Source organism: Periweissella fabaria (assembly GCF_918814575.1).
Taxonomy (GTDB): Bacteria; Bacillota; Bacilli; order Lactobacillales; family Lactobacillaceae; genus Periweissella; species Periweissella fabaria.
Genome location: NZ_CAKKNS010000004.1, coordinates 57,672 through 115,342 on the forward strand (window position 1 = coordinate 57,672; position 57,671 = coordinate 115,342).

At 37.6% G+C, this 57,671-nt stretch carries 55 protein-coding genes, 1 pseudogene and 1 riboswitch (2 of these 57 cut by a window edge); of the genes and pseudogenes, 17 read left to right on the forward strand and 39 right to left on the reverse strand.

The window, feature by feature from the left end; all coding sequences use genetic code 11:
• Positions 1-936, reverse strand: partial view of an LTA synthase family protein gene (locus LQZ75_RS05280; RefSeq protein WP_230096790.1) — the start only. The gene continues 1,269 nt to the left of window position 1, outside the view; 936 of the gene's 2,205 nt are visible here — the first part of the coding sequence; its start codon is at positions 934-936; its stop codon lies off the left edge, out of view.
• A gap of 97 nt (positions 937-1,033) precedes the next feature.
• Between LQZ75_RS05280 and LQZ75_RS05285 the strand changes: the two genes are divergently transcribed.
• The 3 genes from LQZ75_RS05285 to LQZ75_RS05295 all read left to right on the forward strand — a co-directional run bounded on the left by LQZ75_RS05285 (position 1,034) and on the right by LQZ75_RS05295 (position 4,181).
• A complete protein-coding gene (locus LQZ75_RS05285) occupies positions 1,034-1,465 on the forward strand; it encodes a GNAT family N-acetyltransferase (protein WP_230096791.1) in 432 nt (143 codons plus the stop codon).
• A 59-nt stretch (positions 1,466-1,524) separates the two neighbouring features.
• Positions 1,525-3,201, forward strand: a complete 1,677-nt coding sequence (gene ade, locus LQZ75_RS05290; protein ID WP_230096792.1) for an adenine deaminase — start codon at positions 1,525-1,527, stop codon at positions 3,199-3,201.
• A 107-nt stretch (positions 3,202-3,308) separates the two neighbouring features.
• Positions 3,309-4,181, forward strand: a complete 873-nt coding sequence (locus tag LQZ75_RS05295; protein WP_230096793.1) for an NAD(P)-dependent oxidoreductase — start codon at positions 3,309-3,311, stop codon at positions 4,179-4,181.
• A 224-nt stretch (positions 4,182-4,405) separates the two neighbouring features.
• Here the strand turns inward: LQZ75_RS05295 and LQZ75_RS05300 are convergent, their stop codons facing one another.
• Complete coding sequence (locus LQZ75_RS05300; protein WP_230096794.1) at positions 4,406-5,251, reverse strand: undecaprenyl-diphosphate phosphatase; 846 nt, start codon at positions 5,249-5,251, stop codon at positions 4,406-4,408.
• Between the two features lie 214 nt (positions 5,252-5,465).
• On the opposite strand from LQZ75_RS05300, the gene LQZ75_RS05305 reads away from it, so the two are divergent.
• Entirely contained in the window at positions 5,466-6,821 is a 1,356-nt protein-coding gene (locus tag LQZ75_RS05305; RefSeq protein ID WP_230096795.1) for a hemolysin family protein, read from the forward strand.
• Between the two features lie 149 nt (positions 6,822-6,970).
• Here LQZ75_RS05305 and gnd read toward each other — a convergent pair whose 3' ends face one another.
• Positions 6,971-7,876, reverse strand: a complete 906-nt coding sequence (gene gnd, locus LQZ75_RS05310; protein ID WP_230096796.1) for a phosphogluconate dehydrogenase (NAD(+)-dependent, decarboxylating) — start codon at positions 7,874-7,876, stop codon at positions 6,971-6,973.
• A gap of 169 nt (positions 7,877-8,045) precedes the next feature.
• Here gnd and LQZ75_RS05315 point away from each other — a divergent pair, with 169 nt between their 5' ends.
• Entirely contained in the window at positions 8,046-8,894 is an 849-nt protein-coding gene (locus LQZ75_RS05315) for a MurR/RpiR family transcriptional regulator (RefSeq protein WP_230096797.1), read from the forward strand.
• Positions 8,895-9,172: 278 nt separating this feature from the next.
• On the opposite strand, the gene LQZ75_RS05320 is transcribed toward LQZ75_RS05315, so the two are convergent.
• The 5 genes from LQZ75_RS05320 to LQZ75_RS05340 all read right to left on the reverse strand — a co-directional run bounded on the left by LQZ75_RS05320 (position 9,173) and on the right by LQZ75_RS05340 (position 14,046).
• Positions 9,173-9,415, reverse strand: a complete 243-nt coding sequence (locus LQZ75_RS05320) for a type B 50S ribosomal protein L31 (RefSeq protein WP_230096798.1) — start codon at positions 9,413-9,415, stop codon at positions 9,173-9,175.
• 126 nt (positions 9,416-9,541) lie between these two features.
• Entirely contained in the window at positions 9,542-10,816 is a 1,275-nt protein-coding gene (gene murA, locus LQZ75_RS05325; protein ID WP_230096799.1) for a UDP-N-acetylglucosamine 1-carboxyvinyltransferase, read from the reverse strand.
• 345 nt (positions 10,817-11,161) lie between these two features.
• A complete protein-coding gene (pyrG, locus tag LQZ75_RS05330) occupies positions 11,162-12,775 on the reverse strand; it encodes a CTP synthase (RefSeq protein ID WP_230096800.1) in 1,614 nt (537 codons plus the stop codon).
• Between the two features lie 185 nt (positions 12,776-12,960).
• A complete protein-coding gene (gene rpoE / locus LQZ75_RS05335) occupies positions 12,961-13,563 on the reverse strand; it encodes a DNA-directed RNA polymerase subunit delta (RefSeq protein ID WP_230096801.1) in 603 nt (200 codons plus the stop codon).
• Between the two features lie 48 nt (positions 13,564-13,611).
• Positions 13,612-14,046, reverse strand: a complete 435-nt coding sequence (locus LQZ75_RS05340; RefSeq protein ID WP_230096802.1) for a YwiB family protein — start codon at positions 14,044-14,046, stop codon at positions 13,612-13,614.
• A 112-nt stretch (positions 14,047-14,158) separates the two neighbouring features.
• Here LQZ75_RS05340 and LQZ75_RS05345 point away from each other — a divergent pair, with 112 nt between their 5' ends.
• Genes LQZ75_RS05345 through yidA form a run of 3 tightly spaced genes read left to right on the forward strand, consistent with a single transcriptional unit; the run spans position 14,159 to position 17,159 of the window.
• Positions 14,159-14,959 (forward strand): lipoate--protein ligase family protein, encoded by an 801-nt coding sequence (locus LQZ75_RS05345; protein ID WP_230096803.1) that lies wholly within the window; start codon positions 14,159-14,161, stop codon positions 14,957-14,959.
• A gap of 12 nt (positions 14,960-14,971) precedes the next feature.
• The gene (locus LQZ75_RS05350) at positions 14,972-16,345 is read left to right on the forward strand and encodes an HD domain-containing protein (RefSeq protein WP_230096804.1); all 1,374 of its coding nucleotides are present in this window, start codon (positions 14,972-14,974) and stop codon (positions 16,343-16,345) included.
• A gap of 10 nt (positions 16,346-16,355) precedes the next feature.
• Positions 16,356-17,159, forward strand: coding sequence for a sugar-phosphatase (gene yidA / locus LQZ75_RS05355; RefSeq protein ID WP_230096805.1), 804 nt, complete (start codon positions 16,356-16,358; stop codon positions 17,157-17,159).
• A gap of 187 nt (positions 17,160-17,346) precedes the next feature.
• Here yidA and LQZ75_RS05360 read toward each other — a convergent pair whose 3' ends face one another.
• Both LQZ75_RS05360 and LQZ75_RS05365 read right to left on the reverse strand, forming a co-directional pair.
• Entirely contained in the window at positions 17,347-18,507 is a 1,161-nt protein-coding gene (locus tag LQZ75_RS05360; protein WP_230096806.1) for an AI-2E family transporter, read from the reverse strand.
• A gap of 107 nt (positions 18,508-18,614) precedes the next feature.
• Positions 18,615-21,356, reverse strand: a complete 2,742-nt coding sequence (locus LQZ75_RS05365) for a YhgE/Pip domain-containing protein (protein WP_230096807.1) — start codon at positions 21,354-21,356, stop codon at positions 18,615-18,617.
• A gap of 140 nt (positions 21,357-21,496) precedes the next feature.
• Between LQZ75_RS05365 and LQZ75_RS05370 the strand changes: the two genes are divergently transcribed.
• Complete coding sequence (locus tag LQZ75_RS05370) at positions 21,497-22,114, forward strand: TetR/AcrR family transcriptional regulator (RefSeq protein ID WP_230096808.1); 618 nt, start codon at positions 21,497-21,499, stop codon at positions 22,112-22,114.
• Positions 22,115-22,223: 109 nt separating this feature from the next.
• On the opposite strand, the gene LQZ75_RS05375 is transcribed toward LQZ75_RS05370, so the two are convergent.
• The 9 genes from LQZ75_RS05375 to LQZ75_RS05415 all read right to left on the reverse strand — a co-directional run bounded on the left by LQZ75_RS05375 (position 22,224) and on the right by LQZ75_RS05415 (position 31,012).
• Positions 22,224-23,075: a metallophosphoesterase gene (locus tag LQZ75_RS05375; RefSeq protein WP_230096809.1), complete on the reverse strand. Its 852-nt coding sequence runs from the start codon at positions 23,073-23,075 to the stop codon at positions 22,224-22,226.
• 17 nt (positions 23,076-23,092) lie between these two features.
• Positions 23,093-23,962, reverse strand: a complete 870-nt coding sequence (hisJ, locus tag LQZ75_RS05380; RefSeq protein ID WP_230096810.1) for a histidinol-phosphatase HisJ — start codon at positions 23,960-23,962, stop codon at positions 23,093-23,095.
• A gap of 3 nt (positions 23,963-23,965) precedes the next feature.
• Positions 23,966-24,988 (reverse strand): ABC transporter ATP-binding protein, encoded by a 1,023-nt coding sequence (locus LQZ75_RS05385; RefSeq protein WP_230096811.1) that lies wholly within the window; start codon positions 24,986-24,988, stop codon positions 23,966-23,968.
• Between the two features lie 7 nt (positions 24,989-24,995).
• On the reverse strand, positions 24,996-25,793 hold the full coding sequence (locus tag LQZ75_RS05390) for an ABC transporter permease (RefSeq protein WP_230096812.1): 798 nt from the start codon (positions 25,791-25,793) through the stop codon (positions 24,996-24,998).
• A gap of 1 nt (position 25,794) precedes the next feature.
• A complete protein-coding gene (locus LQZ75_RS05395; RefSeq protein ID WP_230096813.1) occupies positions 25,795-26,616 on the reverse strand; it encodes an ABC transporter permease in 822 nt (273 codons plus the stop codon).
• A gap of 17 nt (positions 26,617-26,633) precedes the next feature.
• Positions 26,634-27,725 carry an ABC transporter substrate-binding protein gene (locus tag LQZ75_RS05400; protein ID WP_230096814.1) on the reverse strand — a complete coding sequence of 364 codons (1,092 nt, stop codon included), beginning with the start codon at positions 27,723-27,725 and terminating at the stop codon, positions 26,634-26,636.
• 336 nt (positions 27,726-28,061) lie between these two features.
• A complete protein-coding gene (locus tag LQZ75_RS05405; protein WP_230096815.1) occupies positions 28,062-28,763 on the reverse strand; it encodes an NAD-dependent protein deacylase in 702 nt (233 codons plus the stop codon).
• 15 nt (positions 28,764-28,778) lie between these two features.
• Positions 28,779-29,774, reverse strand: coding sequence for an IpaB/EvcA family protein (locus LQZ75_RS05410; protein ID WP_230096816.1), 996 nt, complete (start codon positions 29,772-29,774; stop codon positions 28,779-28,781).
• On the reverse strand, positions 29,774-31,012 hold the full coding sequence (locus tag LQZ75_RS05415; protein ID WP_230096817.1) for a hydroxymethylglutaryl-CoA reductase, degradative: 1,239 nt from the start codon (positions 31,010-31,012) through the stop codon (positions 29,774-29,776). Before LQZ75_RS05415 ends, LQZ75_RS05410 begins: the two co-directional genes overlap by 1 nt.
• A gap of 145 nt (positions 31,013-31,157) precedes the next feature.
• On the opposite strand from LQZ75_RS05415, the gene LQZ75_RS05420 reads away from it, so the two are divergent.
• Complete coding sequence (locus LQZ75_RS05420) at positions 31,158-33,089, forward strand: GTP-binding protein (protein WP_230096818.1); 1,932 nt, start codon at positions 31,158-31,160, stop codon at positions 33,087-33,089.
• An 89-nt stretch (positions 33,090-33,178) separates the two neighbouring features.
• Here LQZ75_RS05420 and LQZ75_RS09815 read toward each other — a convergent pair whose 3' ends face one another.
• Together LQZ75_RS09815 and LQZ75_RS05425 are read right to left on the reverse strand one after the other, a co-directional pair.
• Positions 33,179-33,385: an IS3 family transposase gene (locus LQZ75_RS09815; protein ID WP_354002018.1), complete on the reverse strand. Its 207-nt coding sequence runs from the start codon at positions 33,383-33,385 to the stop codon at positions 33,179-33,181.
• A gap of 24 nt (positions 33,386-33,409) precedes the next feature.
• Positions 33,410-33,550, reverse strand: coding sequence for a hypothetical protein (locus LQZ75_RS05425; RefSeq protein WP_230096819.1), 141 nt, complete (start codon positions 33,548-33,550; stop codon positions 33,410-33,412).
• Between the two features lie 831 nt (positions 33,551-34,381).
• Between LQZ75_RS05425 and LQZ75_RS05430 the strand changes: the two are divergent.
• Both LQZ75_RS05430 and LQZ75_RS09835 read left to right on the forward strand, forming a co-directional pair.
• Positions 34,382-39,385 (forward strand): annotated as a pseudogene (locus tag LQZ75_RS05430) (SpaA isopeptide-forming pilin-related protein); the annotation flags it as partial.
• A gap of 54 nt (positions 39,386-39,439) precedes the next feature.
• Positions 39,440-39,661, forward strand: coding sequence for an LPXTG cell wall anchor domain-containing protein (locus tag LQZ75_RS09835; protein ID WP_432443446.1), 222 nt, complete (start codon positions 39,440-39,442; stop codon positions 39,659-39,661).
• A gap of 328 nt (positions 39,662-39,989) precedes the next feature.
• Here the strand turns inward: LQZ75_RS09835 and LQZ75_RS09820 are convergent, their stop codons facing one another.
• The 11 genes from LQZ75_RS09820 to LQZ75_RS05485 form a co-directional block, all read right to left on the reverse strand.
• Entirely contained in the window at positions 39,990-40,244 is a 255-nt protein-coding gene (locus LQZ75_RS09820) for an IS3 family transposase (protein WP_354002017.1), read from the reverse strand.
• Positions 40,245-40,778: 534 nt separating this feature from the next.
• Complete coding sequence (locus LQZ75_RS05440) at positions 40,779-40,946, reverse strand: hypothetical protein (protein ID WP_230096822.1); 168 nt, start codon at positions 40,944-40,946, stop codon at positions 40,779-40,781.
• Positions 40,947-40,961: 15 nt separating this feature from the next.
• Positions 40,962-42,158: a hypothetical protein gene (locus LQZ75_RS05445; protein WP_230096823.1), complete on the reverse strand. Its 1,197-nt coding sequence runs from the start codon at positions 42,156-42,158 to the stop codon at positions 40,962-40,964.
• 300 nt (positions 42,159-42,458) lie between these two features.
• Positions 42,459-43,514 (reverse strand): alcohol dehydrogenase AdhP, encoded by a 1,056-nt coding sequence (adhP, locus tag LQZ75_RS05450; protein WP_230096824.1) that lies wholly within the window; start codon positions 43,512-43,514, stop codon positions 42,459-42,461.
• A gap of 150 nt (positions 43,515-43,664) precedes the next feature.
• Positions 43,665-44,423: a tyrosine-protein phosphatase gene (locus LQZ75_RS05455; protein WP_230096825.1), complete on the reverse strand. Its 759-nt coding sequence runs from the start codon at positions 44,421-44,423 to the stop codon at positions 43,665-43,667.
• A gap of 18 nt (positions 44,424-44,441) precedes the next feature.
• Positions 44,442-44,816, reverse strand: a complete 375-nt coding sequence (locus LQZ75_RS05460; RefSeq protein ID WP_230096826.1) for a hypothetical protein — start codon at positions 44,814-44,816, stop codon at positions 44,442-44,444.
• A gap of 200 nt (positions 44,817-45,016) precedes the next feature.
• Positions 45,017-45,712 carry a 2,3-diphosphoglycerate-dependent phosphoglycerate mutase gene (locus LQZ75_RS05465; RefSeq protein ID WP_230096827.1) on the reverse strand — a complete coding sequence of 232 codons (696 nt, stop codon included), beginning with the start codon at positions 45,710-45,712 and terminating at the stop codon, positions 45,017-45,019.
• 167 nt (positions 45,713-45,879) lie between these two features.
• Positions 45,880-46,218, reverse strand: a complete 339-nt coding sequence (locus LQZ75_RS05470) for an AzlD domain-containing protein (protein WP_230096828.1) — start codon at positions 46,216-46,218, stop codon at positions 45,880-45,882.
• A gap of 15 nt (positions 46,219-46,233) precedes the next feature.
• Positions 46,234-47,010 (reverse strand): AzlC family ABC transporter permease, encoded by a 777-nt coding sequence (locus LQZ75_RS05475; protein WP_230096829.1) that lies wholly within the window; start codon positions 47,008-47,010, stop codon positions 46,234-46,236.
• 203 nt (positions 47,011-47,213) lie between these two features.
• Entirely contained in the window at positions 47,214-47,546 is a 333-nt protein-coding gene (gene trxA / locus LQZ75_RS05480) for a thioredoxin (RefSeq protein ID WP_230096830.1), read from the reverse strand.
• Between the two features lie 11 nt (positions 47,547-47,557).
• A complete protein-coding gene (locus LQZ75_RS05485; RefSeq protein WP_230096831.1) occupies positions 47,558-48,454 on the reverse strand; it encodes an RluA family pseudouridine synthase in 897 nt (298 codons plus the stop codon).
• A 145-nt stretch (positions 48,455-48,599) separates the two neighbouring features.
• A riboswitch (TPP riboswitch) is annotated at positions 48,600-48,687 on the forward strand.
• 113 nt (positions 48,688-48,800) lie between these two features.
• Between LQZ75_RS05485 and LQZ75_RS05490 the strand changes: the two genes are divergently transcribed.
• The 5 genes from LQZ75_RS05490 to LQZ75_RS05510 all read left to right on the forward strand — a co-directional run bounded on the left by LQZ75_RS05490 (position 48,801) and on the right by LQZ75_RS05510 (position 52,842).
• The gene (locus tag LQZ75_RS05490; protein WP_230096832.1) at positions 48,801-49,361 is read left to right on the forward strand and encodes an ECF transporter S component; all 561 of its coding nucleotides are present in this window, start codon (positions 48,801-48,803) and stop codon (positions 49,359-49,361) included.
• Between the two features lie 149 nt (positions 49,362-49,510).
• Entirely contained in the window at positions 49,511-50,905 is a 1,395-nt protein-coding gene (locus LQZ75_RS05495) for an ABC transporter ATP-binding protein (RefSeq protein WP_230096833.1), read from the forward strand.
• Between the two features lie 2 nt (positions 50,906-50,907).
• Positions 50,908-51,567, forward strand: coding sequence for an energy-coupling factor transporter transmembrane component T family protein (locus LQZ75_RS05500; RefSeq protein ID WP_432443447.1), 660 nt, complete (start codon positions 50,908-50,910; stop codon positions 51,565-51,567).
• A 53-nt stretch (positions 51,568-51,620) separates the two neighbouring features.
• The gene (locus LQZ75_RS05505; RefSeq protein ID WP_230096835.1) at positions 51,621-52,541 is read left to right on the forward strand and encodes a magnesium transporter CorA family protein; all 921 of its coding nucleotides are present in this window, start codon (positions 51,621-51,623) and stop codon (positions 52,539-52,541) included.
• A gap of 46 nt (positions 52,542-52,587) precedes the next feature.
• A complete protein-coding gene (locus LQZ75_RS05510) occupies positions 52,588-52,842 on the forward strand; it encodes a hypothetical protein (RefSeq protein ID WP_230096836.1) in 255 nt (84 codons plus the stop codon).
• Between the two features lie 36 nt (positions 52,843-52,878).
• Here the strand turns inward: LQZ75_RS05510 and LQZ75_RS05515 are convergent, their stop codons facing one another.
• The 7 genes from LQZ75_RS05515 to LQZ75_RS05540 all read right to left on the reverse strand — a co-directional run.
• Positions 52,879-53,340 (reverse strand): hypothetical protein, encoded by a 462-nt coding sequence (locus tag LQZ75_RS05515; protein WP_230096837.1) that lies wholly within the window; start codon positions 53,338-53,340, stop codon positions 52,879-52,881.
• A gap of 51 nt (positions 53,341-53,391) precedes the next feature.
• Entirely contained in the window at positions 53,392-53,526 is a 135-nt protein-coding gene (locus LQZ75_RS09760; protein WP_284707491.1) for a hypothetical protein, read from the reverse strand.
• 30 nt (positions 53,527-53,556) lie between these two features.
• Positions 53,557-53,730, reverse strand: coding sequence for a hypothetical protein (locus tag LQZ75_RS05520; RefSeq protein ID WP_230096838.1), 174 nt, complete (start codon positions 53,728-53,730; stop codon positions 53,557-53,559).
• 32 nt (positions 53,731-53,762) lie between these two features.
• Complete coding sequence (locus LQZ75_RS05525) at positions 53,763-54,209, reverse strand: TetR/AcrR family transcriptional regulator (RefSeq protein ID WP_230096839.1); 447 nt, start codon at positions 54,207-54,209, stop codon at positions 53,763-53,765.
• Positions 54,210-54,400: 191 nt separating this feature from the next.
• Positions 54,401-56,197, reverse strand: a complete 1,797-nt coding sequence (lepA, locus tag LQZ75_RS05530; protein ID WP_230096840.1) for a translation elongation factor 4 — start codon at positions 56,195-56,197, stop codon at positions 54,401-54,403.
• Positions 56,184-56,849 (reverse strand): TetR/AcrR family transcriptional regulator, encoded by a 666-nt coding sequence (locus LQZ75_RS05535; RefSeq protein ID WP_230096841.1) that lies wholly within the window; start codon positions 56,847-56,849, stop codon positions 56,184-56,186. The genes lepA and LQZ75_RS05535 overlap by 14 nt, the downstream gene beginning before the upstream one ends.
• Positions 56,850-56,991: 142 nt before the next feature.
• On the reverse strand, positions 56,992-57,671 hold the final stretch of the coding sequence (locus LQZ75_RS05540; protein WP_230096842.1) for an amino acid permease. The gene runs 733 nt beyond the window's last position; the window shows 680 of its 1,413 coding nt (coding positions 734-1,413); its start codon lies off the right edge, out of view; it ends in the stop codon at positions 56,992-56,994.

Sequence of the window (57,671 nt, forward strand, 5' to 3'; positions counted from 1 at the left end):
CGTTTCTAACATGTTTTCAGCATCAGATGTTTTTCCTTGACCAACTTGGTTAAAGAAATTTGAAAATGACAAACTTGATTTTGAATTATATAACGAATTCAAGAATGGTGTGATTTCTTTGCCATCAATTTTACGATTAATCACAAATTGTTGGAAGCTTTCCAAGTGAATCACAATCACATTGCGGCCTTTAGCAATACCATAGAATTTAGGATTACCTGGCACGTAATGACTATGCACGTATTTAAGGACACCCGTAATTTCTGAACTTTTGGCATTTTTTCGTAATTCGGCTGTCTTATGTGAATTAATTGCATCATACGTGGTAAACGCATCTAAGCCCAAATATTTCACCATATATGTGCGGTCAAATTGGCGCGTCAATAATTGCGGACGACTCATATCAGCTAAGGCAATATTGAATAAGACCAAAACACTAGCGCCAGTTACAGCAGCTAGCCCGCCCCACCGATTAGGACGTTGTTTATCAAATTTAATTTTACGTAACAACATCAAGCCAATAATTACAATAAAATCAAGCCAAAAGAACATATCATGGAAGGCCGTTAGTTCATAGCCAGCCCCCCCTAATCCTTGGTTAACTTTGTTATAGCCTAAAATAACATTAATCGTCACAAAATCTGTAAACTCACGGAAATAAATAACGTTAAGATATAATAAAACTGTATTTAGCGTATATGCCAATCCTAGCCAAGCATAGAAAAACTTAGCTGATCGGAAAAACCACGCTATCCCTAGTAACAAAATGGTTGTCGCAAAGGGATTAATCGCCATAATAAAGGCTTGGAATGGGGTTGCCACTCCTAAAGAGCCAAAATCAACGATGTATGCTAAGAGTGTCTTAGCCCAAAAAAGTAATACTAAGCACCAGAAAAAACCTTTTCGGGTGCTTAACATACGAAATAATTTTTGCATTCGAGAAAATCCTTTAATTATTTTTATTCATGTCTTATCAATTCTACCATTAATAGTATAAAATGTTTTTTAAATCAATATTAAGGAAAAATTTATCATGAAAATTAACGTCCAATTCGGTGCTAACACCCCAACTAGTCAAGATGCCTTAGCCATTCGTAAAGCTGTCTTTGTAACTGAACAAGGCATTAGCTTGAAAGATGAAATTGACCATCTTGATGATCAAACATGGCACTATGTAGCTTACTTGAACAATCAGCCAAGTGCAACCGCCCGTGTTATTGAGGATGCGCCTGGGCAATGGCATGTTCAACGCGTTGCCACCTTAGCTTCAGCGCGTCATCAAGGACTAGCTCATGCGATTATGACCAGAATCATAACTGATGCAACCGCTCATAATATTAACAGTTTAACACTGGGAGCACAAATTACAGCTCGTGGATTTTACGAAACTTTGGGATTTCAAGCGCATGGCCCAGAATTCATTGATGCGGGCATCGTCCATATTAACATGCTCAAAAATATTTAATTTTTATTTTTAATTCAAAGTAAGCTATAATTATAAATCAAAACGCAGAAGGGATTATCATGCCTATCCAACCTATTACTGTCGACCATTGTATTACTAATGCCCAAGTTTTAGACGTCTTCAATCTAACTTTCAAACCAACCACATTGTGGATTTTAGCCGATAAGATCTACGCTGTCGGTGACCAACCCAATTTAGTAGCTCATGACACCTTTGATGCAAATGGCCGTACCATCGTTCCTGGCTTCATTGATGCCCATATGCATATCGAAAGTTCGCTCCTAAATCCGGTTGAATTTGGTAAATTAGCCTTAAAACGGGGTATTACGACAATTTTTGCTGATCCTCATGAAATTGCTAACGTACAAGGGACGGATGGCTTAGACTACTTTTTAAATGAAGGCCTAAAAAGTCCGATTGATATTCAATTCATGTTACCTTCATCGGTACCAGCTGTTAGCTTTGAACATGCTGGTGCTAAATTAACCGCTAAGGACTTAAAGCCATACTACCAACGCGCTAATGTTGGTGGTCTTGCTGAAGTGATGGATTTTCCAGCATTAGCAAATGCTGATTCCGATATGTTAGCTAAAATTGCCGATGCGCACGCAGCTGGTAAACAAATTGATGGCCACACAGCTGGTCTCCAAACCCCGCAATTAAATATTTATCGCCACTATGGTATCACTACTGATCACGAAGCCCGCACAGCCCAAGAAGCACTTGAACGCATTGCAGCTGGTTTCTATGTTTATCTCCGTGAAGGAACGGTTGAGCGTGATTTAGAAAGACTCCTACCAGCAGTAACACCTGATAACTACCATCGTTTCGCCTTCTGTACGGATGATAAAACTGTAGTGGATATGTTTAATGAGGGTGGGGTCGATTTTAATATCCAAAAGGCCATCGCATTAGGGATGTACCCAGCTATGGCTTATACATTAGCTTCATTTAATGGTGCCCAGTCGCATGCAATCAATGATTTAGGGGCGCTTGCTCCTGGCTTTAAAGCGGACCTTGTTGTCCTAGAAGATGTCGAAACCGTTGCAATTAATCGTGTTATGAAAGCTGGTGCTTGGCAGGCAGATAACCCAACTGCCCCCACCCCATGGCCATATACATCCATGAATTATACAATTGGTGATTTAAACTTACCGATTGCTACTGGCCGAGCCCGCGTGATTGGCGTTATTCCCGATCACATCGATACGGAAAGTTTAGTATTAAATGTTCCCACTGAAAATGGCTTTTTTATCGCTGATACGCAGCAAGATCTAGCGAAAATAGTTGTTGTTGAACGCCATAATAATCTCCCCAATACAGGTGTTGGTATCGTCAAAGGCTTCCAATTTAAAGCCGGTCAACATGGGGCCATCGCTAGCTCGGTTGCACATGATTCTCATAACTTAATCGCCACCGGTACTGATGATTCTCTCATCACTAAGGCCATTGAGGCGATTGGTGCCGTTGGTGGTGGTTTGGCGGTTGTTAATGGCGCTGGTGAAGTGACTTGCTTACCGCTTCCAATTGGTGGTTTAGTTTCTAATGAAAATTACCAAACGGTCTGGGCAGAATACCATGCCTTATTGGCGGCATTTAGCGAAATCAGTACCGCTGAATATGATCCTTTTATTACCTTGTCATTTTTAGCATTACCAGTCATCCCCTCCCTTAAAATAACTGATCAAGGTTTATTTGATTTTGAGAGCTTTAGTTTTGTCAGTTGTGAAATATAATTTTTATTAATTTAAACCATTGTTAACTAGCTTAACCGTGGTTTTTTAATTACGACGCGCTATAATCAAAATATCAACAACTATCCTAATAATTATGAGGTATTGATATGCAAAAAATTGGTTTTATTGGTACAGGGGTCATGGGCGCAGCTATGATCACCAACCTTCTTGACGCTGGCTATCCTGTAACCGTCTATAATCGGACAAAAGTCAAAGCCGATGCGGTCGTTGCCCATGGTGCAACTTGGGCTGATACCCCAGCCGAAGTAACGCGCCAAGCTGATATCATTATTACAATCGTTGGTTATCCTAAAGATGTCGAAGAAGTCTATTTTGGCAAAGATGGTATCTTTAGTGGTGCCCATGCAAAACAAATTATCATCGATATGACCACCTCAACACCCGCATTAGCAACTAAAATCGCCAACTACGCCCAAGCACATGATATCGCCGCACTTGATGCACCTGTTTCTGGGGGTGATATTGGCGCAAAAAACGGTACCTTAACCATTATGGTTGGTGGTTCAGAAACCGCATATCATGCTGTTGAACCAATTTTTACGGTTTTAGGTCATCAAATCAATCTGTTCGGGCAAGCCGGTGCTGGTCAACATACTAAAATGGCTAATCAAATCATGATTGCTGCGACCATGATTGGGTTAAGTGAAATGCTAGTTTATGCTAAAGCGGCCAATCTTGATTTACAAAAAGTTTTAATGACTTTAAGCAGTGGTGGTGCCGATAACTGGAGTATGGATAACTATGTGCCACGTATCTTACAAGGTGATTTTCAACCTGGTTTCTATGCTAAACACTTACTAAAGGACTTACGCATTGCTTTAGATGGTGCTAACGAAATGCACCTTGATTTACCAGGTACTAAACTCGCTGAAAGACTCTACACTAAACTTAGCGAAGAAATGCACTTGGGGGATGAAGGGACACAAGCGCTCGTTAAACTATGGGCAAGTTTTCAATAAGCTTTAATTTACTCCTATACTACTAGTATAGGAGTTTTTAATTAGGTCATACCTTACCAACCTATTGTCACAGATTGCATAAAAATATTCTGTTACACGTAAAAAGCGCCACAAAAAAACACCATAAGCATTAACTTTGGCGTCATTTTTTTAGTAAGATAATTCAATTTTAACGAATGCTGTTTCAATGTTAGTAGTGTCAAAATAACTTATCAAAAAATTATTTAGCTCAAGTTTCCTTGTAAGACACCCATTAAACCAAGAATAATAAAGACAATCCCTGCAACAATCCGGTAGTATCCAAAGGCTTTAAAGTCGTGGGTTTTGATAAAGCCAAGGAAGGTCTTAATCGCAATGATTGCTACAATAAATGATACCAATGTTCCCATGAACAAGACCATTGTTTGGGGACCATTGAAAGTATTACCTTCCAATAAGAACTTACCAACTTTTAGAATAGTTACCCCAATCATAGTTGGAATCGCAAGGAAGAAAGAAAATTCAGATGCGACAAATCGTGAAGCACCTACAAGAATTCCTCCAAGGATAGTCGCTCCTGAACGTGAAGTTCCTGGTACAATACTCAAAACTTGGAATAAACCGATAAATAAAGCTGTTTTCCAAGGTAATGTGTATAAGTTAGCATGGCGCGGAGTTTGTTTTTCATTGTGTTTTTCAACAAAAATGAAAATTACCCCGTAGATGATGAAGAAGGCTGATACAACTTGCCAAGTCATCAAGTGAGCATCCATCCAGTCATTCAAGGCTAACCCAACAACTACTGAAGGGAGAATCGCTACCACAACTTTAAACCATAAAATCCAAGTTTGTTTCTTTTCTTCAGCATCTTTTTTGCCAGAGAATGGATTTAATTTGTTAAAGTATAAAACAATCACAGCTAAAATAGCACCAAACTGAATAACATAATTAAACATATCCATAAATTGCTTTGATTCGCGCATGTGCACAAATTGTTCAGCAATAATGATATGCCCTGTTGATGAGACTGGTAGGAATTCAGTTAACCCTTCCACAATCCCAATAATTGCAGCTTTAATAAGTTCTAACATAGTTTCTCCTTTTACTTTGCGTACTTAGATAGTATACCAAAAGTAGTCATAAACAAATAGCTAGGAGTGATAATTTTATAAAATATTCACTGTATTTAGGCTTATCAATACCTATTATTTACAATATAATCCCAATACATTCATTAGCGTATTCTTTAAATAATCTGTATAATATTGATTAGGCCACAACGGCTTAGAAATGAGGATTTTAATTTTGGATAGTAGTCATATAATTACAAATTTAATTGTTATTTTTGTTGTGCTATTATTAGCTACATTGTTTGTTGCCAGTGAATTTGCGTTGGTTAAGATTCGCATCAGTGCGCTTGAAGATGCTCAAAACCAATTACCCAAACCATCTAAAAAGATTGCCCGGGCAATTCACATGGTTAATAATCTAAATGAATATTTATCAACAACCCAAGTTGGGATTACCCTGGCTGGTTTAATTTTAGGTTGGCTTGGTGAATCAACAATTTCCGAGTTATTATTAAACCTTGGTTTTGTTGCGCACCTTTCAGATGGCCCAACTACAAAAATCATTGCATCCGTTGTCGCATTAGTACTATTAACTTATATCGAAGTCGTTTTTACAGAATTGGTACCTAAAAACGTTGCTATCGATATGCCCATGAAAGTTTTAATGTTTGTTACCGGGCCGTTACACTTTTTCCATGTGATTTTCTATCCATTTGTATGGTTTTTAAATACATCCGCCAATCATACGGTTAAATTATTTGGCTTGAAGCCCGCTGACGAAAATGATGAAACATTCTCTGAAGCAGAAATTTTATCACTTTCTCGTAATGCCGTTCATGGTGGCCAATTATCACAAGAAGATTTTGTCTTTATGCAACGAGCGTTTCAAATGAACGATAAAGTGGCCGTTGATATTATGATTGACCGGACCCAATTAGAAGTCTTAGATATTACAACTACGGTTAAAGAAGCGTTGGCTTTTTACCTCCAAGAACAATTTTCGCGGTTCCCAGTTGTTGCTAACAACGATAAGGATAAAGTGCTTGGTTACGTCTATGCTTTTGATCTCGTCCGCCAAAGTCAAGTCGATGGTTCAATCTTAATTTCCAAACTAATTCGTAATATTGAAGCGGTCCCTGAAAACATGCCCCTACACGCCATCTTAAAAAAGATGATTGAAAAGCGTACACCAATTGTCGTTGTTGCTGATGAATATGGTGGTACATCAGGAATCATTACGGATAAAGATATTTATGAAGAACTTTTTGGTACTGTGCGTGATGAAATCGATGATGTTGCCGAGGATCTCGTGCAAAAGACCGGTGAAAACACTTATATTGTACCTGGTAAGATGACGATGTATGATTTCGAACGTTTCTTCCAAGTTAACGTGCCGCAATTCCAAGATTCAGAGATGGTAACACTATCTGGGTTTATGATTGATGAAAATAAGAGTTTAAAGGTCAATCAAGTTATTAAAATTGATAACTTTGATTTTAAGGTTCTCGATTATACCGATGCATTTATCAATAACTTCGAAGTTACCGTTAATCCAATTGTTGATGAAGACAATGATGACAGCATCTTTTAGTAAAAGCCACAGACAATAACCAACTAATATGTCATTCAAAAAGCAGCTAGGGAAGCAATTTCCCCTAGCTGCTTTTTTGTAACCACATAATAAAAAAAGCCCAATCGCATTAAATGCAATCAGACTTTCCCATAATATTTAATTAAATATTACTTAGTGTCAACGGCGTGACCACCAAATTCGTTACGTAATGCAGCAACAACTTTACCAGTGAAAGTGTCGTCTTGCATTGAACGGTAACGCATCATCAATGAAAGAGCAATAACTGGAGTAGGAACTTGTAAGTCAAGACCTTCTTCAATAGTCCATTGACCTTCACCAGATGCGTGCATACGACCAGCTAATTTTTCAAGCTTAGGATCCTTAGAGAAGGCGTCTTCCATAAGTTCCATCAACCATCCACGGATAACTGAACCGTGGTTCCAAAGCTTAGCAACAGCTTCGTAGTCGTAGTCATATTGTGAGGCTTCAAGAACTTCAAAACCTTCGGCGATGGCTTGCATTTGACCGTATTCGATACCGTTGTGAACCATCTTCAAGTAGTGACCTGAACCAAGCTTACCAGTGTAAAGGTAACCATCTTCAAGGGCGATTGACTTGAATAAAGGTTCGATAGTCTTCCATGCTTCAGCGTCATCTCCACCGATCATGAAGTTACCACCATTACGGGCACCTTCCATACCACCTGAAGTACCAGCATCAAAGAACTTGATGCCAGCAGCAGTAGTACGGATGTTTTGTTCAAGGTTATCCTTGTAGTTTGAGTTACCACCATCAATGATGATGTCGCCTTCGTTCATCTTTTCAATCAAAGTGTCGATAGTTGAGTTAGTTGGTACACCAGCGGGAACCATTACCCAAACAACCTTTGGTGATGGCAATTGAGCAAGCATATCGTCGATATCAGTAGCAGATGATACTAATTCTGAGTATGCATCAGCTTCCTTAACGAAGTCTGCGTTCAAGTCAAAAGCAACAACTTCGTGTTTGTTGTCAGCAGCGTTTTTAACAAGGTTAAGGCCCATTTTACCTAAACCGATCATAGCGAATTTCATGAAGAAACACCTCTTAATTTATTTTTTACTACACTGTTATTTTAAGAAAAATTTTTTCAAAAATCAAGGGATTTGTTGTAAATTTTTTTCACAATTGCTATATAATTAATACATACAGTAAAAATAGACAGGACGAATTAGCTTAATTCGTTAATTTATCGGGGGTTTTATGGCTAAAACAGCAATTAGTAGCATCAAAATGAATTATCAACAATTAAATAATACAGAGCAACGGATTGCTGATACGATTTTAGCTAATCCAAATGCAGCCCATGACTTCACCATTCAACAACTAGCTGTCGTTTCAGGGGTTTCAAGTGCATCGGTTTCTCGCTTTGTTAAACATATCGGGTGGGAATCATATCGTGAATTCAGTTTGGCACTAGCTGCCAACGATAGTGACATTTCATTTTTTGGTGAAATTGAAGACAACGATAGTACCGATGATATTATCAAAAAAGTTTTCAGCGGGGCTGATAATGCGCTAAACACGACCTTAGAAATGCTTGACACCAGTGATTTTGACGTGGCAATTGATCTTATTTGCAACGCCAAATTAGTTGGTTTATTCGGTATTGGTGGGTCATCACTAGTTGCTTTTAACGGTTACCATAAGTTACTACGCACCTCAATTAATGTCATCCAACATCCTGATTACGACATCCAATTAATGCAAGCGGTTCATTTAGACCAACAAGATTGCGCAATTGTAATTTCGCATTCTGGACGAAATCATGATACCTTAGCCATCGCTGAAAAGTTGAAAGCCAATGGCGTCCCAATGATTGTTATTACTTCATTTGCTAATTCCCCATTAGCCAAACTAGCTGATGTCTGCTTTGTCTCATTGGCCGAAGAAGTCAACTTTCGTTCTGAATCAATGAGCTCCTTGATTGCCCAAATTACTATTATCGACTCCCTTTTTACCCTGGTTGGCTTTCATATCGGCCAAGACTCGCAGGATGTCCTTGATAATGTCCGGACGGCGATTGAAACGACGCGAGTCCCTAACAAATAACTTATCCACAGGTGGATATCTTTTGCAGCCAACACTTTATCCACAAGTACACATATCCACAAGCAAACGAAAGTGTGGCAGAACTGTTTTCTAGTAGAAAATTACTACTAAAACACGGTCCAGAATTCCAAATATACGCAAAAAAGCTAGGAAAATTTATTTTCCCTAGCTTTTTTGCTAGTATTTAGCGCTAGCGCCCCACTTCTGTCACAGCTCGTGCTTTAATTCTATGAGTAAAAAAGAAAAAAGACATGCGATATCCGCATGCCTTTTGGGTCTTACTTGAGACCGTATTTCTTGTTGAACTTGTCGACTGCACCGTCGGCTTGAGTGAACTTTTGCTTACCAGTGTAGAATGGGTGTGAATCTGAAGTGATTTCAACACGGATCATTGGGTAAGTAGCACCTTCAAACTCAACAGTTTGATCAGAAGTCTTAGTTGAACCTGACTTAAACATGAAGCCAGTAACTGAATCAACAAAAACAACTTCGTGGTATTCTGGGTGAATTCCTTGTTTCATAAATTTGCTCTCCTTAATGCCCTGATTCATGCGCTGAACCAGAGTCAGTCTCGATGTTATAACATTAACTCTAACATATTACCATATTACTATATTTTCGACAACCATTTAACCAATTGAAAATTGTTAATCTTGGTCTTCCACAATTTCAACATCCGCTGTCAATTGCGTCAACTTCCAAACCACACGATCATATCCACGTAAAATATGATCTGCACCGTGAATAGTTGTTTGACCATCTGCAAGTAAACCAGCAATCATCAATGCTGCCCCGGCGCGAATTTCGGCAGCCTTAACAGAACCACCAACTAAATTGCGACTTTCATTAATTGTAATTTCGCCTTCAACTTCTGAGGCGATATCAGCCCCTAAACGGCGTAATTCAACAATGTGTTTAACTCGTTTAGGATAGATTGTATCAATAATCTTACTTTCACCACCAGCAAGTAATAATGCAGCGGTCAACGGTTGTTGTAAGTCAGTTGCAAAACCAGGATATGGTGAAGTCTTAACACTGATTGGTGTAAACACCTCAGTTTTTGGGACATAGATTTGATCTTCATCAATCTTAAGATCCACACCCATTTCAATCATTTTTGAAGTAAATGATTCAAGGTGTTCTGGAATAATATTGTGAATTGTAATCCCATCACCAACCGCAGCTGCCAATGACAAATATGTCCCAGCTTCAATGCGGTCAGGAATAATTGTGTGTGTAGCATGCGATGCTAAATAAGGCACCCCTTCAATTCGGATTACATCAGTTCCTGCACCGCGAATTTTTGCACCCATGTTATTTAAGAATGTTGCAATATCAATAATTTCTGGTTCACGAGCAGCATTTTCAATAATTGTTTGTCCCGGTGCTTTAACAGCCGCCAAGATAATATTAATTGTTGCCCCAACTGAAACTAAATCAAGGAAAATCCGGGCCCCATGAAGACCTTCCGCTCCAGTTGTGATAAAGATTGTATCATCTTTTTCTTCAACTTCAGCTCCCAAAGCTTTAAACCCTTTAATGTGTTGATCAATTGGTCGAGGACCAATATTATCACCACCAGGGAAAGTCACTGTGGCCCGGCCAAAACGACCGAGCAAGGCGCCCATAAAGTAATAAGATGCCCGTAAACTCTTGATAGCGGTACTTGGTAGGGCTGCTTCTTGAATTTGCGTCGGATCAATATCTAAAACACTATGTTCAAATTTAGAAGCAACGTTCATTGAATCTAAAATAATTTGTAGATTGTAGACATCGGCAATGTCTGGCACACTGTCAAATTGTAACGGTGTATCTGCCAAAATTGCGGCTGGAATTAAGGCCACAGTAGAGTTCTTAGCGCCACCGATTGTGACGTCCCCTACTAAACGGTGACCACCATTTATAATCATTTTTTTAGTCATTTTATTTGTACACCTTTAAAAGCTAATTATTGTGTGTTGATTGATTTTATACACACCATCCGTAATATATGCGTGGCTACATATATTAATAAATTTTACATATATTTTCTTAAAATAACAACTAGCAAATTAACATTCTCATGATAATGCCATAGTTTTTAAATTTTGACGATGCCCACTGATAAAACAACAATCATTTTTTAAATAATTTCATTAATATAATATTACTTAAATAAATAGTAACCTTTTTTCAATCAAACATTTTTATTTATTAACCAATTTATTATATACAAAAAACGGTCAGTAAAGCGAGTTTACTAACCGTTGTTTTGTATATTTACTTAATTATTTTGCTTCGTGTTGCTTCAAAGCAGTGGCCACAAAGGCTGCAAACAATGGTGCTGGACGTTGTGGACGTGATAAGAATTCTGGGTGGTATTGGGCTGCTACGAAGTAATCCTTGTCAGGAAGTTCAACAACTTCCATCAAACGGTTATCTGGTGACACCCCTGAAAATACCATGCCGGCATCTTCAAATTCTTGACGGTAGGCGTTGTTAAATTCCCAACGGTGACGGTGACGTTCTTGAATTTCTTCAGCGTTACCATATGCTGCTGCTGTCTTAGTACCAGCTTTCAAGACTGCTGGGTAAAGACCTAAACGTAACGTTCCACCAAGATTTTCAACATCTTCTTGGTCCGCCATCAAACTAATGATTGGTGCATCAGTTTCAGGATCAAGTTCAGTTGAGTTGGCATTTTTGTGACCTAACACGTTACGTGCAAATTCAACTGATGCTAATTGCATTCCTAAACAAATTCCCAAGAAGGCGACGTTGTTTTCACGAGCATACTTAATTGCTAAGATTTTACCTTCAATCCCACGAGGACCAAAGCCACCAGGTACAACAATCCCATCAGCATCTGCCAATAATTCTTGGTAGTTTGCTTCAGTAACTGTTTCGGCATTAATGTGCTTGATGTTAACATCAGCATCAACGGCATAACCACTGTGCTTCAAGGCTTCATTAACTGAAATGTAAGCATCTTGTAAATCAGCATACTTACCAACAAGTGTAATGTTTACCGTTTTGTGCAAGTTCTTAACGTGATCGACAAGGTTTTTCCAGTCAGCCATATCTGCTTCTGGTGCTTCTAAACCTAACTTAGCTAAAACAACATCATCCATTTTTTGACGTTGTAAGTTCAATGGAATTTCATACAATGAATCTACGTCCATTGATTCAATAACAGCTTCTGGCTTAACATCAGTGAACAAGGCTAACTTTTCACGCATACCATCTGAAATTGGTTGTTCAGTCCGTAATACAAGCATGTCTGGTTGAATACCAAGTGAACGTAATTGTTGAACTGATTGTTGCGTTGGCTTAGTCTTCATTTCACCAGCCGCCTTCAAGAATGGTACTAGTGAAGTGTGAATGTAGAAGACGTTTTCAGCACCAACTTCTGACTTCATTTGACGTAAGGCTTCCATGAATGGCATTGATTCAATATCACCCACAGTTCCACCAACTTCAGTAATCACGATGTCAGCATCAGTTGTTTGCGCTGCTCGCATCATTTTTTCTTTTAAAGCACCAGTAATATGTGGAATAACTTGAACAGTTGCCCCTTCATAATCCCCACGACGTTCCTTAGCCAATACTTCTGAATAAATACGACCAGTAGTTACGTTTGAGTATTTATTTAAGTTGATGTCGATAAAACGTTCGTAGTGACCTAAATCAAGGTCAGTTTCCAAACCATCATCCGTAACAAAAGTTTCACCATGTTGGTATGGGCTCATAGTACCAGGGTCAACATTAATGTATGGATCAAACTTTTGTACCGCAATCTTAAATCCGCGATTTTTCAAAAGTCGTCCAAGTGATGCTGCGACAATTCCTTTTCCGAGCGATGATACTACACCACCGGTAACAAAAATGTACTTAGTTGCCATAAAATAAAACTCCTCCTCTGGTTCCCATGAAAACAATATCCTTAAAAAATAAAAAAGCTCCCAACTCAAGTTGAATTGGGAGCTAGTTAATAACTATCTGAACAGCCCTTACATTAGTAAGGAGCCCTAAAATATACTACACAAGTCATTGCTGATAGTCAAGCAATTAACATGTTTTTGTGTGATTATTTTTCGTCGTCAGAAAACTCTTCGTCTTCCTCGTCGTCATCGTCATCACTTAACTCAGATAATTGACCTTCAATACCATCTTCTAACATATTGTCATCGTCATCATCAACGTCGTCAAAGTCGTTAGCAGCTTTTAATTCTTCGTCATCATCTTCGTCTTCTTCGTCATCGTCTTCTTCATCATCGATGTTACCAAAATCATCATCTTCTGGATCATCGTCGTTGTAGTCGATAACGTCATCATCGTCAGCTGAGTCATCAAGGAACGCATTAACCTTCTTGCGTTTCTTCTTACGAGCTGGCGCATCATCTTCATCATCTAAGTGGACGGCTTCATCAATTGAGTCAATCGCATACCATGAACGAAGTCCCCACATATTATCTCCAAGGGAAATAAAACTACCATCGACATTCAAATCAGTATAAAACTGTGACAACCGTTCACGAATCTCTTCATCACTCTTGCCTAAAAATTGTTGAACCTCATTTACCAAGTCAGCAAACGCCAACTTTTCGCCGTGATCAGCTAAGACTGCGTGAGCAACCTCGATCAATGAGAGTTCTTCTTTATTTTGGCCATCAAATTTTGTAAGTTCCAAAATTAGCACGTCCTTTCAGTGTCTTAATATCTTTGCTATTTTACCTTTTTATTGAACAAATTGCAATCTAATCTTGTATTGTCCGACAACTTCTTTGCCTGTAATCAATTCATAATCAATTTGTACCCCACCAGTTAAAGGTGCTTCTTGATACGTAAAGTTTACCATTTTAGTTCGCGTAGTGATATCCATTAATCCAGCTGGCGTCGCATATTTCGTACTTGCTAATTCATTAGGATTAAAAACCAACCGTAAATCCGAACTCGCGTGGCGGCGTAACTGTGCTGTCCCATCACTAGCTAACTTCATTGTTACAGGAATTTTTCCAAGGGGATTAGTTTCTTGATAACGAATATAAACCGTCGTTCCCATCTTAAAAAATTGTCCAACTTCACTAAACGAAAATGATTCAGACTTACCATCTTGTTCAATATACGTCTTGATTTCTACATTAACCGGAATTCCGGCACTTTTTTCGGCCATTTTGACGCTCCTTCCATTACTGTCTATTTCATTATATACGAAATATTAGTTATAATGTAGTTTATAGAAACTAATATTTATCGAATAAACTTAAGTCCGGCGGAGGTTTCATATGCAAGTGCCATTTTCAGCCATTACATATTTAAAAAATGACTTTACTACTGAAGTTCCTTTTATGAGTAGTGTTTATAATCAATGTCTATATAATCATGTTGACGCAATGAACGCCATTTTACACATTTGGACTACCCCAAAACAAGTTGCTTTAGGTCCGCGTGATAAACAACTACCGAATTTTTCTGCCGCAGTTGCTTGGTTAGCAGCAAATGACTACACTATGTACAATCGTAATGCTGGTGGCTTAGCAGTGATTGGGGATACAGATATCTTAAATGCCAGTTTGATTTTCCAACAACCGGCAACCCCCTTATCAATTGATGAAGCGTACCAATTAGTCGTTGAATTACTGCAAAAAACCCTCCCCGACTTAACGCTTACTACTGGGGAAGTTGCAACTTCTTATTGCCCGGGTACATATGATATTAGTGTTAATGGCCAAAAAATCGCCGGACTTGCGCAACATCGCTACCAAAATAAAATTGCCGTTTCATTTTATTTAAGCGTTGCTGGTGATCAAGCATATCGTTGTGAAATCATTCGACAAATGTACTTAATTGGCCTCCAAAGTAAGACCATCACGCCCCCCTACCCAGACATTCAAGCAAGTTCTATGACGACATTAGCATCTTTAAACACTCATTATTCATTGGAGCGTGTTGTCACTAACTTAACGCATAATTGGTTTCCAATGATGCCTTTTGATCGTAATTTAATTAGTGCAACAACCCTTCAAACCTATATCGACCGTTTACAACGCCGCCAATCGCCAATTATTGGTGCACTCACTAACTAGAAAGGCTGCCTAATGGAGCAATATTTAACACAAAAACTACGTAAAGAAACCGTCCTTCGTGACCCAATCCATACGTATGTCTATGTCCACCACCAGATTATTCTCGACTTAATTAACACTAGTGAATTTCAACGTCTCCGACGAATTAAGCAACTTGGAATCGCGAGCTTAGTTTTCCCTGGAGCTGAACATTCACGGTTTACACACTCACTAGGCGTTTACGAAATTGCTCGCCAAATTACTAATCACCTCGCCCAAACTTATCCAACTCAGACACCTGGGGATGGCTTGTGGGATTCAAATGAACAAATGATTACCTTAATTGCTGCTCTACTTCACGACTTAGGTCACGGACCCTACTCACACACGTTTGAGCACATTTTTAAGACTGACCATGAACGTTATACCCAAATGATTATAACGACGCCTGGAACGGAAATTAACGATGTTTTAAAGCGGGTTTCACCGCAATTTCCACGCCAAGTTGCTGATGTCATTAATAAAACGTATCCTAATCCACAAGTTGTCCAAATCATCTCAAGTCAAATTGATGCTGATCGGATGGATTATCTATTACGTGATGCCTACTTTACCGGTGCTAGCTATGGTTCGTTTGACCTTTCTCGGATTATGCGCCTAATCAAGCCATATAAAGATGGGATTGCCTTTTCAATTGCTGGCATGCATGCCATTGAAGATTACGTCGTTAGTCGTTACCAAATGTACCAGCAAGTCTACTTTCACCCTGTGAGCCGCGCTATGGAAGTTATTTTAACTAGTCTCTTACGCCGAGCCAAGGATTTATATACTAAATCACTAACTGACAAAGCAGTAGATAGTTCTTTTATTCCAGCATCATTGCTGCCATTTTTTAATGGGCAGAGTACTCTTGATGACTATTTAATGCTTGATGATGGTGCATTAATGACCTATTTTAACGCTTGGCAATATGTTGATGACCCCATCTTAAGTGATTTGGCAGGTCGTTTTTTGAATCGCAAGCCACTCAAATCAGCACTTTTAACTACAGAGTCAAATCCATACATTTCCGTTGTTAAGGATTTAATTCAAACGGCCGGGTTCAACACCAACTACTATACCGCCGAAAACGATAGCTTTGATATGGCTTATGCAATCTATCAGCCTAATGCTAAAAAGCCATTTACTCAGATTGAATTAATTAATCCAGATGGGACAACGGTGGAATTATCAACATTAAGCCACCTGATTCAAGCGCTAGCTGATAAACAAGCTGGTGATCGCCGTTTCTTCTTCCCCAAAGACATGCTATCTAATCGGACTGATGATTTATTTAGTGGGATATACGTTGACTTTCAACAATACTTAAATAATAATTACCTTACAGCACCAAAAAATTTAATCTAGGAGATTTTTAATGAGCATTAAATTAGTTGCAATTGATATTGATGGAACCCTTTTAAATGAAAATAATGAGTTAACCCAACGGACGATTGACGCCATCCAAGCTGCCAAAGCAAAAGGTGTGAAAGTTGTTTTAACAACTGGTCGTCCATTAACAGGGGTTACCCCTTACTTGAAAGCCCTTGGTTTAGAAGGCGATGATCAATACGTAATCACTTTTAACGGTGCCTTAGCCCAAACTGTCAGTGGTAAGGTATTAACAAAGGAAACTATTAGCTATGATGACTATCGTGATATCGAAGCGTTAAGTCATGATTTAGACGTTAATTTCCACGTTGAAGATGAAGAATTGATTTACACGGCTCATCCACTAATCCCAAAGTACTCAATTGCGGAATCATTTTTAGTACTCATGCAAATCAAATATGTTCCGGTACCTGAAATGGTTACCAAAGACTATTCAAAAGCCATGATGATTGATGAAAAGGATGTCATTGATCGCGTAGAAAAAGCCGTGCCAGCTGAATTCCATGATCGCTTCTACATTGTCCGCTCAACACCATTCTTCTTAGAATTTATGAATAAAGATGCTTCTAAGGGAAATGCATTATCAGCATTGAGTAAAAAACTTGGTATTCAACAAGACGAAGTGATGTCTTTAGGTGACCAAGGTAACGATATGACGATGATTAAGTGGGCTGGCCTTGGAGTTGCCATGGGTAATGCCATTGATGAAATCAAAGCTGCTGCTAACGAAATCACAGCGCCTAACTCAGAAGACGGCGTTGCACAAGCAATTGAAAAGTATGTGCTATAAAATGCAAGCACAACTGGGCAATATCAAGTAGTAACTAAAATTACGAAATATGCGCATTAGCCTGTATTTCATTTAAATCTAGCCGGCGATATTTGGTTGTAAAAGCCTTTTTAGCCCATTACACCCACTCTATCAAAAAGGACTCTGATGAAATTTTTCATTTCATCGGAGTCCTTTTGCTTATCCGTTAATTTTTGGTATGTGGTTGTAAAACTTCCACTTCAATATCTTCATCATCAATGATTGCTTGATTATTTTGCACTAACCATAAATGCCAACCGAATTGAACAACTGTCCGAATAATGGCGTAAAATGGAATAGCTAAAATCATCCCCGGAATACCAGCAATATTACCAGCTGCTAGCAAAATAATAATAATTGTTAGGGGGTGAATTTTTAACGTCTTACCAATAATATTAGGGTAAATCACGTTTCCATCAAATTGTTGGACAATCACAACAATCACAATCACCCAGATAATTTGCCAAGTACCAATTGTCCATGCAACCAATAGTGATGGAAAAATCCCTAAATATGGCCCCACATACGGGATAATATTAGCAATCCCTGCCGTAATCCCTAGCAATAATGCATATGGTTGCCCAATTATAAAATAGCCAATACTGGTAAACACTGCGACGAATAAACATTCAATAACTTGCCCATCAATATATTGTGAAATTGTTTTTGACATTTTTTTGAATAAACTTTCGATTGCATCGGCTTTACTTGGTTGGAAAAATTTTTTAATACTTGGTAAAAACTTATGGCCATCGTTAAGCATATAAAAAACCATAACCGGTACTGTAATTGCGGTAATGGTAATACTAGTTAGCATCCCCACAACCGTCCCAATCCCATTAGCCGTTCCGAGCAAGAAACCTTTAGCATACTTGCTAATTTGCTTTTCTAATGATGCTGTGCTGACGTTTAAGTCCAGCCGATTAACCCATTTTGAATGTAACAGACCGTTAACTTGTTCTTGTAAGGTACTAGTAACTGCTGGAATATTAGCTAACAATTTACTTACTTGGGTAATTAATTGTGGAATCACTAACATCAAAATGCCAATAATTAGTAATAATACCGCTAACATTACGATTAATACCGCAATTGTATGGGGGAGCTTATGTTTTTTAATATGAATTTTTTCAACTAATTTTACAATTGGATTAAGGACGTAGAAACAAAATCCTGATAAAATTAATGGTACAAAAATTGTGCTAATAAAAATACCAATCGGTTCAAATAAAAATGAAATCCGAGTACACATAAAAACAATTAATACCACTACTAATAATTCTAGTGACCAAAATAATAATTTAGAATTGCGTAATTTATCAAACATGGCGGTATCCCTTCATAAATTCTATTACTAATAGCCTATCAAAGAAACGTTCTAGTTGCCAATAAAAATACCCTTAAAGTATTTAACTTTAAGGGTATTTTTTACTACTATGCGTTCTTAGCAGTTTGTTCTTTTTTAATTTCTTGTTCAGCCCAGTTACCGGCTAAATTTTTCTTTTGTAAGTGATTCATACCAAACCAGAGCAGAATTAAACTTGCAACCATAATGAGTAAAAGTACTCCGGCTGATTGCATAATTTGAACTGATCCAAGACCACCAGTTAAGGCTTCGCGTAAGCCAAGAATTGAATACGTCATTGGTAAGAATGGACTAACAAAGTTATAGAATCCGCTTTGAACTTGTAATGGGAAGGTCCCACCAGAACCACCAAGTTGAATCATTAAGAGAACCATGGCTAAGAAACGGCCAGGATTATCAAAGGTCATCGCAAGGAACATTACTAAGTACATCGCAGTTAATGAGAAGAGACATGCCATGAAGAAGGCTTCAAATGGATGGTCAGGGTGAATACCACCAACATACATCAAACCAACTTCAAGCACACCCATCGCAATCGCTACTAGACCACCGATGGCAATCTTGCTAGCAAACCAACCAGTTGTTGTACCACCAAGTTCGTAACGACGACGAATTGGGTAGATAAAGTTAAATACCAACGCACCGACATACAATGCTAATGAAAGTACATATGGTGCTAAGGCATGACCGTAATTTGGTACATAACTGAAGTGTGAGTGGTGAAGTTCAGTTGGTGTCGCAAACATTTTGGCAGTCTTATCAGTGAATGTTACGTTGTTAATTTGCTTAGCACCATCTTTTAAGGCTACCGTTAATTTACCAGAACCATCAGTCAATTGACTAGCACCGTCAAGTAATTTACCTGAGTTAGCGTTCAATTGGTTGGCCCCGTTAGCTAATTGGTTAACACCATTGGCTAAGGTTGGCACCTTACCATTAAGTTGACCAAGACCGTCATTCAATTGGTTAGCACCACCGGCTAGTTGGTTAACTCCACCCGCCAAGGCTGGTACGTTACCATTTAATTGGCCAATACCTTCATTTAATTGATTGGCACCACCAGCTAATTGGTTAACTCCACCCGCTAAGGCTGGAATCTTACCATTAAGTTGACCAAGGCCATTGTTCAATTGATTGGCACCACCAGCTAATTGGTTAACTCCACCCGCTAAGGCTGGAATCTTACCGTTAAGTTCAGCTGTTCCTGCAACCAATTGTTGACTACCAGGTGCCAATTGCGAAATACCTGCAGTTGCTTTAGCAAGTCCAGTATTCAATTTAGCTGCTCCACCATTTAAGCCATCCAAACCAGCGTTAACTTCGGTGAATAATTTCGCTTGGCCATCGCCTAAACCATTAATTCCATTACTTAACTTATCAATTCCGCCACTTAACTCACCTAATTGAGTTGGTAAATTTTTAAGCATTGGGTCAACAATGGCCATGTCTTTTTGAACAGCTGCCGTCATCGCAGCAAATTGTGGTTGTAATGCTCCCATTAGAGCCGCAGTTTGTTCATCAGAAATCCCAACTTTTTTAGCAGCTCCTTCAATAGCTGGTACTAACCCATTGACTGTTGCAATTTGATTTTGTAAATCAGCAATTGCCGCCTTTTGTGCGTCATTCAAGGTTGCACCGGCAACACCATCTTGTAATTGCTTAACCCCAGCTTTAAGACCATTAATACCATCAGTCAAAGTTGGTGCATTCGCATCATTAGATGAACCTTGTTGCGCTTTAATTGCACTTTGTAGTTTTGCTAAACCGTCTTGTAGCGCTGCACTTCCCGCATAAGCAGCTGGTAGACCATTATCTTTATCATTAAGTTGACTAATCCCACCAGCTAATTTACCAGCTCCGTTATTTAACTCTGAAACACCATTTGATAATGGTCCAATATTTTGTTGCAATTGGCCTAAACCAGTTACAAGTTGGCCTGAGCCATTACTTAATTGACCTACTCCGGCTTGTAATGGTGCGACATTACTTTGTAATTGGCCTAAGCCATTCACAAGTTGACCTGAACCATTTGCTAATTGACCTACTCCAGCTTGTAGTGGACCAACTTTACTTTGTAATTGACCTAAACCATTTGCTAGTTGACCAGCCCCACCAGAGAGTTGGTTAACTCCACTTGCAAGGGGACCAACACCTTGTTGTAACTGACTTACACCAGAACCAATCTGACTTACACCACCAGTATAAGTCTTAAGACCATTGTTTAACTGGTTTGCTCCGTTATTTAACTTAACTGAACCATCAGCCGCTTTTTGGAAGCCATCCCCAGCTTTTTCAACTTGAGCAAACATTGCCTTAGCATAGGCTTGGGTAATGGCGCTCTTAATCTTATCGTTAACCGCTTTGGCCCCTTGTTCTGAGATAACACTCCCAATGTAGTTCAATGAATCGTTTGTTTCATATGTCAAATTCATTTTCTTTGGATCTTTATCTAACAACGTTGTCGCATTCTTAGAAAAGTTTTCAGGAACCGTAATTGTTGAATAATACTTTTTGTCCTTCATCCCTTCTGCTGCTTGTTGTTTAGAAACAAAGACCCATTTTAAATCCTTGTTACTTTTCAATTGATCAACTAACTGTTGACCAGCAGAAATTTCTTTTCCATTGAACTTAGCCGCTCGGTCTTCATTAACAACCGCAACCGGTAAGTTTCCAGTACTACCATATGGATCCCACACTGACCGTAGGAAGAAGATACAGTACATAAATGGAATAAACGAAATTGCCATTAAAGAAATCATTAACACACGATTTGATTTTATCGCGGCAAATTCCCTTTTAATCATCTTCATCTCAATGCCATCCTTTATTTAATCTATGCAATAGTCTATAATAATTTATAAATGAACGCAATATACAATATTTGACATAATGTTCAATAAATATAAAAATCACTTTGAGCTTGTGTTTTAATATTCGAAAGGGATCCATTATGCGCCAAAGTCAACGGGTCCAACAAACCCAACAAAAACTCAAAAATGCTTATATTACCCTCTGTGAACAGGATGGTATTAATAACGTCACAATCAGTAATCTTGTTAAAGAAGCGAATCTCAGTCGCGGTACCTTTTATGTGAATTACAAGGATATTAATGCGTTGTTAGAAGAAATCCAAACCGAATTATTTGCTAACATCTTGAGCGAATTTCAAACTAAGATTAGTGACAATTCGGTCTACAACGAAATTTTTGTCCAAAACAATTCTAATGATAGTGTGTACTTATCATTTTCAAACGTTTTGAATTATATCTATAACAATATCCGGATGATTCGGGTCTTAATTCTTAATACTGAAAATCATGAGATGTTAAGTAAAATTAAGCAATTAATTGAAAAATACTTCATGGAAAGTGTTACTACTAACAACGGCCACATGACTGATAAACTTCCCGAAGATTACGCGCGTCAATTACTTGTCGATGGCCTCTTTAGCATTGTGATTCACTGGATCAAAAAGCCTAATCCGGAATCTCCTGAAGAAGTTGCCCGGATTATCGCAGCGAGTCGGCGCCTTGCACCTCAAAACCTAATTATTAATCCAACCGTCTAATATTAAACATTTCCACGTAACATGTTTAATTATAACTAATGGTTGTTAAATTTAAAAATAAACAGCACCCATTTCATATACTGATTGGGTGCTGTTTATTTGAGTATCTTTAAAAATTAATTACCTGGGTGTCATAGTGGTCAGAATACAAATCAATTATCCGAACACCCCGGGCTAGTTCGCCATACGTATTATACCCAGCTACATTCCCATAACTTAATTCGATGCCGTCTATTTGACTGCGGTAGTTATTTTCATGATCATGGCCGACAAATAATGCTTTCACATTTTGTTGATTAATAAAAGCATAGAACAAACCTGAACTATACCAACCAGAGCAAATTTTTTCACCCTTGGTACCCTCGATAATATTATCTGCTGCTAAATAATATTCAGCTAATGGGATGTGCATAAAGGCTAAATCTGTAACAGTAGTAGCCCGTTCAGCTGCGTGCTTGTTGAACCATATTACTTGTTCAGGTTCTAATGTTGCATAGCCTTCTTTTATGGCTGAATTAAAATAGTCACCTGAATCCCAGACAAATATTCGATTACGCACACCTTCATCTTGGTAAATATCAAGAGTATAGTTTTCACGATCATTAATGACAAACGGATTTTCCTTAGTAGCCGGGTTGGCTAACATGTTTTCGTAATTGCGTAAATCTGAGCGACTAAAAGCCCCTTCCGCATCGTGGTTACCGTAAGTCAATGCGACTGGAACCCCACTACGATTTAATACCTTAAATAATTCAGCTAATGATTCCTTTGGGGCTTCATTAATTTTCCCCCAAATTAAATCACCCGTTACCATAATCAAATCAAATTCATTAGCCGTTAAAACTTGGTCGATGCCGGCTAAAGTTCGTTTGTCTTCTTCCTTTAATGGAAAGGTTCCTAAATGAATATCAGTAATTTGGCAAATCTTAAACGCCGCATCTGCTTGGACCGTTAACTTCATGTTCTGTTCCTCAATTATTATAAATACATTTTTTGATCTAAATAAACGTTATAGCCTTGATTGACGGCTACAACGGCATGGGCGTCAGACCCATATACCATCGGAATTCCTAACATCAGTGCATCACGAATGATATCAAACGTTGGGGATGATTCAGTTTGTGTTTCACGTGGAATCCCGGACATATTACAATCCAACATAATCCCTTGTTCTTTTACAAGCCGCAAAATAGCGGTAATTAAAGCATCCGTTTCGGCATCACACCAAATTGTTTCGTTAGGGAATTCATTACGCCATTTCCGATATAACGTAATATGCCCAATTCGGCCGGGCTTATTAGCTACTTGCCATTCCAAAGCTTCTTTAATTGTTTTTAAATATGCTTTGGCGACACCAAGTGGGGTCTTATATTCAGCTAATACACCAGCTTTAAAATCAGCACAACTGTCATCAACCGCCCGAAGGCCCATTTTAGTTGGTAAAAAGTGAACTGATAAAATTGCATCATCAATTTGATCGGCATATTGAGCAAGCGCTGTCGCCGTATATTCGCGGCCAATCTTCAAGTAATCAAACTCAAAGCCCGTCAAAAGCGTAATTTGATCGGCATACTTAGCTTTCAAAGTGGCTAATTTTTCAAAATATGTGGGTAAATCTTCCGGAGCCATGCATGCGGTTGTAATCGCATGTTCAGCGCCGGTAACGTGTGTATAAAATTCCGGGGCCATAGGAAAGTGCTCTGTAATAGTATAGGTCTTAAAGCCAGCATCAATTGCTCGTTGAATAAATAACTCAACGTCTTCACCTGACCCATGCGGACAAAATTCAGTATGTGTGTGCCCATTCCAAGTTCGCCGATCAATTTGCAATAATCGTTCTAAATCCATGCTTTAACCAACTTTCTTGATTTCTGCAACTTTGAGATATACTTTAATTTCATCATTGAGCGTAAAGTTGATATTTTGATTCATACATTCAGCTTTAACAACGTGTCCAGTTGCCGTCTTCAAACTGTACTCAATCCGGTTGCCTAAGACGGCCATCTCAACAACTTGCCCTTCAATTGGTGCGTAACCATTTAAATTAGCTGGCATCACGTGTTCCAAAAGTTCTGGGCGGATAATGTATTGGCCGTCTGGTTGATCAGTTCCTAGACCAAGCATTGCTAGATCAGTCGCCGCTAACACATTATGGTTACCGATAAAGTCCGCCACAAACATTGTTTTAGGATTAGTGTAAATTTCCATTGCTGAACCTTGTTGTTCTAGTTCCCCTAAACTCATAATTAAAACATCATCTGAGATAGCCATCGCTTCAGTCTGGTCGTGCGTCACAAAAATCATCGTAATTCCAAGTTCTTGTTGGTAACGTTTAATCTGATTACGTAATTCAACCCGAGTCTTAGCATCAAGGGCACTTAAAGGTTCATCCAACAGTAGTAATTTAGGCTCTAAAACCATTGATCGGGCAATTGCCACCCGTTGTCGTTGACCACCTGATAAATTAGCTGGGTAGTAATCACGCCGATCAGTTAAACCAATGATAGCTAACATATCGGTAACCGCTTTTTCAATTTCAGTCTTGGGCTTTTTTTGAACTCGTAAACCGTACGCAATATTATCAAATACCGTCAGATTCGGAAACAACGCATATGACTGAAAGATCATGCCAATATTTCGTTGGTTAGGGGCTAAATTCGTGATATCTTGGCCGTCTAAAGTAATCTGACCCGCAAACGCTTGATTCAAGCCCGCAATTGCTCGTAATACAGTTGTTTTTCCACTCCCACTAGGTCCTAAAAATGATGTTAGTGTCCCTTTTTTAATATTAAAACTCAAATCTTTAATCACTGTGTTGCCATTAAAACTAATATTCAAATGACTGACACTTAAAAAGTTGTCCGTGTTAACCATCCTTCGCTTACTCCTTTTTAGCTCGTTTTTGATTTGATACAAGCTTAATTAAAATTAATGCAATAACACCTAAAAAAAGAAAGAAAATAATTGTCAAAACACTGGCCGCATTTCCGTTGGTGTTCATTAAGCGATACATATAAATTTTCAAGGTCTGGTATTGGCCGGTTAAGAAAATGTTGGTAATTACATATTCTGTAAATGCTGCCGCAAAAGTTAACAATAATCCCACCATCAACCCTGCGCGGATATTTGGCAACACTACGCGGATAAAAGCACCTACCTTACTATCACCGAGTAATTGGGCTTGTTCAAACATCCCTCGAAAATCATCACCCATAAAAGCATTGTTCAAACTTTGATAAAATGCGGGTAAACAAATTGCGGAAATTGTCAAAATCAAAATTATTATTTTAGGTACAGCGACATTACCGTATAGTTGGACTAATCCTGTAACTAAAACAATTCCTGGAATTGAATACGGTAATATCGAAAGGTACCGTAATTTTTCTTTTAACTTTGGATTGTAGACATTGGCATAAAAAATGACTGGTAAAAAAGCGACCATCGTCACAATTACAACAGCTATTGCCAGTAGTAACGATCGAATCACTGACGGAATAAAATTCGGATCAGCAGTCAAGACACCATACCATTTGAACGTCAAACCATTCGGTAAAATGGTTTTGACCCAAACCGTCGAAATTGAATAAAAAAACGTCGCTACAATAGGCGCTAGTAAGAATATTGCAATCAGGGTAATCACTAATTGTGGGCGCCACTTATTGACCCTTTGTACTTTCATACTACTTCCTCTTTCTGTTGATGATTCGATTACCAACTAACACTAACATTGCCATGACTGCTGCAAAAATAGTTGCTAAAGCACATGCAAGTGGCACATTGGCATTCAATGAGCCATCAATTAACGACCCAATCACGATTGGAATTGAAATAAAGTTGTTCCCCGTTAAGGCATACATCGTTTCATATGTTCCCATCGCATTGGCAAATAAAATAATAAATGTTTCGATAATGTTTGGTAGCAAAATTGGTAAAATAATGGTCTTAATAAAGAAAGAGCGATTTGCGCCCAAGACTAATGCAGCTTCAAACCACTCTTTCTTGATTTCTTTCATTGGTGCGTAAAGGAATAAAATTCCCAACGGTACTTCAAAAAACGTATAGGCCAAAATTAAACCTTGCAAGGAATAGATACTAAAACCGCCTAAAAAGCCAATATGCAACGTGTGGGCTAATGCTTTGGCAATACCGGCATTTCCAAACACAATAATTAATGAAAATGCTAATGGAATCCCTGCAAAACTTGCTGCCAAGTTAAACAAAATAATTAAAATATTTTGCGTCCGTTCAGCTAACTGTGTAATCGCCCAGGCACCTAAAATGGAAATAACTAAGCCGATGATACCGGCAATTAGTGATATCCATAAACTATTGAAAATTGCCATACGGTAGTAGTTTTGGCTAAAAATAGTGGTGTAATTACTAAAGGTAAATCCACCATCCATGCCCTGAAAACCGGCAATTATCATAACAACAACGGGCAAAACCAATCCAACTAACATCACTAAGCTAAACGGGAAAAATAACTTGACCTTCGAACCCATATTTCACACTCCTAACCTTACTTACCTAGCACTTCTGATTGCCACAATTGCGCTAGCTTCAAGGTTGTTGCATTCCAAGCAGCTCCATCTTTAACGTGGTAAACATCCTTGTAGTCACTGTCTGGTAATAATTGTGCTGCAACATCGGCTGGAAGTTTAACATCTTTTCGAATTGGACGAGCAAAACCTTTGGCTAAATTAATTTGACCGGCATCTGACAAGATGTAGTTACGCGCTAACTTAGCTGCGTTAGGGTGAGCAGCATTTTTGTTAATAACTTCGGCGTATCCACTCATTACAGAACCATCAGTTGGAATTGTAATCTTGTAACGACTGTTATCGCCAATTAACTTACGGTAATTAAGGGCGTTAAAGTCCCACACAATTGCGACTTGTGTTTCACCTTTTTGAAGATTTTGAACCGTTAAGTTATTAGTTGATAAACGGTGTTCTTTTTGTAATTTTTGGAAGAATTTAATCCCTGGTTGAATATCTTTTTCGTTACCACCGTTGGCCACGGCAGCGGCTAACACCCCATATTGGGATTGGGCAGCGGTCGTAACATCCCCAAGATCAACATTGTATTTACCATCAGCCAGTTGTTGCCAAGAAGTTGGGGCATCACTCGCTTTAACATTTTTAGTATCTGTAATAAAGGCAATGGTACCTGTGTATCCAGCTGACCAGTAACCTTTAGAATCTTTAGCCCATGCAGGTATTTGATCCCAGTATTTTGTTTTGTATGCTGTTAAGAGATTTTGTTTAACTGCAGTTGGGGCAACGTTAATCCCAATATCACCAATATCAGCCGCACTCGCCGTTTTACCAACTGACTTAAAGTTTTGTAGTTCTTGTGCACTCGACATATCAGTATCTTGGTGTTTTACCCCAAATTTATCCTTCAAATCATTCCAAGTACCAACCCAGTTAGCCCAAGAATCTGGCATCCCAACCGAACGAACCATACCTTCTTTTTTCGCATTTTTAGTAATGGTTGTTAAGTTATCAGAAGTCGCTGAATCATCAGCTTGCGTTGAACACCCTGCCAATAAAGTACCAGTTAAAGCCAAACTTAAAACTAAGATTCCAGATTTTTTGCCAAATTTCATCAGAAAATCCCCTTTCATTCAATACCATAACTATACAAGGCCAATATTTATTTTTAAGACACGAAGTTGTAAATTTTTGTATCAATTTAGTCCATTTCTTAGTTAGTCGTATTATTCTAAATATTCTATTTGGCCTTTTAACTTTCTAATCCAAGCCTCGTATATCAAGAATTTGTCAAATAATTTGTTCACAGTTCCAGCTACCATAGCTAAATATTCATATTAATCTTGTATTAAATCGTTACGCTAAATTTACATAAAAAAACACTTTAGAAAATAATTTTTCTAAAGTGTTTTTTACTATTTAATTTGTCGCAAACTTACTTGCATTACTTGTTAGTCGATATCAATTGCTTCAAACGCCTTCACCGCATCACCAATATTTTGGTGCACAAATGCCGGCGCCGGAATTCGTTCTAAATTAACTGCCACAACTTGTGTCTGTGCTTGGGCGTATTCCAGTAATCCCGCAAATGGATAAACGACGAAACTGGTCCCAACAATCACAATTAAGTCCGCTGCATGAACCCATTCCATCGCTTGCTCAACTTTAAAAGGAATTTCACCATACAAGGTAATATTTGGTCGGAGTAATGCTCCATCTTCCCGATACAATCCATGCTGATAAGTATGGTAATCAACATGTTGGTTATCCTTTGGAGCATAAATGTCATAAATATTACCATGAAATTCAATCACATCTTCAGCATTTGCCCCCGCCTTGAGATGTAGGCCATCAACATTTTGAGTAATGATTTTAGCTTTGCCTTGTTGCGTTAGGGCTGCCATTTTTTGATGAATGACATTGGGTTGAGCATCGGGATAAAACATGTTATCCATAATGAATTGATACATTGCTGCTGGTTGTTCTTGTAATGCATCGGTACTTAAAAGATATTCAGGCCGCAAAGTTTGATTATGATATAAGCCGTTTTTAGAACGGTAATCTGGAATTCCCGAAGCCGTTGATACACCTGCTCCTGTCATAAAAACAATTTTTTTAGCGGTATTAATCAGTGCTTGTAAATCAACTGGCATGGGCGGCCTCCTTAATTAATCGTTGTCAGTATCGGTTGCTTCTTCTTCACGTAAGGTGTATGGCATGGCAATACTATCAAATAACTCTTCAACTGTCATATCATAAAGTTGCTTAAACCATTCTGTTGAGCCTCCACTAACTGTTTCAGGAACTGAAATGACAAAGCCGTTTTGGCGGTCAAGACGATTCAAACCAACAAAGGCCCGTTCACCAGTCTTTTTATCCAACATATCAGAATGGAAAACTTCAAAGATTTGGCGTACTTGCATCCCAGCTTGTCGTTTTGAAAGCACACTTGTCAAAGTTGCATATTCTGTCGCGTGTAATTCAGGCATGTGCCAAATTGCCATTTGTTCGTCAAAGGCTTTGAATAATTTGACAATTGCGCGGCGCATGCTAAATGGTGAATTGATTGGTTTTTTAGTAATTACGGCGTTAATATTTTTCGCAGCTTCGTAGGCCAATGGATAATCTTTACGGAAACGAGCCATGTATTTACGTTTATCATCATCTTCGCTATAGAAAGCAAAGGCATCTAGCAACGTTAGTAAACGTAAAGCGGCTTCATCATCATTTTTAGCTCCTTCAACTGTTAGCGTATCACTAACTCCAGCTGCATATGCTTCAGCCACTTCCGCATTCAAAACACCATGCTTCCGTTGCTCTTGGGCAATAATTTGGTGCGCAACAACATCATACAATCGCGTTGTCATACTCATCATTTGTTCGTTTAATTCTTGATCATCAAATTTTAAATCAAACATTACTTGTGGGAAGCCAGTCAATGACATTAAAATATGCATTAATTCATGTGTTGCGGTGTAATCAGGTGCTGTCACGTCACTAACTTGAATGAGCAAGCGACTGCCCATCATATCACGGGTTGCTTGATTATAAGTAATTTGACCACTTTTTTGAGCACCTAAGCGCACCATAATTTCCCCAGGGAAAATATCATTAATTTGTTGTAAAAGTTGTTGTGTTACTTGTCCTAAACGTGCTTCTGTCATTATTTCTCTCTCATTTCTGTTAATAATTGGCGGGCAGTTTGCATATCAGCATGCGGCATTTGTTGTAAGCGTGTGACTAATATTGGGACTTCCGTAATTGTCGCACCAACTGCCAATGCTAATGATTTTAATTGTAATTGCATGTGACCAGCTTGAATGCCGCTAGTAACTAAGGCGCGCAGTGCTGATAAGTTTTGGGCTAAGCCGACAGCGGCAATGACTTGGGCTAGTTCCCCGGCTGATTCAACTGCTAACAACTTATGGTTAGCTTGGACTAGTGGCACAATTCCAATTGAACCACCTACAACCCCTACCGGCATTGGTACCGTAATTTCACCATATAAAGTTGTCGCATCATGCGACCACGTCACTAAATTACGATATTGACCATCCCGGGCAGCGTAGGCATGAATACCTGCACTAATCGCGCGCCAGTCATTACCACTGGCCATCACAACTGCATCAATCCCGTTCATCACACCTTTATTTTCAGTCGTTGCGCGATATGCATCCCGTTGACTAAATTGATTAGCTAATACAATCCGTTGGGCAATATCCGCCGCCTCAAAGCCAGCTTTTGCAACTGCTTTAAATGGTAATGCCACTTTTGCTGTTACTAATGATGTTGTTGCTAAATTAGATAATATTGCCATCACAACATTACCGACTTGTTGCGTTTTGATATAACTTGCAACTGCTTCACTAATCGTATTAACAACATTGGCACCCATCGCGGCTTGCGTATCAATGTGCAAGTCTACTGAAACAAAGCCATCACCTAAATCTCTTGTCGCAATGTGCTTTAAGCCGCCACCACGTTGCGCCATGGATGGATGCGCAGCATTACCAATTTCAATCAAATACGGCGCTTGCTCTGCAACAAGGGTTGTAACCGCTGCAAAATCGGCTTCATTAATTAATACTTGGCCAATCATTTCACGTGAAACATTCGTTGCCGTTAACCCGCCACCCATGTTAATCATGCGCGCTCCATTTGATGCAGCCGCAATTACTGAGGGTTCTTCTGTGACCATTGGCACTTGGTATGTTCGCTCATTAATTACAATATTTGGTAAAATACCTTCTGGTAACGGAAAACTCGTAACATAGTTTTCAATCATTTGTTCATTGATTGCCGAATAATTGGTAGTAAATAATGCTTGTTCACTCGCTGTCAGCTTAGTAGTTGCTGCAAGTGTTGCTAAGCGTTGTTGCCAGTCCATTTGATGAAATTTCATAATCTGCCTCTCTTTTGTCGATATATATTTTATCATGTTTGCCAATCCCCTAGCCACATGAAAACTAGGTAATCCGGCGTTTCCTAGTTTTTTTAATGCTAAATTGCTACAATTAATAGTAATTTCCTGTTCATAGGAGGCACACATGAAAAAAACTACGATTGGGGTCTATGCCCACGTTGATGCAGGTAAAACAACCTTTAGCGAGGCATTATTATACGCATGTAACACCATTTCGACATTCGGCCGCGTGGATAAACAAACGACCTTATTAGATTATCATGCGATTGAACGCAATAAAGGAATTACGGTCTTTAGTGACATCTCACATTTCACTTATCAAGATCAAGAATATCAATTACTTGATACGCCAGGACATACTGATTTAATTGCCGAAATGGAACAAACGCTCCCAGTTGTTGATATTGCCATTTTAGTTATTAATGGTAATGATGGTGTTCAAAGCCATACATTAACGTTATACCGGATGTTAAAAAAACAGCATATTCCGGTTTATATCTTTATTAATAAACTTGATAGTCAAACAAGTGATTTAGAACACTGCCTTCAAGGTATTCGTACGTATCTCACATCAGATAGTTACTATTTAACCAGTATTAGTGAGTTAACAACACCCGCTTACTTAGAATGGTTAGCAAATTATGACGAAGCCATCTTAGAGGCTGTTCTTGATGAACAAGTCAAACCAACATTAGCCTTAGCGGCTACTCAACGGGTCATTGCTAATGAAGCCGCCCAAATCATTATGGGTGGTAGCGCCTTAAAGCAACTCGGGATTACCGAATTTATGACCGTCATTAACCAAACTGCGTTACCAATTGAAGCACCCATTAAAACTGATTTTGGGGCCTATGTTTATAAAATTATTTACAACGACAAACATGAACGCATTACCCTTTTAAAAATTATGGCCGGGGAATTAGTCCCCCGAACAAGTCTTGTTATTGGGGATGAAGTTGAAAAAATTAATGAATTACGGCGCTATTCCGGAGCCCAATATCAACAGATTTCTTGTGCCACTGCCGGTGATATTATCGGTGTTACTGGTTTAAAAACGACGCAAATTGGGATGGGATTAGGAAATTATGTACCGACTTTTAGCGAACCTAAAAAGCCCATGCTTCGGGCAACTATGACTTCAGCAACTCCCCTAGATACTAATTTTTATCAAGTCATTCAACACATTAAAGAGCAGATGCCCTTGATTGAGCTTCATTTCCCTAAAGATACGCATATGATTTATATTGATTTTGTTGGAAAAATTCAACTTGAGGTTTTCCAAGATTTGCTCGCCCAAACCACGCCGTATCAAATTGAATTTTCCGAATACACCGTCCTTTATCAAGAAACAATCACCGACACCGTTATCGGTTACGGCCATTATGAACCGCTTGGGCACTATGCTGATATTACCCTCAAATTAAGCCCTAGTAATACACCCGGTCTTAGTTTTAGTAGTGAAGTACCACTCGAACAACTATCAAAACAAGCACAAAATATTATCGGTGACAGCATTTTCGCCCGCCCGCAATTAGGTGTCTTAACCGGATCACCACTTACTAAAGTTCATTTTACTTTAATAGCTGGTAAGTTAAGTCTTGTTCACACAAGTAAAGGGGATGAACGAGCAGCAACTTGGCGGGCAATTCGCCAAGGTTTAGAACAAGCACAGTCACAAGTATTGGAACCTTGGTATGCTTTTGAAATTATCGCTCCTCTTGATTACATGGGCCGTATTTTAGCAGATATTCCAAAAATGCATGGCCGGTTTAATCCACCGGTAATTAACGATGACATTGCCCTAATCCATGGGGAAGGGCCAGTACGTGACTTAGCTCAGTATCCGGAAACGTTAGCCGCCCTTTCTAAAGGTAAAGCTAGCATTCAATTTGATTTTTATGATTACTTACCGTGTTATGATGCAACAGCAGTTATTGAAAGCATCGGCTACGAAAAAGACCGCGACCTTGATTATCCTTCAAGTTCCATTCATTTCAAAAAAGGAGCGGGCTACGAAGTGAAATGGCAAGACGTCTTATTACGACGACAATCATAGCCAAAAAGAACCAATATACTGAAATACTAATAAAAAAGGCTAGGAAAATTTATTTTTCTGAACTGCCCCCCATAAATTGGAGTGATGTTTTAAGCGATTAATTGGATGGCGTGGTTCTGGAATTCAACCGGACTCATGCCATCCAATTTTTCTTTAATTCGTTTATTATTGTAGTAATCCATAAATTCAATAACTACTGATTTTAGTTCAGCGAATGTAGGATCAGTTTTCTTGTAAACATGTGTAATTGCATTAGTAAAAACTACTACTTGAAAGGCGTTTTGCCAATTTAATATTCAGTTCTCGCTTTAATTCGACTATTAATTGGGCTTTTTCGAAGTTTGAGATTTCTTCTTCTTTTGAATTAAAGAGTCTATTTTTTCCAAGTAATCTACCCGTGCCCGTAGGTAATCATTCTCATCTTGTAATTCTTTCTTGGTTTTCTCTGGTTTATTTTGCATTGGGGCAATACTTCCTTTATTCGGTTTAAGGCGTCCCGCAAACAAATCTTATTCTCACTGATAAATCTTCATTACCGGAAACTGGTACAACACTAACCGCATATCACCCTGTGATGCCTCCTAGACGAATTTTTAGATGACATAATCACGGCTATAGATAGTTGTCTACACGCCGGTACCTATGAGTACTAACTTTGTGAAGTCGAAAAATCAATCAATTCCGTGCTTATTTAGTGTACCCTCACAGACTCAAAAAAATTCGGAGCCTTGATATCAGAATATATACATTACCTACACCAGAAAATTCTAATTTGGTAAGTGCTGTAGTCTTATATTTATATTTTCCCTCCTGGGGAACCCAATAAAGTTTCTTATATATTTTTATATGACTATGAAGAAGAAATGGCTTATTTTAAACCTGTAATAAAAATTTCTTTATCACTATTTTTGGTAATTTTAATACTATCGATTGTTATTATATTTTCCGTGCATAACACATATATTATGAACAGTATCTGTAATTTCAAAAATAAATATATTAAATATGATTTACTAGTATCATATTTGTTTAAGATTGTTTAAAATTGTTTAAGATAATAATTTTTTGTGTCCTTAGATAAGGACAAGAATACGGATAAGGATATGGATATGCAGTTTGTGTATAAAATTCTAGTCTTTCTGTTACTGTTGGGTCAAATTGTGACGCCTATAGCAACAGTTAGTGCTAGTGAAACAGGTAACCCAATTACAGCTATATCAGCTACTACAAAATCAGTAGGAGGATCTGATGGTTCATCTAATTATGAAAGGAGCGGTAGTGAAAATTCTACTATGAAAGATCTATCTAGTGAATCAAGATATTCTAAACAAGATAGTCAATCACTAACAAGTAGTTCAAATAATGATGAAAAAAAAGAAAATAATAAGTCGATTACTAATGAAACTTTGGTAGCGGACAATCCTACTAATGATAAGCTTGACGATAAAAAGCCAGTAAAAGTAGCGGCTGCTAATGGACCAGTAAATATTACAAATTTATTACCGTCGAATATACACGGAACTATCATTGATAATGTAGACGTTTCTTTTACGGATAAGAGTGGAAACAGTGTTAAACCCAATGAGATTAAGCAAGATACAAATATTAGCTTAGTTTATCACTGGTCAGTACCTAATGAATTGTCAGATGGATCTAGTGTAAAGTCAGGTGATACTTTTGATTTTAAGTTACCTGATCATGTTAGTTACCCTCCTTTTAGTACGCCTAAACCAATGGGAGATTATGCGACGTATACCATCGATTCCAATGGTGTTGTTCATATGACGTTCACAGATTCCGTTGATGGCTTATCTGATATTAGTGGTAATTTCAACTATGAGAAACATCAAATTGAAGTATCACAACCTGGTGAAATAGTTATTGAAATACCAACCAAATTAGATACTCAAACAACTAAAGTAATTGTTAAGCCTACAGGTGGTGATGTGATTACTAAAAAAGGTAATTTAGATAAACCTATAAATGCTAATAATGTGACGTGGACCGTTGATGTTAACACTAGTAATCAACAATTGACGAATGCACAAGTTAAAGAGGCAATGCCATCAGAATTAAGTTATGCAAGTTCTGAAGTATATCTTTTGAATGTGGATATTAATGGTAACCCGACTTCAAATGGTGCTCAGTTAATTAAAGGAATTGATTATACCGCTGATAACGAAGGTAACATTACATTCAAGGGTAATTATGCTGATACAACACGTGCCTTTCGTGTCATTTATCATACAGCTATTAATCAAGATGCTAAGCCAGCAGATGGTGGATCTATAACAATTAAAAATACAGCGCATTTAATTAATGGATCTCAAGACACACCGGCTTCGGCTCAAGTAGTACCAAGTTATGGTAAGATGCTCGCTAAAGATGGTCATCAAATTAATTCAAATCAAGAAATGACTTGGGATATTGATTTTAATAAAAGTGAAAAAACGCTGACTGATAAGCAAGCGATAATTACTGATACATTAGATAAAAATTCGAGTTATATTCAAGATTCAGTTGAAGTAACAGATGATAATAACAATAAAGTAGCCTATAAATTAGTCTTTGATGATACTAAGAACACTATGCAAGTTTCCTTTCCTAATGGATTAAATAAAGGTGTGCATATTACGTACCATACAAAATATAATGCTCCTTTACCAGATGGTAAGACACAGACAATTTCTAATTCTGTTAAAGGTGGTGGGGCAGATACTGTTACAACACACGGAAAACTTGCCCCGGTTGGAATAGTTAAAGATGTTACTGATTATGATTACGTTGGCAAAGCAGTACAATGGACAATTCACTTTAATCAGGATCAACAAATATTTAACAATTTAAGTCTGACTGACACTATGAGTAAAGGTTTGAGCCTTATTCAAGAAGATTCAAACCATAAATTTGAAATTTTTGATGAAACAAGCGGTAAAATCGTATCTAACGATGCTTATCAGGTCACTAAGAGCGGTCAAGGCTTCAAGTTAAGTATTGATGAAAATAAATTAGCTGCAACAGATTCAATTCATAATCACACCTATAAATTAGTCTATTGGACGGCTACTAATTATGATTATATGGCTAATGGACAGTTTTCTAATTCAGCTGATTATGCATGGACAGATACACAAGGAGTTAAGCACGAAAATAAGACTGATGTACCATGGAGTCCAACGACTAATGCCGTTAATGATGGTGTAAAGCATGGAAACTATAATGCGAATACTAAAAATATATCTTGGTCAGTTGGGGTAAACTTTCAAGAGCGAAAATTAACAAATGCAACCATCGCTGACACAATTAAAGACGAGCAAAAGTACGTTAAGGATAGTGCGAAGCTATATGAAGTGACGTCCTTAGATAATAATGGAAACTATAAACTAGGCAATCAAATTACTGATGCTAAAATAGAATTTAATGATGCAACCAAAACTTTGACGGCAATGTTACCACCTACAGATAAGATGTATGTATTGCAGTATGATACTAATTTAGATGGTCTTATGATTAAGTCAGAGTATACCAATACAGCTAAGTTTTCTAATGGCAATACAGTTAAGGACTTATCAGCTAAAGTAGCTATTACTAATGGTGATAAGACATTATCAAAAACGGGTAACCAAAATAAAAATGATTCTTCATTAATGGATTGGAATTTAACATTCAATGCGTCACAGTCGTTTATTAGGAACGCGGTAATCACTGACACCCCTTCTGATAACCAGACAGTTGCTCTATCTACTATTAAGATTCAGCAAGCTGGTGTTGATAAGAATGGTAACTTAATTGGATTATTATCAGGTAGTGAACCGCTTGTTGAGGGGATTGATTATAAGTTGAAGTCTGATAAAAGTGGTAGCTCTTTTACAATTACGTTCTTGCATGATATTGATACTGCGTACTATATTTCATATAGTGCATTGATTGATGGTGATGATACGGTTTATAACTCGGCTGAGTTATCTGGAAATGGAACAAAGTCTATTCAAAAGACTGATCCAAAAAAGATTACGATTCACAATGATAGTGGTTCTTCTTCGGCCACTTCATTTAATGTATCAGTTATTAAGCAATCTTCAAATACTAATGCGTCATTACAGGGAGCTGTCTTTACGTTAACGTCAAAAAGTACTGGTAAAGTGTTAGATACGCAGACAACTGATGCTAATGGTAAATTATCATTTAGTAAATTACGGTCTGGAACATACTATGTACAAGAAACGAAAGCTCCAGCTGGTTATCGAGTAGATGATCATATAGTAACAATAACGCTATCATCATTAAAAACAACTGATGGAACGTATTCATGGATTAACAACTCTACTGCAAAATATGTTGCATATGATGATGCTATGGTTAAATCAGTTGTGCTTTCAAAAATTGATTCAGATACAAACTTCCCCTTATCAAATGCAAGTTTTGACTTGTATAACAATGATAAACCAGTAGAAAAGTATAAGGGATTAAAAACAGATAGTAATGGAAAGATTGTACTTTATGATCTCGAACCAGGCCACTATTATTTTGTGGAAACTAAAGCTCCCGATGGGTACTCTTATGATGTGAATAAGCAATATGAATTTGATGTAAAGCCTAACCAAACGGATGATGATGCTGTGCAAATCACAGCAGAGAATGCTGTAAAATTTGGATCAGTAATTTTAACTAAGACTGATTTAAGTACAAATAAGACTTTGGCAAATGCTGAATATGATATCTTGGACGCACAACATAATACGATACATGCTAATCTACGTACAAATGACGAAGGACAAATCAAAGTAAATTATCTAAAGCCAGGTCAGTATTACTTTAAGGAATCAAAGGCTCCAGACGGTTATGAATTGGATGATACAGAGATTCCCTTTACTGTTAAGTTGCAAACTGCTGCCAATGCTACACCCGTAGCCGTTAGCGCTAAAAACGCAGAAAAGACAGGATCAGTCAAGTTAACAAAGACTGATTCAGATACAAAAGAAGTACTACCTGGAGCAATGTTTACATTGTTCCAGAAGGATGGTACAGAAGTCCAAAAGGACTTAATCACAGATGCTAAATGACTCATTAAAGTTGATGGCCTAAAGCCAGGTGATTACTACTTTGTAGAAACATCAGCACCAGCCGGTTATGAAATAAATTCTAAGCAGATTAAATTTACAATTGCTATTCAATTTACGGGTGTAAAAGCACCTGAAGTTACAGCAACAAATTCAGAAAAGACAGGATCAGTTGAACTAAACAAGACTGATTCAGATACCAACCTACCATTGTCAGGGGCAATCTTTGATTTATTTTATAATGATGGTAAGAGATTGCAGTCAGGATTAAAGACTGATAAAAATGGAAATATTACTGTAAATCACTTGAAGCCAGGAAACTACTACTTCTTAGAAACAAAGGCTCCAGACGGTTATGAGTTAGATACAACTAAAAAGAAATTCACAGTTGAGTTACAAACAGAAGCTAAGTTGGCGACTGTCAATGTAACAAATTCACAAAAAACTGGGTCGGTTATCTTAACGAAGACTGATGCGGATACTAATGACGTATTACCTGGAGCAACGTTCATGTTGTTCAAAAAAGACGGTACAGAAGTCCAAAAGGACTTAATCACAGACGCTGAAGGACACATTAAAGTTGATGGCCTAAAGCCAGGTAATTACTACTTTGTAGAAACATCAGCTCCAGCTGGATACAACTTTGACAGTAGTAAACATTATGATTTTACGATTGAACTACAACTGGTTGCTAAGGTCGCAACACAATCAGCAACTAATATTAAGAAGCCGGGTTCAGTAATCTTGACTAAAATCGATTCAGATACTAATCAAGTCTTAGGTGGTGCAACATTTAACTTGTACAACAAGGACGATAAGGAACTGAAGACAGAATTGACAACCAATGAATCAGGTCAAATACAAATTGATGGCCTAAAGCCAGGACATTATTACTTCAAGGAAATGAAAGCACCAGCCGGATACAACTTTGATGCTAATAAACAGTATGAGTTTGATGTGGTCTTGCAAACAGACAAACTGTTGGCACATGTGCAAGTAGAGAATGCTGAAAAATTTGGATCAGTAATTTTAACTAAGACTGATTCAAGTACAGGTCATAGGTTGTCAGGCGCCGTATTTAACTTGTATCATGAAAACGGACAAGAAGTACGCCATGATCTAAAAACTGATGTAACAGGTATGTTAACGGTTAATGATTTGAAGCCAGGTAATTACTACTTTGTAGAGAAAAAGGCACCCTTAGGGTATATTCTCAATGATCAACACATTAACTTTGATATTGCACTGCAAGTTAACACTATTGTTTCACGAGTTAGTGTAACAAATAATGTGGCTCCTATAGGTGGAGAGACTGGTAATAATACTTTATTTAATCCCCAACAATCACAAAAAGGTAGTGTATTGAATCATGATAATGATATTCAATATGGTGTTGCTAATGAAGGAAAGTTGCCTAATACAGATTATGAACAGAATTTCTTTATAATCTTATTGGGATTAATTACTTTGATATTAGGATTATTTATGATTTACTACACAAGAGTTAAATAAAAAGTATCTTTGTCAAATATGAATTTACCCCATAAATTCAATAATTCCTAATTTTAATTCCGTGAATGTTTGATATCGCTCTCGGTTCACCGTGCACACTTTTAAAGTTCTGAAGAAACTATCAATTACCGCAATGTCTAAGTATGAGCCGTAAGGCTATATGTTTAGACATTGCGGTTTTTTTTGATAACTTCTTTACGAATTGATTATGTTGGCATTGAAGTTCTTGATCAGAATATACTATCATTCTGTATGGAAGACTAGCTTAATTTTTAATCAATCACAAATTTCAAACTAAGACTTAAGCTAATATTCCAACGTGCCTTTTTTAATATTTGTATTTCCCAATTTGTTTGTCATAAGTAGTACACTGTAAATTATATTCTTGCATAATTCGCTGTACTTTCTTGTGACTAATTTTGATTCCTTTATTATGTAATGCTAATAAGACATGGCGATAGTCGCAATCTTTGCATGCCATAACAATTTCTTTAATTAATTCAACGGTTGTAGTATCTGTTTTCTTGTAAACATGTTTAATTTCATAGTGAAAATTATCACTTGAAAGACGTGCTACTTTCAATAGTACTGCCCATTTAATATTTTAAGTTTAAAGGAATAATCAATACATATCTTTACTTTTGACCGATGTAAAACAGACATTCCAAATTGTTCTAATTTACGAATCCGTTCAATATATTGTTGCCGAACCTTTTATCTGAAATTGGAACACCATTTTGGTACTCAAGAATTGCGTCTAATTTTTTTTTTGAGAAAAATACATAATTAAAAAACTCGCATGGATTTACTCCAATTCGAGGGGATCCATGCAGAAATTTTATTTCCCTAGCTTTTTTGCGTCCCTTTCAAATATGGCGGATGATTTCCCACTAAATGACTACTAACAAACAGCTAGGTTCCACCCATTTTTAGGCACAAAAAAAGAACCAACCAAACGGCTAGTCCCACATACCTATACTACATATCAAATATATCTTATAAACTTATTGTACGCTTTTTTATCCAGTTGTGAAGCAAAAAAATTTAATTTTTTAAGAATTTTATTTCAACTTTCATCTAAAAAATTCCATCAATTTGCCCATCAAGGTGTAAATTGTCAATATTCATCAATAACATCATTTTCAATCAACATCAGAGCAAATTCCAAATTATTAGCAAATTCACCTAGCACCTCTAAACTCAGACGTTTATTTAAACGTTCTGCACGTTCTAGTTGATACTCAATTAAATGCACCATTTGTTGTAAAAAATTATTTGGCCGCATAACAATGAAATTTTTTTAATGAATAATCTCGTTAACGACCTTAAATAACTCCATGTCTTCACAGGCGGCTTTATTTTCAAGACCATAAGCATACCATTGATTACGTGGTAGATTTAATAACGGTGGAATCAACTCAGCCATCGTTTTTAAAAAACGGTCGTTAATTGCCGTACTAAACGTATTTTCAATTGTAAAACGCCCTTTTTTGGTAATCTTTGAATAACGTCTTTCAAAATTATACATTTGACTCCCTGCAAAGGGATCCTTATCAGAAATTCGAATTGGTAAATAGCCTTGTAAGCTTAAGATTTCCGCTTTACGGATAACGGTTGCCGTATCTGAAACCCGCCGATATAAAGCATCTTCAATAAAGGCCTTTTCAAGGTTATTTGTCAGTATTTTTTGTAGCCGGCCATTAACAATATTTATGACCGATCTTGCCACATAGCTAAAAGTACCATCATTATTTTCACTTACCCACATAATCCGATCAGTCGGACTTTGTAAATATGACGTATCATACCCTAATTCATGAGCATGTTTAATTTTTTCAGCCGTAACTTGTAATCGCCCCATATGTAAGCTAGCTTGGTAACGATATAACGTCGCCAAATCAAGATATTTCCCGCGTTTTTGCATATGCGCTAAATCATCTTCCAACTTATCAGCTAATAACCGGAGCTCGGGCATATCACAACCAGCCATTTGATTTTTAAATAACAATAATTCATTAATAACTTCCGCGGTTACTTCTTCTGGATCATTAGCAAAGACACCAATTGCTGCATTTTGCTCAAGCAAACCATACATCAGGGCTTTATTTTGCTTAGGGTTAAGCGTGTTTTCAATCGTATAAGGACCATGTATTACAGGTGTTAAATAATCGGTTAGTTTATATGAAAAACCACGACTCCCAGCTTTGCTAAACCGTGGCCGATTATCAATTACAAGTGGTTCAAAACCAACCTCTAGTAACGATAAATACAAATCTTCCTCATTCATTAGTTTTGGGACCATCATTGCTTGGTCTGATTCGACAAATGCCTCACGGATGTTGGCTGATTCTAGAAATTGAACTTGGCCCGTGATAACATCAATTGCTGCAAATGTAATGAACATCATCTTATTATCAACTTGGCGTGTCCAAACAATTTTTTTATTATCAGCAATGGCGCCAATTGCACTATTTAGTTTTTGTTCAAATACCTGCATATTCTATCACCTGCCATTTCATTAAATCAGTCCTTTTTAACGTGCAAAGAGGTTAAATTTATATTTATTATACTAGTATCTGCCACCTACGTAACCCTTTATTACATAAAAAATCGGAACTAAAAAGCACTGTCTGCACAGCGACTAACTGTAAACCAGGATTGCGACATACCTAAATCTTAGGAGGAATTTACGGCCAAAAGACACTAAAACCCCCTCGAAGAATTTTTCTTCAAAGGGGTTTCTTATATCACTTGATTTCTATCACAGCTCTAGTTGTATTATTGTTTGAAAAACACTTTATAGTTGTGTAAAATCAACGACTTTGCGGCCAGTAATTTTACCTTCCATCATTTCTTTAATCGCATCATTAACATCATTAATTGAAATTTTTTCAACAATTGGTGTAACTTTACCTTCAGCACCGAATTGGAAGGCTTCCTTCAAGTCAGCTCGAGTTCCAACAAGGGAACCACGAACTTCAATTCCATCAAGAACCGTTTTGGCAATATTGAGAGCCATATCACCTTGAGGCAAAGCAACGGCAACTAACTTACCCATTGGCCGCAATGAATCGATTGCTTGATTAAAAGCCGCCGCATTTACTGCTGTAACTTGCGCGTTGTGTACGCCACCCGTTAAACGTTGAATTTCGCCAGGAATATCAGCAACATTATGCCGATTAATTAAAATATCAGCCCCATTGGCTTTGGCTGCCGCTAATTTATCATCATTACCGTCAATTGCCACAACATGGGCCCCAAAGACATTGTGAGCATATTGCACAGCCAAGTTACCAAGACCACCCGCCCCATGTACTGAAACCCATTCACCAGGTTTAGTTTCACCGACTTTTAGTGATTTGTACATGGTCACACCGGCACATGTGATTGATGATGCTTGAGCTGGATCAAGGTCTTCTGGTACTTTAACGGCATACTTAGCATTCACAACAACCTGTTGGGCCATAGCACCATCAATGGTGTAGCCCGAATTACGTACGTTACGACAGAAAGTTTCATTACCAGACACACAGTAATCACAAACGCCACAAGCGTCATAGAACCAAGCAATTGATACGCGGTCGCCCACTTTTAAATAATCTGCGGCTCCATCAGCCAACTTAGCGACGCGACCAACCCCTTCATGACCAATAACTCGCCGGAAACTACCATTGCGACTACCAAGTTCATTGGGATTACCAAAATCACCATTGGCACAGTGAATATCAGTGTGACATAAGCCACAATATTCAACATCAACTAACGCTTCTCCAAATTGTAATGCGCGTGGTTGCCAATCTTCTATAATATCTACAAAACCATCGGGAATTTGACGTACAACTGCTGCTTTCATGTCTTTGCCTCACTTTAATATCTATTTTTTATGATCAATTTCTCTACAAAGATATTGTACATCATTTCACATATTAAAGATAGTGAATTAAATCACAATTAATAAAAATAAAAAAACTGGCTTAAAGACCATCCTTAAACCAGTTTTCCCTTATGCTAAATATTGATGACGTAAGGCACTAATTACATCACTTGATAAACCAAGTCCATCTTCCGCTTTGAAGTAATTGGCAATTGAGCCAAAGTTTTCCTCAATCGTTGCAAAGCTATGTTCCAAATATGATTGCTTCACATACAACATTGTTTCTATTACTGAGAGCGCCTCTTCTGACACACCGTTGGCCCGATAACTCGTAATAATCGCATCATTAGCGGCTTTTCGTGACGGATTTGTCGCTAAATAATCTTGCATGATCTGACTAGGCGTTACTTGCAAGCTCGCTAACAATAACGCTGCGGCAACTCCCGTCCGATCCTTTCCAGCAAAACAGTGGAAAATGGCTGGCCCTGTATGAGTGACTAAACCATCTAAAAAGTTATGTAAGCCTTCACGTCCACTTTGTGATAAGACAATTTCCCGATACATATCTTTCATCACATCGTCAGCTTGATGCGGATCAATTCCCGATGCAAATACTTCTAGTGAAGCTGAGTGGCCACCAGAATCACGCATCAAATCAATATGGTGATAATCAACGCCATTGAATTGATCATCTGGTTTTTCCGTGATTTCTTTATCACTTCGGAAATCATAGATTTGCTTAATCTGATAATTTTCAAAAAGCATGGCCCGTTCGGGAGCTGCAATTTCAACTAATTCACCACTTCGAAAAATTAAATCAGGTTGCATTTTTTGTTGTTTAATAGTTGTAAAATTATTTAATCCACGGAAATTAACTAACGTATCCATCGTCTTGGTCTCCTATATCTAATCTTGGGCAGGGGCTTCGTATTGTTCGACCAAAGTATTAATTTCGGTAATAAATTCAGCTGTAAAAATTGGATAATCTTCCGTTAATCCTAATAAATCAGCAATATTATCACCGGCGATTGTATCAAAATACGTAATTTCAGCAATTAATTGTTTATTACTCTTAGCATCATCACTAATTTGGGCAAATTTGGCAACCTTTGCTTGATAAGCATTCATTGCCAAATCATTAACTAAAGGTTCAGCTAATTCGCCACCCCGTTCAATAATCGTATTTTCCATAATTTTAAGTGCTGCTTGGAGGGTTGCAATTGTGGTACCGGCCAAAGCTTGACGGGCATTGCGGTAAGTGAGCGTTGTTTGTTTGTCCATATTTTTCTCCAGTTGCTTCTTGTAAATTAATTCTTATCTTCTATAATACCCAGAATTTTAACTTAGCGCAAAATTAAAAATATTACATAACCGTATTGTGGCTATCGGATAGTTCAATAGATATAAAAAACGACCTTGATGCTTGGCATCAAAGTCGTTTTTTAGTACACTACGCTATCTTAACGATAGGTTTAGCACTCTTATTTCTTTTCAAGAATCTTCTTATCAGTAACTTCAAGAGCAGTGTTGAAAGTGTACACAACTGGTTCACCAGTAGCCATTTCAAGATTCAAGATATCATCATCTGAAATGTTTTCAATGTACTTGCTCAAAGCACGTAATGAGTTACCGTGGGCAGCGATGATGATGTTCTTGTCTTCCTTCAACTTAGGAGCAATTTCATCTTCCCAGAATGGGATAACACGGTCCAAAGTAACCTTCAAGTTTTCACCAGCTGGTACAGTGCGTGGGTCAAGGTCAGCGTAACGACGATCGTTAGCAATTGAACCTTCTGCGTTAACGTCTTGCATTGGTGGCAATACGTCGTATGAACGACGCCAGATGTGCACTTGATCGTCACCCCATTTTTCAGCGGCTTCAGCTTTGTTTTGACCTTGCAAAGCACCGTAGTGACGTTCGTTCAAGCGCCATGTCTTAGTTTCAGGAATCCAAAGTTGGTCTGATTCTTCAAGAGCGAAGTGCAAAGTCTTAATCGCACGAGTCAATACTGAAGTGTAGGCGAAATCAAATTCCAAACCTTCTGCCTTCAATGAACGACCTGCGTTCTTTGCTTCTTCAACACCTTGTTCTGACAAGTTAACATCAACCCAACCAGTGAAAAGGTTCTTTAAGTTCCATTCACTTTGTCCGTGACGAATCAAAACTAATTTAGCCATTAGGATACTACCTCTTTTTTAAATGATTTTTTATACAATTACGATTATAACCGATTTTGCTCACTAGCGCACACTAAAAACAAATTCAAAGGTAAAAATCTCCTAAAAAAAGTTAATTTTACAACTAAAAAATCCAAGCTAATGATTAGCTTGGATTGGTTATTTATTTACATTGCAGCAAACAATAATGCAAAGCCCCAAACACTAAGGAGCCCTACCATTACTGATAAGAACATTGATCGTGTATAATAAGCAACAATTACGACAATTATCGCCGCTAAGTACATATTAAAATTAGTAAATACCATGTGATAGCTATGATCAACGAATAAATCTTTGGCAATCAATGAACTGAACAATGCAACTGGCATATAATTCATCCATTCATTAAACCAAGTTGGTACTTTTCGTGTTGTAAAAAACAACATAGGAAAATAGCGCGGAATTAACGCGGCAATCATCCCGAAAACAACAATCATTAAATGCCGTTTGGTTTCTGCATCCATGAACTTGAATCTCCTCTAATTCTCTGCTTCGCTAATTTGTTCCATCTCACGCGCACGCGGATTTTTAATTCGTTTTAAAATCGCGCTGTCACTGTAGTTAGCCTTCAAGTAGCGTTCTAACAAGTAACCAGCGGTTGCAGCTACTAAAGTTGCTACAATTAAACCTAATGTACTCTTAAGCATCACGACCGCTAGGACCGCTACAACTACTGAAATGATAACTGGAACAAATAAAATACGGCGCTTAAGTTGCATTGTTACCATATATAGGAACATTGCAGTTAAAGCAAAGTGCACAATTGGTAGGTCAATGGTAATCTTAGTTCCCAAAATACCACCAATAATATTCCCTACTGTCCAAGATAGCAGTGAGAAATATTCAACCATTAAGGCGTCGTTTGCTGACCATTTCTTATCAGTTGAAAACTTGAGGTAATTAACCGCATAGTTTTCATCATTCATTGAAAAGGCAAACCGGAAAATGAAAGGTTTACTTTCATTTTTAAGATATTTTGACAAACTAGTCCCTAACAATGCATACCGTAATTCTAAGAAGAATAATAGCAAAGTAATTGTGAAAACTGGAGTGCCCGTCATTATTGATGAAGCAATCAAAAATTGGGCTCCACCAGAAAAGACAAATAATGAAACTAGGACAATCATCCAAATAGCAAAACCACCCGTTTTTAACAAAATACCGGCAGCAATTCCTATTGGTAAGTAACTAATCATTAAGGGCAAACATGCCTTTAACGCTTTTAGCCATTGTGGCTCATTCGTATGCTCGTTCATATTGACTCCGAAAATAATTCAATCATATATTAAAACAGTAAACCAATTGTAACATACCAATACAATTAATTTACCTTTTCGCTAATTTTAGCGAGATAAACCTAAAATGTAAGCGTTATCTCTCATGGTTATTTAATAAACAATAAAAATACCACCTTAAATTAGTGACTTTCACTCAATTTAAGATGGTATCTTACAGTTATTTATTTTGTACTTTGATATTCGGCAACTTTCTTAGCTAAATACTCGCTAAGTTTTGCTTGTGGGTATAAACCAGAAATCTTTTCTTTTGCAACACCATCTTGGAAAATTACTAATGATGGAATACTCATAACATGATATTCTTCAGCCAATTCAGTTTGACCATCCACATTAACTTTTCCAAATGTGATTTGTTCAGTAAATTCAGTTTCGAGATTATCAAGAATCGGATTCATAATCTTACATGGGCCACACCAATCCGCCCAAAAATCAACGACAACAACCCCGTTTGCAGTTGCTTCTTGTAAATTTTCTTGTGTAATTTCAATTGCCATTATAGTACTCCTTATCGTTTTAAATTAACTGGAAAATGAGCTGGTAAGGCTGCTGATAGATTAACAATTTGACTACTAAATGGAATATGCAGTTCGACTTGTGCACTATGTAGTAGCATCGGTTCATCAGCTTTGGTTAATGAATTATATAGTGGATCGCCAATAATCGGATGCCCAATACTGGCCAAATGAACACGTAATTGGTGCGTCCGTCCTGTTTCTAATTGTAACCGAACTAAAGTGTTTTGAAAAACACTATGGACTTTTGTCCAATGGGTAATTGCTGGTAGCGCTTGGTCGCCATTAACTTGCCGCTTTCGTGGATCAGTTAAATCATGCCCAATTGGCACATCAATTGTGCCTGTGGTTGTCGTAATTGCCCCGCTAACCCAGGCTAAATAAGTTCGCTTAATAATTTTATTAGCAATTAATTGATTTAAAATTGGAACGACAATCGGATTTTTAGCAATAATTAACGCTCCCGATGTCGCTTGATCAAGACGATGAATAATATACGGTTGCTGATTATGGGAGGCTAAATACGCCGCTACGAAATTCATGACAGTATTCATTTCCCCTTGATAATTAGGATGGGTCTTATAACCAGCCGGTTTATTAACGACTAACAAATCTTTATTTTCAAATATTACCGGCACTTTAACACTATTATCAATAGCATAGTTTGAAGTTGGTGTTACAAAGTCATCATCAATAAAGTTAAATGTAACTACATCCCCAGCTTGTAAGATTGTACCCGTATGTTGATAGTGGCCATTAATCAATACTGCTTGTCGCATCCGTAGATTACCGCGAATCCGACGCGGAACATGCCAACGAACCAATTGGTCTTTTAAAGCCATCCCCGCTTCAGCTGTCGTAATTGTTACTTGGTATGGCCATGTCATCATTATCGTCCGCCTTTCCTAAAAGAATAATTTTAGCATATTTTCATCGCAAGCTCATAATTTCTCCAAGCATTCTTTACAATTTAGTTAAAAACAGTTATATTGATGGTAGCGGAAGTCTCTCCGCAAAAAAATTTAATATTTAAAAGCATGTTATCTGGGGTGCGAAGAGCTGAGAATTACCCATTGAACCTGAACTAGTTAGTACTAGCGGAGGAAGATACGCTTATTTTTGTGCAATTATGCCTATCGTAAGCCAACTTTCATTCGCTCATTATGAATGAAAGTTGGTTTTTTGTTTTTTTAAACTTACGATAATTATGTTTTTAAATTTGGAGGTATTCGTACTATGCAAACAACCAAAAAGTCGTCAGGATGGCACTTGCGTGATGTCATCATGTTAACTCTTATTGCTATTTTCTTTGGTTTTATTTTCTGGATTTGGGCCTTTGCCTATGACGCAGTAGCCGCAACCCCCCTCAAACCATTCGCCAATGATATTACTCTAGGCGCCTGGATTATGGCCGGACCTTTAGCTGGTTATCTGCTTCGTAAAGCTGGGGCATCATTTTTAGGGGAATTTTTAGCTGCCTTTGCTGAAATGATTATCGGTTCCCAATGGGGAGTATCAACTTTACTTTCTGGTTTGATTCAAGGAATCGGTGGTGAACTAGGCTTTGCTTTAACTGGCTACAAAAAGTGGAATAGTTTTAGTTTAGTCCTTTCAACTTTAACAAGTACTATCGTAACATTTGGTTACGACCTCTATGCAAGTGGTTATACTTCTTATAGCTTAGGCATGCTTATTACTTTATTCATCATTCGGTTCTTATCAATTGGTTTCTTCGGTGGTGTTCTTGTAGCTGCGATTACAAAATTAATTGATAAATCAGGAATCTTGAACCGTTAATTTTCAATTACACATAGGCTCATCACATCCGTTTTAGCGATTTAGTGGCTCACTCACTCAAAACCAATTTGCTTGGACACATTTGGTTTTTGACCACCATAGCTATAACGGGTACATATTAATTATAGATGAACGAGGATTTTTTCATTATGGCTCTACTAACAACGCATAACTTAAGTATCGCTTATCAAGAAGATGCTACTCCCATCATTACCGACGTTAATTTATCGATTAATGCCGGTACCTTTAATCTGCTTATCGGCCCTTCTGGTAGTGGTAAATCAACCTTGTTAAAGGCAATTGCCGGTCTTTATCCCGAATTTGGTGGCGCTATTACCGGGGATATCAAATTTCAAGGACAAAGCATCGCTGATTTAAGTATCATTGAGCGCGTAAAAAAAGTCGCGCTCCTGTTCCAAAATCCTAGTGAACAATTTGCCATGACCACGCCTTTTGATGAGTTAGTCTTCACCCTTGAAAATCTACAAACACCGCCAGCAGATATTGAAAAGCGCGCTTTAGCGGCCTTAGAGTTTGTAGGTATTACTCAATTTAAAGATCAAAATATCCAAACACTATCTGGTGGTGAAGCACAAAAAGTTGCACTAGCCATCTGCTTAGCTATGGAAAGTGACATTATTTTACTAGACGAACCATTTGCGAGTGTTGACCCAGAAGCCCGTTTAGACTTGTTACAAAAGCTTCAAGAATTACAACAAGCGGGCCGCACCATTATTATTTCTGACCACGACTTAGCTGGTTATGCCGATATTATTTCAACTATGTATACTATCGATGGCCAACACGTCAAGATAGTGAATGATCCGACTAGTTATTTTGCCAAATTTGTAACCGAAACGGCAACTTACCAACCTGTATCAGAACCCAGTGTCTTTGAATTAGAAGCATTTGGTTTTAAAACTGGCGAACGAACATTACTCCAGCCTTTATCTTTAGCAATTGCTAAAGATAAATTCACCCTAATCACCGGGCCCAATGGAGTTGGTAAATCAACATTTTTTACCGCCCTAACACGCTTAAAAACCTATAGTGGCGAAGTTAGCTACTTAGGAACGGATATTCAAAAAATTAAATTACCTAAATATGTCCGAGAAGTTGCCTTAGTTTTTCAACATGCTGAACAACAATATCTGAAAATGACCGTCATGGAAGAAATTAACCTCAGCCTTAAACACGCTCGTTTTCCAGAATTATGGACCGCTGCCAAAATCGATGCAACGTTAACTGTTTTAAATATGGCTACCTTAAAGGATCATGTTATCTATCAATTGTCCGGTGGCCAAAAAAAGAAACTACAAATTTTATTAATGTTAATTATCGGTACCCCCGTACTATTATTTGATGAACCCTTAGCTGGTCTTGACCTAGCATCTGTGCATGTTGTTTTTGATTTATTAACTACAGCTGCACATGCACAACATCAAACAATTTTGATGATTAGTCACCAATTAAATGGGGTAACTCAATATTTTGACCACCACTTGCTTTTTGACAACCAAACTTTAACTTACGAGGTACACTAATGATGGATGCTAGTATTAAAATTATTCTTGCCTTGTTAATTAGCTTGGAAATTTCATTTACCACATCAATTAGTTTAAATATTGCGCTAATTGTTTGTGCTATTATTTACCTTCTATGTAAACGCGTTAATTGGAAACTAATGCTTTATAGTATTTTTCTACCTATTCTCCCCGCCTTTGGGTCATGGTCATCACTATATTTCTATGGTACCGGGGATCACATCCATATGTCTTTTGTTTTACTAACACGGATTTTTGCGTATATTTGGATTGGCAGTTGCTTTACGTTTACCACGGATATCGATAAATTGCTAAAATCATTAGAACAAAATTTCCGCCTACCAAGTACTTTTGTGTATGGGGTTTTAGCCGCCTTTAATTTTCTTCCTCGGATTGCCCAAGAAGTTAAAATTATTCGCTTAGCTGCCCGCATGCGTGGTGAAATCCTCCACTTCTATTCACCGCAAATTTTCTTTAAAGCAATTTTAACTTCCCTCAACTGGTCAAATAATTTAGCCCAAGCCATGCGTTCACATGGTTTTGCTGAGGGAGCTACCCGTACCCACTATCATGTTATTAAGATTCCCATCTGGAACTGGTTTGTTGCGCTTGTCATTTTTATTGCTGTTCAAATCTTTTTATTCATGTCACCTTTTCATTAATTTGTTATAGTAGAGGTATACTATTCAAAATAAAGATATAGGCAGATGATTCCATGATAAAAGAAATTACACATTTTAATAAATTTAAATGGCTGCAAATATCTGATCCTACATCAGAAGAACGCACCGAATTGATTGAACAACACCACTTAACTAATGAATTACTATTCTATGCAACCGACCCGAATGAGAGTGCACGGATGGAATATGATATTCATAATGATACTAAATTAATGATTTTTGACGTGGTCACCCTTGATGGTTCACAAGCCGTCACTAGCCCGATTGGCATTATGTTTCGTGAAGGTTTTCTGTTCACTTTCACCCGGGAATCAACTGAATTCATCAATGATATTCTAATTAGTCCTGATAATAACCAAGTTGCTAAACCTGATGATCAAATCGAAGCCATCGACGTTGTTTTAAATGGTTTATATTCCTTAGTTACCGATTACGTAACGGCCTTAGTTGGCATTAATCGTCGCCGGAAAGGAATTCAAGAACGCCTTGCCCATGCGCGCCAACTTCAAAAAGAAATTAATGCGTTACTAGAACTGGAAACGAACTTAATTTATTACTTAAATTCCCTCCAATCTGATATCGTTTTATTAGAAAACCTCAAACGCCATGAAGCCCCACGCTTATCAATTCAACAGTCTGAACATATTGACGATATCTTAGTTGAATTACGCCAAGCAACCGATATGGCGACCATGGCCCAAGATGTCGTTACATCAGTTTCTGGTGCCTATTCAAACCTTGTTAATAATGATTTGAACTGGACGATGAAGCTATTAACTGTCTTTTCAATCTTATTAACCGTTCCCACGATTGTTTCTGGTTTTTGGGGTGAAAACGTCCCCTTACCCTTAATGAATAATAAGTATGGTTGGATTATTACCATTGGTATTATGATTGTTATTATGCTCATTTTCTCAATCTTCTTGTGGAAGGGTGGCTTATTTAGAAAATAAAGCATTTTACCACATTGGTTAGCCCCAATCTCTGAAAGGAATATGTATGCCACTGATTTTTGTAAGTATTGCTTTATTTGCAACACTATTCATCGACCATACGCTAAAAAACCAGCCTAATCACCATTTACGTATCTTAGCTGGTATTATCGAAATTATACTGGCCCTAGTGCTAGTAAGTCTGTTTTTCTGGCTAACAATGACCTTATTAACCAAATTAGCCGTCGGTACTTTTGCAATTGGTGTATTATTAACCGGCCTTTCGTACCTCCTTCCAAAACCAACATTTACAGATAAATAAAAAAAACGAGCAGATTTGCTCGTTTTTTTATTTATTTTATAATATATCGTCCAAATACAAACCAAAAAGATGGCTCGTTTCTTGATAACTATCAATCTGATAACCTGGCATCACCGTATCAAACACTTCATCTCTAAATTTTTCCATATTACCTAAATTAATAATCCCATTTAAAATGGCACTCTGAATCATAAAGGCATGAATGATACTTTCGACACTGATTGTTGGTACTTGGGCATTAATGCTTATCCCAATTCGTTTATGAACTTCATAAATACGTGCGCGGCCGCATTCCGTTTGTTGCGGATCAGCATGTGCTTCTAATGTAAATCGACGTAGTGAATTAAACCAAATAATAATTGCAAAGTCTTCAACCATTAACTTTGTCTGAATAAGGAAAAACGCTTTAACATCGGCTGCATTATTGAGAACCACTTTTTCAAGGGCCTTTTCAACAAGTTCCGAATAACGTAAATACCCACTCAAAGTAATGGCCATAAAAATATCTTCTTTACTTCTAAAATAATTAAAAATCGTTCCTTTAGCAACTTAGGCCCGTTGGGCAATCATTGTCATCGTAATATCAGCATATGGCATTTCAAAAATCAAATCATATGCGGCCTGACGAATTTGGGTAGCCCGCTTATTATCCCTATCATAGCTATTAAATTTTTCTGTTTCCACGGTGTATCCTCTTCTACAAACTTTTTTATATTAAAGTTGCAAAATTTTATCTAAATATAATCCAAACAAATTACAAACTTCGGTTTCAACGTCAATATGTGTTGATGCCATTTCAACTGATAAACTTTCTTCATTGAATTTATCCATATTAAGAAACGTTAGTATCCCATTCAAGATGGCCCCTTGGATAATAAAAGTATGCATTATCACTTCTGCATCTAGATCATCAATATTTACTAGCATTTTTTAACAATTCGTTGCAAAGTTTCATAAATTCGAATTCGTCCTTGCTCTGTTTGCATTTTGTCCGCGTGGGCTTCTAATGTGAAACGGCGCAATGAATGAATTAAAATAATCACACTAAAATCACGCGCCAACATTTCCGTTTCTTGTAACAAAAATACCTTTAAACCTTGTTTATCAGTAATGGTCATGTTACTTAAATCTGCTTCAACACGCTCACAATATGTTAAATAACCACTTAAATCAATAGCCATAAAAATATCTTCTTTGCTATTAAAATAGTTAAAAATAGTGCCTTTAGCAACTTGGGCTCGTTGGGCAATCATAGCCATCGTTATATCATCATACGGAACTTCCGTAATCAAGTCATAAGCCGCCTGGCGAATTTGAACAGCTCGCTTATTTTGTCGGTCATAACTATTAAAATTTTCCTTAACCACGCTAATGTCCTCTTTTAAAAAAACTATTACAGTACTAGTAATAGTAATTAATTTCACAGCACACGTCAATTAATTTAGATTAGCCCCTCAACAAAATATAATTATTCATTTATCGTGTATAAAAAAAATACACTAAATTAACTTTAATTTAGTGTATCAGATTATTGGAAGTATATATATATTTTATGTGCTTATTTCTCTAATTCTAAAATAGCATTGAAAACCTCTTGGGGTAATTCAATATCACTTTGAGCGGCTTGGCGTTTATTAACACTTTGACGGCGTAATAACGCTTGTTTCTTTGAAATACTTTTTTTATCACCACTTACCGCCGCATTTTTACGTAAAGGTGGTACATCAACGCGGGCAATGGCTTTTCCTTCAACAATGGCTTGTACTGGCATCGGATACAATTTACGTGGAATGACATTTTTAAGTTTATGCACTAATTCTTGCGTTACTTTAGCTGCATCATCACGGTGGACCACAAACGATAACGCATCTACTTTAGCGTAGTTAACATGTACTTCAATCTTAACAACATCGGTCAAATCGTACTCATCAAATTCCGTCATTAAGGTTGCATACCCGTGTGAGACTGATTTTAGTTGATTGAAAAAATCATACGCAATTTCAGCAAATGGAATCCGATATTCCAAGACAATTAATTCACCCTGGTTCGCCATATCAACTAACATCCCCTTATGTTGTTCGGCTAATTTCATGACACTTCCCAACACATCAGCTTGGATGGTAATGGTCGCCTTTGCAAATGGTTCTTCAACATAGTCAATTGTTTCAAAACTTGGGAAACGGATTGGATTATTAATTGCGACCGCTTCACTTTGGTTTTTTACATGCACATTATACGTTACATTAGGTGCTGTCGTTAATACGTCTAATCCATACTCGTTTTGCAACCGTTCACGAATAATTTGTAAATGAAAAATCCCTAAAAAGCCACACCGGAATCCCGCGCCTAAAGCATCTGAATTCTCCTGGTGATATTCAAACGACGTGTCGTTTAAGGCTAGTTTTTCAACCGCAAGCTGTAAATCATTAAAATTATCGCCTTTAGGATAAAAACCTGCAAAAACAACCGATTTAGCTGGTTCATAACCAGGAAGCGCCGTTGTGGTTGGCTTAGCAGTACTTGTTAATGTGTCACCAACCCGTAACGCATGCGGATCTTTTAACCCGGTAATTACGTACCCGACATCGCCGGCGACTAACTCTTTGGTTGCTACCCGTTGAGGTGTCAAAATCCCGACTTCATTTGGCTTAATGCGTTGCTGATTAGCCATCAAATGTAAGTCTTCGTTAGCTTTCAATTGTCCATCAATCACGCGGACATACGCAATAATCCCTTTAAAACTATCATATTGTGAATCAAATACCAACGCCTTTAATGGTGCTTGGCGATCACCTTGAGGGGCCGGGATTTCCGTATGAATGATTTCTAAAACATCATGGATATTTAGGCCTGTTTTCGCTGAAATTTTTAAAATTGGACCATCGGCAAATTCCGGTGCTAGACTAAGAATCTCTTGCTCTGTCCGTTCAACTTCAGCCGCCTGCGCATCAATTTTATTAATTACCGGAATGACTACTAAATTATTAGCTTTAGCTAGGCGAAAATTAGCGACGGTTTGGGCTTGTACCCCTTTGGTTGCATCTACTAACAATAACGCGCCGTCGCTAGCAGCTAAACTTTTAGACACTTCATACGTAAAATCAACGTGCCCTGGTGTATCAATAAAATTATATTCATATTCTTCGCCATTATCCGCTTGATAATAGTTACGCACCGTCCGAGATTTTACCGTGACACCATGGGCTTGTTCGACCGCTAAATCATCTAGTAACTGGGCTTGACTTTCCCGTTGACTAACGGTATTCGTTAACTCCATAATTCGATCTGCTAATGTTGATTTCCCATGATCAATATGGGCAATAATTGCAAAATTACGAATATTACTGATTTTCATTACTTTCCTCCATTAAAATTCCATCAATGTAATAACCTAAAATTTGACACGCTTCAGGAACTAACTTTATTTGAAAAATTGGCAAATTAGCATTCACGCCAACATGATTGAATTCATCCAAACCATCAAGATTCATCAAACCATTGATAATAGCACTTTGAATAACAAAAATATGACTGATTTTCATAGCATCTAGCTTGGGAACTTTAGTTGCTATCGCTTGCCCTAAGTGCTCATGAATTGTATGTAATTCTTGCCGACTATTTTCCGTCTGCTCTTGACTGGCGTGGACCTCTAATTGCGCTCCCCTTAGTGAATTTAATCGAATTAACGTAGCATGTTCGGTAATTAAGGTGTGTGTTTCTGCTAATAAAAATTCCTTTAATGCTGCCTTAGTTGTCACGTCACTAGCCTCCAAGCGCATTAGCACTTCTGCAAAGTACTTTTGGTAACCACCTAGGAGTAAGGCCATAAAAACATCTTCTTTTGTTTTAAAATAATTAAAAATAGTTCCTTTACCTACATGGGCGGTTTGCGCAATCATTGCAATTGAAATATTATCAAATGCTTGCTCAGTAAATAATTGCCATGCCGCATCTTTAATTTGTTGGGCTTTAGCATTTTTTTGATCATAACTTAATTTATTCACCATGTTGGTCTCCTTTTAAAACTGACCAGTGGTCATTTTTTAATATTTACATCATAGTTCATCGTAACCATATTTGTCAAATAGCAATTTAAGCAACAAAAAAGTGTATCTTCAGTAAAGTAGATTACTGAAGATACACTGCTAATTATTTATCATTTAATACTGAGCGTTTACGACCATATAAGAAGTAAATTACTAAACCAATGGCAAACCAAACAGCAAATCGAAGCCAAGTTTCCCAATTCAAACCAGCAATTAATACTAAACAGAAAATAATTGAGATGATTGGTGTTACAGGGGCTCCTGGTACTTTAAAGCCACGGTGTAAATCAGGTTCTTTTTTACGTAAGACCAAGACTCCTGCAGAAACTAAAACAAACGCTGATAACGTTCCGATGTTAACTAATTCAGATAATACATCCAAGTTAATTAATCCACCCGCAAAGGCCGTGATAATTCCAAAGAACCATGTTCCTTTAGCCGGAACTAAGAACTTTTGATCAACTTCCCCAAAGAATTTAGGGAATAAACCATCACGTGACATGGCATATGCAATCCGTGATTGCCCATATAAATCAACTAAGATAACCGTTGTCATCCCAACAATCGCACCAATACTTACAAACACAGCTAACCATAGTTGACCAGTTTGGTGTAGGACTGCTAACACAGGTGCATTTAAGTATTTAGCAAAGACATGATAATCAACAACCCCTGTCATTACTAACGTCATCAAAATGTACAAGATTGTTGAAATAACCAATGACCAGATAATTCCACGGGGCATTGTCTTACTTGGATTAATCGTTTCTTCAGCACTTGAAG

Excerpts from the sequence above, each read along its gene's own strand:
- LQZ75_RS05295 (WP_230096793.1), top strand. The coding sequence starts at position 3,309 with ATGCAAAAAATTGGTTTTATTGGTACAGGGGTCATGGGCGCAGCTATG.
- LQZ75_RS05390 (WP_230096812.1), bottom strand. The coding sequence starts at position 25,793 with ATGAAAGTACAAAGGGTCAATAAGTGGCGCCCACAATTAGTGATTACC.
- LQZ75_RS05490 (WP_230096832.1), top strand. The coding sequence starts at position 48,801 with ATGCAAACAACCAAAAAGTCGTCAGGATGGCACTTGCGTGATGTCATC.
- LQZ75_RS05375 (WP_230096809.1), bottom strand. The coding sequence starts at position 23,075 with ATGAAGTTAACGGTCCAAGCAGATGCGGCGTTTAAGATTTGCCAAATT.
- LQZ75_RS05495 (WP_230096833.1), top strand. The coding sequence starts at position 49,511 with ATGGCTCTACTAACAACGCATAACTTAAGTATCGCTTATCAAGAAGAT.
- LQZ75_RS05350 (WP_230096804.1), top strand. The coding sequence starts at position 14,972 with ATGGAGCAATATTTAACACAAAAACTACGTAAAGAAACCGTCCTTCGT.
- LQZ75_RS05500 (WP_432443447.1), top strand. The coding sequence starts at position 50,908 with ATGGATGCTAGTATTAAAATTATTCTTGCCTTGTTAATTAGCTTGGAA.
- yidA (WP_230096805.1), top strand. The coding sequence starts at position 16,356 with ATGAGCATTAAATTAGTTGCAATTGATATTGATGGAACCCTTTTAAAT.
- LQZ75_RS05300 (WP_230096794.1), bottom strand. The coding sequence starts at position 5,251 with ATGTTAGAACTTATTAAAGCTGCAATTATTGGGATTGTGGAAGGGTTA.
- LQZ75_RS05360 (WP_230096806.1), bottom strand. The coding sequence starts at position 18,507 with ATGTTTGATAAATTACGCAATTCTAAATTATTATTTTGGTCACTAGAA.
- LQZ75_RS05415 (WP_230096817.1), bottom strand. The coding sequence starts at position 31,012 with ATGAAATTTCATCAAATGGACTGGCAACAACGCTTAGCAACACTTGCA.
- LQZ75_RS05315 (WP_230096797.1), top strand. The coding sequence starts at position 8,046 with ATGGCTAAAACAGCAATTAGTAGCATCAAAATGAATTATCAACAATTA.
- LQZ75_RS05475 (WP_230096829.1), bottom strand. The coding sequence starts at position 47,010 with ATGAACGAGCATACGAATGAGCCACAATGGCTAAAAGCGTTAAAGGCA.
- LQZ75_RS05470 (WP_230096828.1), bottom strand. The coding sequence starts at position 46,218 with ATGGATGCAGAAACCAAACGGCATTTAATGATTGTTGTTTTCGGGATG.
- LQZ75_RS05340 (WP_230096802.1), bottom strand. The coding sequence starts at position 14,046 with ATGGCCGAAAAAAGTGCCGGAATTCCGGTTAATGTAGAAATCAAGACG.
- LQZ75_RS05455 (WP_230096825.1), bottom strand. The coding sequence starts at position 44,423 with ATGGATACGTTAGTTAATTTCCGTGGATTAAATAATTTTACAACTATT.
- LQZ75_RS05520 (WP_230096838.1), bottom strand. The coding sequence starts at position 53,730 with ATGCATACTTTTATTATCCAAGGGGCCATCTTGAATGGGATACTAACG.
- LQZ75_RS05535 (WP_230096841.1), bottom strand. The coding sequence starts at position 56,849 with ATGGTGAATAAATTAAGTTATGATCAAAAAAATGCTAAAGCCCAACAA.
- LQZ75_RS05510 (WP_230096836.1), top strand. The coding sequence starts at position 52,588 with ATGCCACTGATTTTTGTAAGTATTGCTTTATTTGCAACACTATTCATC.
- LQZ75_RS05465 (WP_230096827.1), bottom strand. The coding sequence starts at position 45,712 with ATGGCTAAATTAGTTTTGATTCGTCACGGACAAAGTGAATGGAACTTA.
- LQZ75_RS05440 (WP_230096822.1), bottom strand. The coding sequence starts at position 40,946 with ATGCGGCCAAATAATTTTTTACAACAAATGGTGCATTTAATTGAGTAT.
- LQZ75_RS05395 (WP_230096813.1), bottom strand. The coding sequence starts at position 26,616 with ATGGGTTCGAAGGTCAAGTTATTTTTCCCGTTTAGCTTAGTGATGTTA.
- LQZ75_RS05460 (WP_230096826.1), bottom strand. The coding sequence starts at position 44,816 with ATGGACAAACAAACAACGCTCACTTACCGCAATGCCCGTCAAGCTTTG.
- murA (WP_230096799.1), bottom strand. The coding sequence starts at position 10,816 with ATGACTAAAAAAATGATTATAAATGGTGGTCACCGTTTAGTAGGGGAC.
- LQZ75_RS05505 (WP_230096835.1), top strand. The coding sequence starts at position 51,621 with ATGATAAAAGAAATTACACATTTTAATAAATTTAAATGGCTGCAAATA.
- LQZ75_RS05370 (WP_230096808.1), top strand. The coding sequence starts at position 21,497 with ATGCGCCAAAGTCAACGGGTCCAACAAACCCAACAAAAACTCAAAAAT.
- ade (WP_230096792.1), top strand. The coding sequence starts at position 1,525 with ATGCCTATCCAACCTATTACTGTCGACCATTGTATTACTAATGCCCAA.
- trxA (WP_230096830.1), bottom strand. The coding sequence starts at position 47,546 with ATGGCAATTGAAATTACACAAGAAAATTTACAAGAAGCAACTGCAAAC.
- hisJ (WP_230096810.1), bottom strand. The coding sequence starts at position 23,962 with ATGGATTTAGAACGATTATTGCAAATTGATCGGCGAACTTGGAATGGG.
- LQZ75_RS05320 (WP_230096798.1), bottom strand. The coding sequence starts at position 9,415 with ATGAAACAAGGAATTCACCCAGAATACCACGAAGTTGTTTTTGTTGAT.
- LQZ75_RS05445 (WP_230096823.1), bottom strand. The coding sequence starts at position 42,158 with ATGCAGGTATTTGAACAAAAACTAAATAGTGCAATTGGCGCCATTGCT.
- pyrG (WP_230096800.1), bottom strand. The coding sequence starts at position 12,775 with ATGGCAACTAAGTACATTTTTGTTACCGGTGGTGTAGTATCATCGCTC.
- LQZ75_RS05405 (WP_230096815.1), bottom strand. The coding sequence starts at position 28,763 with ATGCCAGTTGATTTACAAGCACTGATTAATACCGCTAAAAAAATTGTT.
- LQZ75_RS05425 (WP_230096819.1), bottom strand. The coding sequence starts at position 33,550 with ATGCAAAATAAACCAGAGAAAACCAAGAAAGAATTACAAGATGAGAAT.
- LQZ75_RS05345 (WP_230096803.1), top strand. The coding sequence starts at position 14,159 with ATGCAAGTGCCATTTTCAGCCATTACATATTTAAAAAATGACTTTACT.
- adhP (WP_230096824.1), bottom strand. The coding sequence starts at position 43,514 with ATGAAAGCAGCAGTTGTACGTCAAATTCCCGATGGTTTTGTAGATATT.
- gnd (WP_230096796.1), bottom strand. The coding sequence starts at position 7,876 with ATGAAATTCGCTATGATCGGTTTAGGTAAAATGGGCCTTAACCTTGTT.
- LQZ75_RS05365 (WP_230096807.1), bottom strand. The coding sequence starts at position 21,356 with ATGAAGATGATTAAAAGGGAATTTGCCGCGATAAAATCAAATCGTGTG.
- LQZ75_RS05385 (WP_230096811.1), bottom strand. The coding sequence starts at position 24,988 with ATGGTTAACACGGACAACTTTTTAAGTGTCAGTCATTTGAATATTAGT.
- LQZ75_RS05285 (WP_230096791.1), top strand. The coding sequence starts at position 1,034 with ATGAAAATTAACGTCCAATTCGGTGCTAACACCCCAACTAGTCAAGAT.
- LQZ75_RS05420 (WP_230096818.1), top strand. The coding sequence starts at position 31,158 with ATGAAAAAAACTACGATTGGGGTCTATGCCCACGTTGATGCAGGTAAA.
- LQZ75_RS05410 (WP_230096816.1), bottom strand. The coding sequence starts at position 29,774 with ATGACAGAAGCACGTTTAGGACAAGTAACACAACAACTTTTACAACAA.
- LQZ75_RS05485 (WP_230096831.1), bottom strand. The coding sequence starts at position 48,454 with ATGATGACATGGCCATACCAAGTAACAATTACGACAGCTGAAGCGGGG.
- LQZ75_RS05400 (WP_230096814.1), bottom strand. The coding sequence starts at position 27,725 with ATGAAATTTGGCAAAAAATCTGGAATCTTAGTTTTAAGTTTGGCTTTA.
- lepA (WP_230096840.1), bottom strand. The coding sequence starts at position 56,197 with ATGAAAATCAGTAATATTCGTAATTTTGCAATTATTGCCCATATTGAT.
- LQZ75_RS05515 (WP_230096837.1), bottom strand. The coding sequence starts at position 53,340 with ATGGCCATTACTTTGAGTGGGTATTTACGTTATTCGGAACTTGTTGAA.